Origin of the sequence: Collinsella aerofaciens, from assembly GCF_028209885.1 — a bacterium.
Lineage (GTDB): Bacteria > Actinomycetota > Coriobacteriia > Coriobacteriales > Coriobacteriaceae > Collinsella > Collinsella aerofaciens_BA.
In genome coordinates this window covers 1-48,030 of record NZ_JAQLEM010000018.1, presented here as the reverse complement: position 1 = coordinate 48,030, position 48,030 = coordinate 1, and the positions used below count along the sequence as shown (strand labels likewise).

Genomic DNA, 48,030 nt, shown 5'->3' with positions numbered 1-48,030 from the left:
AGATTCTAGGACGAAGGCCGTTCTTCGTTAAACGGGCGCTAGGGCGCCGCCCTTACACCAACATTTTCGACGCGATCTCCTAAAGCGGGTGCCGACGGTTCGAATCCGCTCGGGGGCACCAGAGATTTATTGAGCCCGGTACCGCCATGGTGCCGGGCTCTTCTGGTTTAAAGCCGCGTTCATCCATGGGCGGCAATCCCACATCAAAAGAAAAGCGCCCGCTTGCTGGGGGAGCAAGCGGGCGCTTCTGAGCGAATGTGTTTGCGGTCTAAGCCGCTCGGAGCAACAAGCGATCGACGTTAGTTGCTAGACTCGGAGTCGTCGCCGGAACCGGAGATGGAAACCGTCAGCGTGATCGTGCTATCGGTGGACTGCTTGCCGGTGGGGGAGACACCCGTAACGGTGGCGTTTTCGTTGCCGCTCACGGGGTTGCCGTTCTGATCGCAGAATGCGATGTTGTAGAAACCGGCGTTGTTGAGCGCGGTGACGGCGGCGGAGATGCTCTTGCCGTACAGGTTGCCCGGGACGCTGGCCTTGCCGGACTTCTTGGCGATGACGACGGTGATCGTGGCACCGGGCTTCTGCTTGCCGCTGGGGTTCCAGCTAATTACGGTGCCCTCGGTAACCGAGTCGTTTTCCTGGTAGCTCACGTCGACGCCAAAGCCAGCCATGTCGAGAGCGTTGCGCGCCTGGGCCTCGGTCATGTCGGTCAGATCGGGCACCGAGGTGGTGTCCGGGCCGCCAGAGACCTTGTACGAGATAGTCGTGCCCTTCTCGACCTCCTTGCCGGCAGCAGTGCTCTGCTCAAAGACCTGGCCCTCTTCGGCCTCATTGGCTTCCTCCGAAGCGCTGCCCTTCAGGCCCACGCTTGCCAGTGCGGCCTCGGCCTGGTCCTTGGTCAGGCCGAGGAGCTGCGGAACCTCAACCTTCTCGGAGGGCTTAGGGCCCTTGGAGATTACCAGGTTCACCCTCGTGCCCTTGGCCTTCTTGGTGTTGCCGTTGGGGGTCTGCTCGGCGACCTTTCCCTCGTCGACATCGTCGTTGTAGCTTTGGTCGACGGTGCCAACCTCAAGGCCGGCTTCCTTGATCAGCTCAATAGCGGTCTCCTGGTCCTTGCCCAGCACGTCGGGCACCGTGACCTGTTCGCCACTGAACATGCCCGTGGCAAAGGCCACCACCACGCCAATCACGGCGACGGCGGCAATCACGGCGGCGATGATCTTGTTCTTGTTGGACTTAGGCTTCTCGACCTCGTAGGAGCCCGTGGAGCCCGAGACAGCGCTACGGGCGGTATTCTGACCGCTCACGCCCGAGACGGGACGAACCATAGCGCGCGTTGAGTCGGAAAGCTCGCGGGTCTTGGTGGCACCCAGGTCGCCGGCGGCACCGATGATGCGCGTGGGCTCCGAGACGTTGACGGCACGGCCGGACAGGTAGCTGTTGAGCACCTGGCGCAGCTCGTCGGCCGTCTGGAAGCGGTTTGCCGGGTCCTTCTCCATGCACTTGAGGATGATGCGCTCCAGGTCGGCATCGACGCCGGAGTTGATCTGGCTCGGCGGGATGGGGAGCTCGTTGACCTGCTTGAGCGCGACCGAGATGGCGTCGTCGCCGTCAAAGGGTACGCGGCCGGTGGCACACTCGTACATGACGACACCCAGCGAGTAGATATCCGAGGTGGGGCCGAGGTCCTGGCCGCGGGTCTGCTCGGGGCTTACATAGTGGGCGGTGCCCAGCACGTTGTTATCCTGCGTGAGGTGGCTGTTCTTGGCGCGTGCGATGCCAAAATCCATTACCTTGATGTTGCCGTCAGGCAGCACCATGATGTTTTGCGGCTTAATGTCGCGGTGGATGATCTCGTGCTTGTGTGCGACCGAAAGCGCGGAGCTGATCTGCGAGCCGATCTGCGCGACCTTCTTGGGATCGAGGGCGCCGTGGCTCTTGATGCCGCTCTTAAGGTCGGTACCGCGCAGGTACTCCATGACGATGTAATAGGTGTCGCCGTCCTTGCCCCAGTCGTAGACGCCCACGATATAGGGGGAGGACAGGCCGGCAGCTGCCTGGGCCTCCTGCTTAAAGCGGGCGGCGAAGGTGGCGTCGCCGGCATACTGCGGCAGCATGATCTTGACGGCAACCGTGCGGTCGAGGACCTGATCCTGTGCACGGAAGACGGTCGCCATACCGCCCGTTCCCACCTTATCCTTAAGGAGGTATCTTCCCCCGAGGACCCTCTGTTCCATTCCTGCTCCTAACATAACTATTCGCTCAACGATGTGTGTAGTACCAAATGTGTGGCCGCTGGGGCCGTGTGGCGCGTTGCCGCTAACTCTTCGGCCGCGGCGCGCCTCGGGTGTCCGATTCAATCATGGGCATCACGCTCCCTGTGCGGCAAGCGCCGCAGTCAGGACGATACCGGCGATTTTGGCGGCCTTGACGTCATGCTTGTCGTAATCCTCCAGGGCCACCGAGATGGCGACCGTGGGTGAATCGTAAGGTGCAAAGCCAACGAACATCGAGTTGACGTTGGTGCCGCCGGTCTCGGCCGAGCCGGTCTTGCCGGCGACCTTGACGCCGGGGATTTGGGCATCGGTGCCGGTGCCGGACTGGACGACGGCAAGCATGGCCTGCTTGACCTGGTCGGCCGTGGCGGAGCTGACGGCCTGACCCAGCGAGCGGGGCTGCGTGGTCTTGACCACGGTTCCGTCCGGGGCGAGTACCTGGGCTACAAAGTACGGGTCCATGACCACGCCGCTGTTAGCGATGGCGGCGGCAATCACGGCGTTTTGCATGACGGTGGTCTGCGGGCCGGGCGTGTGGTCCATGCCGACAGGCTGGCCGGCGCCGGCCCAGGCGGTCTCCCACTCGGTCATGAGCGACGGGTCGGCCATGATGGAGGCCGCGGAGGTCAGGTCTTGGCCGAGCTTTTGGCCGTAGCCAAAGGCGTTGGCAAACTGTACGAGCGTGTTTGCGCCAACTTCGTTTGCCACCTGGCCAAAGACGACGTTGGAGGACACGGCAAAGGCCTGCTGCAGGCTGATGGTGCCGTAGCTCTCGTTGGCATAGTTGGTGACCGGTGCGTTGCCGATGTCCATGGAGTCGGGCGCCTGGTAGGTGCTGGTAAGGCTGGCGGTGCCGGTCTCGAGTGCCGCGGAAAGCGTAACGACCTTAAACGTTGAGCCCGGCGTGTACAGCGCGTCCATGGCGCGATTGTACATGGAGCCGTCCTCGCCGCCGCCCGTCTGCAGCAGGGCATCGATGTTGGTGTTGTCATAGGTGGGCGAGCTGGCACATGCGAGCACCGCGCCGGTACGCGGGTCGATGACCACTACAGCGCCCTTAAAGCCCTTGAGTGCCTGCTCGGCCGCCGTCTGGATGCGCGAGTCGATGGTGAGCTTGGCGGTGTTGCCCGGCTGGGTCTGGCCCGCGAGCGACGCGATGGCGTTGTTCCAGCTGGAGTAGTCCTTAGAACCGGTGAGCGTGTCGTTCATGACGCTCTCGATGGCGGTGGTGCCATACTGCTGACTCACGTAGCCAACCACGTGCGCTGCCAGGTTACCGTTGGGGTAGGAGCGTACGTAGGTGCCGTCCTCCTGCTGCAGCGACTCGGCCAGCGTCACGCCGTCGGACGTGATGATGGAGCCGCGCTGGATGTACTTGGAGCGGGCGATGGTGTGGTTGTTGGTCGGCATGTCCTGATAGTCCTTGGCCTTGATGACCTGGACATAGGTGAGGTTGCCGATAAGGATGGCGAACAGCGCCGTAAAGGCGAGCACCGCGCGGGTTAGACGGTTGGCGAGCGCCACGCGGCCGAGCACACCGGATTCAGGCGTGTCGAGCAGGCGACGACGCATGCGCGAGCCGACGGAATGGCTGCCGCTGCCGTAGGAAGACGAGGTGGCAAAGCGCGTGCCCGTCGGGGCGGCGGCCGATGCGACCTGATCATCGGTGATGGCGGCCATGGTGCCGGTGCCGGTAAGCTCGGCCTCGCGTCCGGTCGCCTCGTCACCGGCGCGCAGCAGGAGCGCGACGATGATAAAGCTTGCCAGCAGCGAGGAGCCGCCCTGGCTCATAAAGGGCAGAGTGACGCCGGTCAGCGGGATCAGGCGGGTGACGCCGCCCACGATCAAGAAGGCCTGGAAGCTGATGGCTGCCGTAAGACCGGTGGCGCTAAAGGCGGCGAGGTCGGATTTAGCGCGGGCAGCTGTGGTGAGGCCACGCACGGCAAAGAGCATAAACAGGATGAGCACGGCGCCGCCGCCCAAAAGGCCCATCTCCTCGCCAATGGCCGAGAAGATAAAGTCGGACTCGACGACAGGGATGTTGTTGGCCATGCCGTTGCCGATGCCAACACCGACCAGGCCGCCATCGGCAAGCGAGAAGAGCGACTGGACGATCTGGTAGCCCTGGCCCTGGGCGTCCTTAAACGGATCGACCCAAACCTGGAAACGCACCTGAACGTGCGACAGGAACTTGTAGGCGCCCACGGCTCCGACAGCTAAGAGCGCAAGGCCGATAACGACATACGAAAAGCGCCCCGTGGCAACGTAGAGCATCAGCAAGAAGATGGTGTAGAACAGCACGGCCGAACCCAGGTCGCGTTCGAAGACGACGACGAGCAGGCACACACCCCACACGGCAAACAGCGGCAGCAGCAGTCGCAGGCGAGGGATCTTAAAGCCCAGAATCTTGCGGTTGGAGATGGAGAGCAGCTCGCGGTTCTCGGCCAGGTAGCCGGCCAGGAACAGGACGATAAAGACCTTGGCGAACTCGCCGGGCTGGATGGTAAAGCCCGCGATGCGAATCCACAGCTTGGAGCCCGAGATCGTGGTGCCGATAAAGATAGGCAGCATCAGCAGAATGATGCCGATGATGCCAAAGGTGTACTTGTAGCGCATGACCACGTCGAGGTTTTTGACTAGTGCAAGCGTTCCCACCATGAGCGCCACCGAGACAAACAGGATGATGAGCTGTGAGATGGCGAGAGCGGGGGCGAGGCGCGTCACGAACGTGATGCCGATGCCCGAAAGTATAAATACGATGGGCAGGATGGCGGGGTCGGCACCGGGCGCCAAGATGCGCACGGCAATGTGGGCCGCGGCAAAGGCGGCAAAGAGGCCGATCGGTACGGCGAGCGTCTCAAAGGAGATGGCAGCGCCCGCGGTGAGGACGTACATCGCATACAGCAGGATGACGGGGAACGCCGAGGCGATGAGCAAGAGCAGCTCGGTGTTGCGGCGACTCATAAGCGGCACTCCCTTTCTAATTCTTATCGGAGGCTTCGGCCTCGGCGGACTGTTCGGCGGTTTTCTCGGAATCTGATTCGGAGGTCGATCCCTGATTGGTGTTGTCGCGAATCGTTTGCGCGTCGATCACCTGGCGGGTCTGCTCCTCGTCGATCTGGTGGCGGTACTTGGATATCGTGTCCTGCGCATCGTCGACACTTGTTTGCGGAATGCCCGCCTTGAGGCGGTTTTGCGTGTCTTCGGGCAGGTCGGACAGCTTGATGCTGGTTTCGCTTTCGAGCCAGTGGAGCTTGAGTCCGAGTGGCTTGCCGGGCAGGCCGCGCCAGACGGCGACATTGCCCTGGTAGGTACCCAGGTAGTACGAGCCGGTGACACCCGTGTAGGCCCAGATGCCAGCTGCTAGCACAAAGACGAGGGCCAGGATGGCGGCGATAGTAACATTGCGGCGACGCACGCGTTGCGCCTCGCGCATAACGCCATCGTCAACCAGGTCAACGACTACTACGGTTACGTTGTCGTGGCCGCCGGCGGCAAGCGCCGCGTCCACTAGGTTGTCGACGCAGATTTGCGCGGTTGAGGACTGCGTGGCGATGTTCTCGATATCGCTATCGGGAATCATGCTCGAGAGGCCGTCGGAGCACAGGATCAGGCGGTCGCCTTCCTCGATATGCAGAGTGAAGTGGTCGGCATACATGGCGGGGTCCGAGCCCAGCGCGCGGGTGATGACCGAACGGTTGGGGTGGACGCGAGCCTCGTCTGCCGTGATCTCGCCGGCGTCCACGAGCTCCTCCACGTAGGAGTGGTCGCGGGTCACGCGGATGAGCGTGCCCTCGTGGAGCAGATAGGCGCGAGAGTCGCCCACGTGGGCGATGGCGAGCGTGTCGTTTTCGATGTAGGCGCAGGTGGCTGTGCAGCCCATGCCGGGCTTGCCCAGGCCGTTCAGGGCCGCCTCGATTACGGCGGCGTTGGCTGCCTCGACGGATGCGGCCAGGCGTGCTGCGTCGGCGGACTGTGGGGCCGTCTTGGCTATAGTCTCGACGGCGATAGAAGAGGCTACCTCGCCGGCGGCGTGACCACCCATGCCGTCGCATACGCAAAAGAGCGGCGACTGCACCAGGTAGGAATCCTCATTGTGCGGGCGCACACAGCCAACGTCGGAGCGGGCGCCCCACATGAGTTGCGTGGTGGTGCCGGCATCATAGGTCGAGTCGGTCTCGATGCGCTCCTCGGTTAGGGGTTCAAAGCTCATGGTCGAGCCGGGGTCTTTGAGTTTGGCCTCAACGGCGGCAACGTCGATTTCGGCTGTGTCACCGGGAGAGACGGTGTCGGTCTCGGCGTTTGATTCGGAATCGCCGGTGTCCGGGGAGTCGGGCTCCTCGGACACGCGGGCGGTCGACTCGTCATCTTGCGGGCTGACGTCTATAGGCTCGGGCGTCGCAAAGTGCGACGGCGCGGGCGTGTTTTGCGACTGGGCGGCGGGCTCGGCCACGGCATCGGACTCGCTTGCGGGCGCAGGCTGCGGGGTCTTGGGTGCAGGGCCGTCCTCGGGGGATGTCCCCGCCTCGGGCGCCGGCGTAGACGCGGGCGCAACCTCGGATGCCGGGGCTATGGGAAACGCCGGCGCGGCGGGCTCGGGTGCCGCAAACACCGCAGCGCTCTCGTTGATTGCCGCGGCGACGGGCTCTGCAAAGTGAGCCGGCGCCGGGGTTGCTTCGGGCGCTGTGGGCTGTTCCGCAGCATGTGCGCCGATGGGCGCCGCTACGGCATCCTCTTCGTCCTCGTTATCGGCGAGATCTGAAATATCATGCGTTACATGCGAAAGAGGCAGGGAGAACACGGTGTCCTCGGGCTCCACGGGTGTGGAGTCTGCCGGAGCGGCGTGGGCCGGTGCAGCTACGGCGGCAGCCGGTGCCTCGGTCATGGTTGCGGACTTGTTCTCCTCGTCGATCATCGACGGTTCACCTTCATGACCACGTCGCCAATCTGGACTTCGTCGCCCTCACGCAGCGTCGCGGGCTCCACGAGCTGGCGGCCGTTGACGAGCGTGCCGTTAAGCGAGTTGAGGTCCTCGATGATGAGCGCCGGGCCCTGCAGCGAAAAGCGCGCATGCGAGGCCGAGACAAACGGCTCGTTGATGCAGATGTCCGAAGATGGCGAGCGGCCGACGATGACGGGGCCGAGCATGTCTACGTGGATGCCGCGGATGCCGCGCGGACCCTTGTCCACATCAATCGTCCAGATAGCCGAGTCACGGCGCTGCCCGCGCACGAGTCCCACGCCGGTCTTCATGACGGCGAACAGGAAGATATAGAGCAGGGCGACCAGGACGATGCGGCCTGCAAAAAGGACGATATCGATGTTCATAAGCGACTATCCCCTAAATTCAAAGGTGCTCAGGCCAAACGTCAGCAAATCGCCGTTGCGCAGCGGGCAGCGCGTAATGCGGCGGTTGTTGACGAGCGTGCCGTTGGTGGAATTGAGGTCCTCGATCGACCAATCCGAGCCCGTAAAGGTGAGCTGGGCGTGGCGGCGCGACACGTTGGGGTCGCGCAGGGCAATGTCGGAAACCGAGCGCTCGCGACCGATGGTCACCTGTGCGGAGGTGATGCTATGGCTCTCGCCGCTCACGACGTCGACGAGCTGGGCGAGCGGGCGCTGCGGGGCGCGAGTGCTCGCCATGTTGGAGGCGATGCCGGCTGCGGCACCTAGGCCCACGGCGGCACCGGTCGCGGCGGCTCCGCCCATGCCGGCAAGCGCGTCGCGCGAGACGGTCTGCGGCACCGGGATGGGTGCGGCGGCGGGGTCGGGGACGCTAGGCGCGAAGGGGTCTGCCACGGCAAGCGGGTCGGGAGCGGCGGCGCGAGGCGTCGGCTGCTGCTGGGGCATGGCGGCGGGGCGCTGCTGCTGCGGGGCGGCAAACTGCTGCTGGCCGGCGCGCGGGGCGCTGGCGGCACGGCTTGCCGCGGAGTTGTTCTGGCCCAGGCCGTTCTGATAGGCGCGCTCTTCTTCGTACAGGCGGCCGAGCGTGGGGGCATCGACGTTCTCGGCAAAGACCGAGAACTTGCCGGCGCGCAGCTGCGGATCGATCATAAAGCGCACGAGGGGCTCGCCGACAAAGACATAGCGGCGCTTTTCGGCCTGCGCCTTCACGAACTCGCGGACCTCGCGCGAAAGCTCGGGGTAGAACGGGGCGAGCATGGGATCGTCGTCGGCGGCGATAAGGATGGTATAGAGTGCCGGCGCCGTGTTGACGCCGTTGATCACCAGAGTCTGATCCTCCATGTCGCGAGCGGCCTGCTTGGCAAGCTTCTTAAAGGAGAACGGGGCACGGGTGGCACCGAAGATGCCGGCCACGTGGTCCTCGAAGATGTTCAGGAAGTTCACGAAAGATCACTCTCCGTATAGGTTCTTTGGTATCCGAGCAAATATAGGCATATCCCAACGATTATAGAGGATAGGATTCCCGCAACCGCCGCCTTGGCGATGACCGCGGCTGCAAGGCTGGCAATTTCCATATGGTGTGCAAGACAGGACGCCGCTGCGCAGCCGATGCCGGTGACAGCGATGGCGGCGATTGCGGCAAGGTTTGAGCCCTGATCGGCACGCTTGGCATGGACATTGAGCAGCGCAGATGACGCCGCGGCAGTTGCCGCGACCAGCACAAAGGCAGCCCAAAGGAGCGGGTCTCCCAGCGCTGCAGCAACGTTACCGAGCCCCAGCACGCCTCCGGCTGAAAGCGCGACCGTGGCCAGACGGGCAAAAAGCGCGCCCATGCCCGTTGCCGCGGCGGCGCTTGCCGGGCCGAGCCAAAATGACGCGACGCCGGCGGCGACCCCAGCTGCTAGGAAGGTATTGCCGGTCAGACAGCCAAGCGCGAGTGCACAGGTGAGTGCGGCGCTCGCGGCAGCCTCGGTGCGACCCCAGGCGATCCACCAACCGGACATGGCGGCGGCAAAGATCACCGCGACGGGCAACATCGACAGGATGCCCTGCGCCTGCATGGTGGCGTTGGCCATGAGCACCAAAAAGCCCACAGCCGAGATGGCCGAGCCAATCTGGGGGGCCAGGCCAGCCGCCGCTCCGATTGCGATAGCCGCAATGACCAGGCCGGGAAGCGCCGCGACCCCGGCCGTTTGCATCAGCAAAAAGCTAAAGGTGCCGCACGTTAGCGCCGAGATAATGCGCATGGTGTAGTCGCGCGCATGGCTCCAGCGCGTGCCCGCCCAGCCGAGTGCGGGGTCGACCTCGATGGCGTCGTCCTCGTAGTGCGACGGCTCGATACCGTCGAGCTCCTGCTCGTCATCCGAAAGCTTGCCAACCATTTGCTCCAGGCTGCGACGGCCCTCGCGCACGCTGCCCAGACCGGCAAGGAGCTGGTCGCAAAATGCCTCGATGCTGTTGGGGCGGTCCTGCGGCATGGGGGAGAGCGCGCTCATGAGCGCGGCCTCGGCTCCCGGGGGAAAGTGTGGTATCAGCTCGCTGGGATAGGTGGCGCCGCCGATGATGCGGTCGAGCGAGTCGGCGGGCGTGGCCGCCATAAAGGGAGCGCTGCCGCACAGGCCCTCATAGATTACACAGGCGAGGGCAAAGACATCGGCGCGCTCATCGACCGTGCCGGTCTCGATATCGAGCTGCTCGGGCGGCATGTAGCCGATGGTGCCGCCGCGCGAGCAGCCAAAGCCACCGGCGGACGACAGTCGCGCCATGCCAAAGTCGGTGAGCTTTACATTGCCCGAGTGGTCGATGAGCACGTTGGCGGGCTTAATGTCCAGGTGGAGTACGCCATTGCTATGGGCGAAGGTGAGCGCCTGGCCCAGGGCATCGGCAATGGCCGCGGCCTCGCCAAAGGTAAGTGAGTGGCCGTCCACGCGGTGCAAAAACTCGGCAAGCGACATGCCATCGACATACTCCATAACCAGGTAGGCATAGGCTGTGTCGTGCGTAAAGTCGATGACCTGCACGATGTTGGGATGTTGAAGCATGGCGGCAGTGTGCGCCTCGCGCAGGACATCCATGATGTCGCTGGCGGGCATGCCGGCACCGTTGATAAGGGGGATGCGCTTAATGGCGACGCGGCGGCGCAGGTGCGTGTCGCGGCAGATCTCGATGGAGCCAAAACCGCCGGTCGCAAGTGTCTCGAGCGGCTGGTACCGCTTGAGCAGCTCGCGAGAGCTGGTGCCCTCCAAAGGAACGTCCGGCGAGAACCGGGCGGTATGTTGCGAGAAAAGCGGCATGGCCAACCCTCGTGCGTTTAAAGTTCGTTTGCGAGTGGCGGGCGCGGAGCCGAGCCGTTCGCGGTGGCATAGATGCTGCTAGTGTAGCACGCTCGGGTGCATGGGGAGGATAGCGGGATGCGAGGCTGCCTGTCTGGCTTGGCCTTAGCGCTTCTTCTTGTTCTTCTTCTGCTTGCGCTGCCTGCCCTTGGCCTCCTGGGGCTTGTCGCTCTGCTTGGCCTCGGCGGCGGCCTTCTCGGCCTTCATTTTCTTCTTCTTGGTCTCGATGCGGAGTTTTTTGTTGATGCGCGCCTTAAGGAAGGGGCCGAACTGTTCGGCATCGCCACGGACGAAGGTGTCCTTGGGGATCGTCACGCCCTGGTCGGCGAACATGGCCACAAAGATGCGCTCGCCGTCGAGCACGTGGTCGAGCTTGTCAAACGGGAAGAACTGCGACTTGCCGCTCTTGCCCCAAACCATCAGGCCGTCTTCGTTGGCGGCGACGCGGCGATAGCGGCCACCCATGGACTCGTCGGCCTCGACGGCGTCGATAAAGTCGCCGGCGAGGGTGTGGTGCAGGTTTTTGCTCCACCAGGCCAAAAAGGCGCCGAATACGATCAGCACGACGCCAAACTTGATCCAGTTGCCGCCGGCCACCAGCATGCCGATGCCGATGAGCGCGGCAATCGCGGCGGCGACATACAGCGAGCCACGGCGCCTGGGCGAGGCGACCAGGCGCGCAAAGTCGGTGACCAGGTCGTTTTCGTACTGGTACTCGTTGAGGTACAGGATGCCGTCGTCGGCTGCGGCCTGCTCCTCGAGCGCGACCTCGACCTGGTCGGCTGCTTCGGAGGGAACGAGGTTGCTCTCTGCGTCTGCCATGCTCTTTGGACTCCTATCGCGGCGGGCTCGCCGTACGGGTTATTATGAATGCAGTATGCCGTGCGACCGCATGGCCGTCGCGGCAACAAGACTCAGTATACCCGGGGGAGCACCCATGGAATCGTTGTACCGAAAGTATCGCCCGCTCACCTTCGACTCCGTGGTGGGCCAGCAGCATATCGTCTCGACGCTCGAGCACGCCATCACCGAGGGGCGCCTGTCCCACGCGTACCTATTCTGCGGACCGCGCGGCACGGGCAAGACCACCATGGCGCGCATTCTGGCCAAGGCACTGCTGTGTCGCAATGCCGAGGCGGCGCGCGCCGAGGGTGCAAGCGGCTGCTTGCCCGACGGTACTTGCGAGGAGTGCGAGCTCATCGCCGAGGGCAACCACCCGGATGTCTACGAGCTCGATGCCGCAAGCCGTACCGGCGTGGACAACGTGCGCGAGGAGATCATCAACTCCGTCAACTTTGCCCCGGTGCGCGGCAAGTACAAGATCTATATCATCGACGAGGTCCACATGCTCACGACGGCGGCGTTCAACGCGCTGCTCAAGACGCTTGAGGAGCCGCCGGCGCACGTGATCTTTGTGCTGTGCACCACCGACCCGCAAAAGATTCTGGAGACCATCCTCTCGCGCTGCCAGCGTTTCGATTTCCATCGCATCGGCAACGAGGATATCGAGTATCGCTTGGCATACGTGTGCGAGCAGGAGGGCTTCGATTACGACGACGAGGCGCTGGCTATCGTGGCGCGCCATGCCAAGGGCGGCATGCGCGACGCGCTGTCCACGCTGGAGCAGCTGAGCGTCTTTGGCAACGGTTCTGTGCATGCGGACGACGCCCGCTCGCTTTTGGGCGAGGTTTCGGACCAGATCCTGGGCGAGTTTTCCCGCGCCATTGCCGATCGCGATGTTGCCGAGCTCTATGGACTGATTCGTGTGCAGGTCGAGGAGGGCAATGACCTGCTTGAGCTGACGCGCGACCTGGTGGCGCATGTGCGTGACGTGTACGTTGCCTGCGTTGCCGGTGCCCGTGCCGAGCTGTTTGAGGGCGGCTCGGAGCAGGCCGAGGCGCTTGCTGCCGAGGCTGCTGCCTTTGGCGAGCATCCTGCCGACCGCCTGGCCCGCGTGCTGACGGTGCTCGACGATGCCGCACTGGAGATGAGGGGCGCGAGCGACGTGCGCCTGGTGCTCGAGATTGCCTGCACGCGTCTGGCGCGTCCCGAGGCTGATTTAACGATTGAGGCATTGGCCGAGCGCGTGGCACGTCTGGAGGCCATGGTTGCCAACGGCGCCGTGCCGGCGAGCGTGGCTGCTGCTCAGGCCGCCGCGCCTGCAGCATCCGTACCCGCTGCTGCCCAACAGCCGACGCTCATTTCGGGCGCCCGTGCTGCCGCTCCGGCGGCATCCGCTGCCCCTGCTGCTACGTCCGCGCGCCAGGGTGGCATGCCTTGGGACCGCGGAGCTGCTGTTCCGACTGCCCAGCCTGCGCCCCGTTCTGCGTCCGTGTCAGCCTCCAAGCCTGCAGCGCCTGCGCCTCAGCCCGTTGCGGCCCCCGCGCCTGCCACCGCTCCGGCACCTAAGCCCCAGTCCAACAATGCCGCCCAGGTTGCCGCCGCCGGTGCTGCCGAGACGCCCGCGGTCGAGGATGCCGGAGAGCTGCAGCGCAAATGGGCCGAGGTTGTCGAGCGCGTCAAGGCGCGTCAGGCTTCCTACGCAGGGCTTTTGCTCAACGCCCGCGCCACGGCCGACGACGGCTCCAAGCTCACGGTCTCGTTCCCCGCGGGTTCGACTTTTGCCATTAAGATGCTCGGTCGCGCCGATACGCAGTCGGTGGTCCTGCCGACGGTCTGCGCGGTTTTCGGTCGTCGCACCGTCGACTATGTCCTGGATGGGGGTGGCACGCCGGCTCCTCAACATGAGGAGCATTCTCCATCTGCACGGGCTGCGGTATCTGCGGACCCGCAACCCGTGTCCTCGGTGCCCCCTGCATCCTCGAGCGCCAGCGCGACGCAGCCAAAAGCGGCGCCGGTAGCGGCACCGACCCCGTCGGCGCCTGAACCCGCTGCGCCCAAACCGGCTGCTCCGATCCCCGCGCCCAAGTCCGCTGCCGCGCCTGCGCCCAAGTCATCCGACCTGGCCAAGGCCCCTTGGCTGCGCTCCGACAACCCTGCCGGTGCTCCTGCCACGGGCAAGCTCCCGACCGAGCCCGCGCCCCGAGCGCCCGAGCGCGCGTCCGTCCCCATGGCTCAGCCGCCTGCGCAGGCTGCGCCATGGGAATCCGAGCAGGTGCCCTACGACGATGCTATGGTCGGTGGTTTTGCTGCCGATGCCGGCGGGGACGATCTGCCCCCGTTCGACGTGCCGGGTGCGGCGTCCGCGACCAAGGCCGCTGCTGTGGCACCCGCAGCCTCTGCAAACGACGACGTCCCCGCCGCTCCCTGGGAATCCAATCCCGGTGCTGGCAGCCCCTTCGGCCATCAGGGCGCAGCCCCGAGCATCCCGCAGACCGAGGACGAGGCCAAGGCCCTCATCCGCAGCGTCTTTGGCCAGGCCACCATCTTCAAGCCGGTGGAGTAGCTGCGCAGGCGGGTATACTGCTCAAGAAGAGGACCCCTTGTCCGGGCGCATCTGTATTTCGGACATGTGTAGTGTGGTGCCGCGTATGTCGCATTTGAGCAGACAGGTGCGTGACGGTCGGCCTAGGATGCTGAGGTCGATACGATACGTCGCATGGCTGTCCGTGTACTCGACTTGCTCGGCGTTAATGGTTGCTCCGATTGCCAAATAAACGCCTAGCTCGGCATCGACAATCTTGAAGTCCTTTATCTTGACCTTGAACTCTTGATAGAGGGACGGGCTGTTGTAGTAGACGGTTCGGGTTCCGTCGGTGCACTCATCGGTCGTCTCCCATTTGACGACGGGCTGGTCCGAGCTGGCTATCAGCAGTTCTGCTCCAAAAGCTATGGCATGGGTGATGACAACCAGCAATGCCCAGCCGACAAAGAGATAGAGAACAAAATATGCAGCGGGGTGTTTTGAGCGGATGTTTTGGAGCGCGTCGGGGGCATTCATGGGGTACCTCCAAATTGCTATCTATGGCAATCAAATTATACCCCACCGTCATGAGCGCCACCTCGAGTGGTGGCTCGGCATTTAGCCATTTAGTGGTACGCATTAAATGTCGGATTCCGGCTCTACTAGATTGAGTGTGCGATATTATGCAACCTTGCATAATTCGACCTTGCATAATCTTTGAGTGCGGTTTGTATTGGAGGACATGTATATCGACTGAGGTAACACGTCCGCCCCGCTCTCTCGCCGCGCGCCGTGGTACGATTTTTGAGTTTGAAAGTCCCGCCGTGCTCCGGCTGCCCTTGCAGCTCGGCGTGCGGCCGCACGTAAAGGAGCCATCATGGCCGGTATGAACATGCAGCAGATGATGAAGCAGGCTCGCAAGATGCAGGAGCAGCTTGCCGCCGCGCAGGAGAACCTCAAGTCCCAGACCGTCGACGCCTCTGCCGGCGGCGGCATGGTCAAGGTGACCGTTAACGGCGAGATGGAGCTCGTCAACCTCACCATCGATCCCGATGCGCTCGATCCCGAGGACGTCGATATGCTGCAGGATATGATCATGGCTGCCGTCAACGAGGCCGTCCGCGGCGTCAACGAGCTCGCCAACAAGCAGATGGGCGCCATCACCGGCGGCCTCAACATCCCGGGCATGCCGTTCTAAGACACATATATAAATGAGTGCAAATCACAGTCTGCAAAAACTGCTCGATGAACTGGGCCGTCTGCCGGGCATTGGTCCCAAGTCGGCCCAGCGTATCGCCTATTACCTGCTCGAGGCCGATGCCGAGGAGGCCCGCCGCCTGGCCGAGGCCATCCTGGAGGTCAAGCAGGAGGTCCACTTTTGCAGTCGTTGCTTTAACTACGCCACGGCCGATGAGTGCTCCATCTGCCAGGACCCGATGCGCGACACCACTCGCATTTGCGTTGTGGGCGAGCCGCGCGACGTCCAGGCGATCGAGCGCACGGGCAGCTACCACGGCCTCTACCACGTATTGGGCGGTGTGATCAGCCCCATGGACAAGATTGGTCCCGAGCAGTTGCACATCCGCGAGCTGCTGGCACGCTTGGGCCACGAGGACATCCACGAGGTCATCATCGCCACCAACCCCAATATTGAGGGCGAGACCACGGCGAGCTACCTGGCCCGCACTATCAAGCCGCTGGGCGTCGAGGTATCGCGTCTGGCAAGCGGCCTTCCCGTGGGCGGCGACCTGGAGTATGCCGACGAGCTTACGCTTGGGCGCGCCATCGAGGCCCGTCGCGCGATTTAGGTGGCGAGCCTGCTCCTGCCGTATGTTTTCCTCGCGACGCACGGGGTAGTCATAATTTCCCCGTGCGACTGTGAGTTTGTTGTGCAACAAAGATGCTTCGTATCCGCTTATCGCATGGATGCTTCCGCTCGCATCCTTAATTTGCCCATTCGTTGCGCAACCTTTTGGGTTCGCTGATACACTCAAATATGGATTCGAATGAATGCGCCGCTCCCGAGCGGCGTGTTTTTGTTGGAGGAGAACGCATGCGGCCCGGTGGCACTCAGACAAAGCGCGGCGCCGCGGTGCGCATACGACGCCGACTGGGCTTGGCGCCGCGGGCGTACGCACTGCTATCGTGCTCGCTGGTGCTGGTCATAGCTGGCGTTTCTGCCTATGGCATGACCGTGCCGTCCATGATGCAGGCGCATGCCGCACGCGAGCCGCGCGTTGGGCATGAGGTCAAAAGCGATCTGGGCACCACGACTGGATATGCTTGGGCAAGTGTGGTCGGGCATATTGTGTTTGGCACCGACGATGCGGACGGCGCCGAGGCCCCGGACAACGAAGTCACGCTTGCCAATGGCAAAACCATCGTGCTCACCAACACCAAGATCATCGATCGGTTGTCCAACAATAGCGCGGCGGCAACGGTGAATAAGGTCGAGCAGCAAAAGGAGCAGGACGCCCAGCAGTCCGGAAAGCCCGGTAGCTCGGATACTTCTGGCTCCGGCTCGGGTTCATCGAGTTCGGGCGGCGGCTCTGGGTCGGGTTCCTCTACCGGAGGGTCTGGAAACGGCGGCCCGATGGGCGGCAACACTGACAACGATGCAAACTCCGGTGGCCTTTCCGCTGCCGAGGAAGAGAGCATTCACAGTTGGCTTGTGACCAAGTACAACATGCTCGACGGCTATGTTTCTCGTGCCAATGACGTGGTCTCGACCTATAACTCTACGGGAGATCCCAGACCGTGCGACAGCCTGGTCGGGGAGATGTTTGTCATTCGAGCCGAGTTCGGTCGTCAGACATTCTCGCCCCGGTCAAAGTGGTATCAGCAGTATGCCAATCTGTGGGGCTGTTACACCAACCTATGTCAATGGGTCGGCCATTACGGCGATGATGACGTCGCGCTCGGTAACTTCAACAATAACGTGGCGGCGCTTGCCCTATGATGACCGATCTTGCATCCACCACACCACAATCGCTCGGTCGCGATCCCATGGTCGGCCTGCGCCTGGCGCGTGTCGACGGGTTTGAGCCGGCCATTGCGCTCGGTCAGGACGAACTGCCTGCCTATCTGCGTCGTTTTACGATGCTGTTTGCCGACGATGCCACCATGCGCCGTGGCGGTATCGGCCGCGTGACGCGTGCCGTCAACGCCCAAGGCGAGGCCGTGGCACTCAAGCAGCTCATCTTGCCGACGCGCGATGAGTTTGACGACGATGCCGCTCACGAGGCGCTGGTCGCCAAGTTCAAGGCGGCGTTTCGCGAGGAATACGAATGCCATCGCGCCCTTTCGGGCCTTAAGGGCTTTCCCCGCCTCTATGGCTGGGGCGAGGTCGACGGTGTGCCTGCAATTGTCATGGAATGGGTCGAGGGCGAGACGCTTGCCCGCTTGCGTTCGCGACTCGCCGTGGACGATGCCGGACGCCTGTCGCCGCTTGTGGCGGCGCGTCTGGGTCGCGACCTGTTCGATCTGCTCTGCCGTATGAGCCTGGTGGGTGAGGGCTTTGTCCATCGCGATATCTCGCCCGCTAATATTATGGTGCGTGCGGCGCGTCTGCCGCTTGACCGGCAGCTTGCCGAGGGCACCTTTGACCTGTGCCTGATCGACTTTGGCTCGTCGCTGGCGCTCGAGCCTGCGTCGGCCGTGGCCGGTACCGGCGGCAAGGCGTCGTTTACGGAGCGCTATGCCACGCTGCGTCGCGCCATACGAAGCCGCGCCGAGCACTTCGGGCACCTCGGGTTCGCGCAAAAAGACGCGCGACATCGCGAGCCCCTACCGTCTCAAAATGGACACACGGCCCGACTATCCCATTGGTGCCCATGCGCCCGGTTGTGATTTGACTCAACTGCTTCGTCGTGAGCCCGATGTGGCGCTCGCCGCGGCCGAGCAGGCCCAGCAGCTAGGGCTTGAGCCGGATTCCGAAGAGCTACGCGATGCGCTGGCGTTTGTCGATGCCCAGCTGTTCGACGTGGTGATGGCCTGTCTGTCCAGCCATCAAAAAGATCGTCCCGAGCCGGCGGCGGTCGAGGCGGCGCTCTCGGCGTTTTGTGACCACTATGCGCAAAATGTCGGTCGTTCGCTCCGCGGCGAGCCGCTCACGCCGTGCCCCATGGATGCGTCTGGCCGCGCGGTTCGTCGCGCGCTGATGGTCGGCGCGACGGTCGTCTGTGGCGTGGTTTGGGCTGTGGTCGTGGTTTCGGCCGCGCTGCTGGCGTCGGGCGCTCGCGTGACGGCGACTTTGGGATCGCTCGTGTGGTCTGGGTCGCTACCGGGTATTATTGCCGCACTGGCGTTGGCGCTGCCAGGCATAGCCGGCGTTGCCGCGGGGGCACTTGCGCGCGATCGGCGCTCGGGGTTCCTACAGGGTGTGCTCGCGCTTTCTGCCTGCGAGGTTCCGGTGCTGGTTGTGGCTGCATGTAGCGTATTTTCCCAACGCGCCGTGACGGGCGGCCTTGTTGCCGCTCTGGTTGCAACCTATACGCTTACGTGGTTTTTGCTTGCGATGGGCTTTGCCTTTGAACTTCCCGTTTCGGCACCGCGACGCACAAAAGCCCAGATGGCGACTCCGCTTGCCGGTGGAGCCGCAGCTGCCCGTACTTTTGGCGGACCTGTCGAAGTATCGTCCGATTCTATTTCTACGACCAAGGAGGCCTAGGTCATGGCATCTCAAGTTGAGCTCACCCCATGCGGGGCCATGTTTGACATCTTTAAGCGCGCGGCGCATCTGAGCCATATCGAGCTGTGCGGCTTGGTGCTTTCGTCCCGTCCGCTCGCCGACGGCCGCAGCCCGCAGAGCCGAGCCGCCGATCGCTCTTGGGTTTCCCGCTTTATCGTTCGCGCGCCGGTCGGCACGCTTCAGCAGCGCTACTTTGCCGAATACGGTACCTCGGCTGCGCGTATTATGTCACAACTGGCTCTGCGCCAGCGCAATCCCATGGACTCCACGGCTGTGATCAATATGGTGTGCGGTCCTGCAGGTGAACCGATGGTACGCGCGCTCGAAGAGTGCCACCAGGACACGAATCTCTATCGCAACGCGCTCGATCGCCTGTCCCAGGCGGCGGAACTCATGCCCGCCGAGCGCGCCGAGGCCGTGCTGGTGCTGTTTGTCGCCGTCGGTTGTTCGGCGGATGTGCGGTCCTCGGTGAACTATGCCATCGACTACGCACACGCGACCTGTGGCGGAGGCACATCCACGCCGCGTTCGCTTGGCATGTCGCTGACTGCGGGCGAACGCGAACCCGCCCCGGCGCACCCCTTGGGCTTGCTGCGCGTGCAAAACAGTTTTGTCGTGAGCGCCCCGCGCTGGATTCAGCCGAGTGAGCAGGGTGTTGAGATTGGCGCGCTGGCCACTGGTGAGGGCGATATTACCGACGTCGGCGACGATGTCTCGGCCCGCCATGCCCATATCTGGTGCGATGCTCAAAATATCTGGCACGTCGAGGACTTGTCGTCCACCAACGGAACCGTGGTGGTAAACGGGGCCACGCGCGTCTGCATTCAGGTCGAGCCCGGCCGTTCCGCCCAACTCAATCCCGGCGACGAGCTCAAGCTCGGCGAATCCACTACCTACGCCATCCTCTTCGGTGCCCTCTAGCCGGCAGTTAGGGACGTTCCTTTTCTGCCGGCTGGGGACACTTCTCTGCGCGCCAGAGCCGGTCGCCTGGGGATGGAGAGGCCATTTTGGCCCTTGGCGGTCAGTCGGGGCGAAACTAGAAGATCTTTCCGATTCGCGGCTGTTCATGCTTGTAGAGCATCTAAAACAATAGGATGTTATTCTGGAATATGCCTGGTGCGTGAACTTGCCTGTCTTAGCCTTAAAAAGGTATAGGGGAGTTTGGCTCAGGGGTTCCGTCTTGTTCTTCAGCGCAGTATTGTGGGACAGATTTGCTAAGATTGGCGCCTTACACCGCAGAGCGCACGGAAGGCTCTCGATTTGTGTTCTGGTCCCAGAATACAGGGCCTGATACTTACCAACTGTGGCATGGATGTAACATCTGTAGAAATCAACCCTTTTGTTGTCGACCTTTGTAAGAAGAACACTGCCATCAACTCTTTGGATGACGAAACTAGGGTGCTTGAGGGGAGCCTTTACTCCCCTCTGTGAGATGACTCATGTTTTTCGCTTGTCGTTGTGAATCCTCCGTTACTGCCGATTCCGGATGAGATTCCTTATCCCTTCGTTGGGGATGGGGGACAATCGGGTCTGGATATAACACTTCATATTCTTAAGGGTGGCGATACGCATTTAGAGGAAAACACTAAATACTGCTAATAGGGGTGACGACGATGGCGTAGGGGCGACCCACGATGCTCGCATCAATACGTCGGCTACTTGGGGAATCAGGTCTAGATGCATGTATGATGATACTGTGCAGCTATTCAATTAGTCCGCGTTCCGAATGGGTGCGGGGTATGGCGGCGACGTCGTATGCTTTTGCCCTGGCGCGATACTCAGGTATTTCTGAGGCGGTTGACGAAGTTTATACGCGCTATGCCGCGCAAGGCGTCCGGAAGTTTGCACATCTACATTACGGGCTTAGGTTTCTTCAAGCGAGCAGGCTGGTTGCGTTATTATGAGCGATTTTTCTAGTCTAGGCGACAAAAGGCAAAGGATTTGGTGGGTGTAAAACGAGGTCGTTTGCGGGCGGACGCTCCAATCTATTGTGGCAATCGGGCGGTTGAAAAAGATATTTCAATCGCCCGATTGCCAGATTCGTCGGAGGAGATGTCCGATTCCGACTCTCTTGTAGGAAGAGCTTGAGACCGTATTGGCCCAAGGCAATCTTAAAGCAGTCTCATTGGCAAATCTTCGCTCCTGTTGTGTTGAGGTGTAAGGTATCAGTGATTGATGTTTTGTGGCGGGTAGATTGGGGCCTTCCTTGATTCGATGCGTTCTCTCGAGGTTCATCAGAGCAAAAGGGGCTTTCGTCTTCATTGCTATCACGGTGATTGGAACCGCTCTCTCCTATGCTATGCCATACGTGAACGGAAAATTTTTAGATTTTCTTCTCGGTAACCGCAGCGAAAGAGACGCCGCACTCTTCGCACTCCTGGTTGCGTCAATAGGAGTTTTCTCCACCCTCTTTACTTATTTTGCAGGAACACTTTCCATTCGCATAAGCACGAGACTTTCCTTTGATCTTCTCAGGGAGGCCGTCTTGCGTTTTGAAAGAGACGATTACTTGGTGAGTCGGACCATCGATCCAGCCTATACAACGCAACGGATTATTTCCGACTCCAGCGTGGTCTCATCCTTCGTTTTGGCGAATTTCATCAGTGCGCCGCTGTCCATTGTAGCTATTCCCATCGTATTGCTTATCATATGGTCAATTGATTCAACTCTCGCGGTGTTTTCCATCATTCTCCTCATCGTGTATTTCTGTGTAATTACTGGGTTGAGGAAACTTTTGTATAGGGTCACGTATGAGAAGAAAGAGGCGGACAGCGCCTTTTACGCCGCAATTGCATCGCAGCTTAATCAGATTCTCAACATTCAACTGGCATCTTCGTACGGCAAGAGCGAACAAGCGCTCGACGCTGGGTTTAAGAGCTATTTTCCCAAAGTTTTGCGCTCCGGAAAGCTATCATATTCTCTGACATCGCTCGATGGTCTTTTCGCAGCGTTGTTTCAAGCGGTGATACTTGTTGTTTCCGGAGTACGAATCATTAACGGAACTATGTCAATAGGCGAGTACACTATCATCGGTACATACTTCGCGGTTCTCTTTAAGACTTTGAAAAGTATGATGTCATTGTTCAAATCCTATCAGGACGCCAAAGCATCATGGGATAGGACGGCTATCGCGACGAGGGAAAAGGCGAGATCGGGGTGGAATCGGACCGATTTGGCGAAACTTGATGGAATAAATGACATTTCGGTATCTGATTTGGAATTCTCGGTTGCCCTTCCAGACGGATCTGTCCGAGGGGTCCTCGGCGGGTTTTCTTTCAAGTTTTCCGGTCCTGGTACATATTGCATAGTTGGGGAGAACGGAAGGGGCAAGACATCGCTTCTTTACTTGATGCTCGGGCTATATTCATCGAAAGGCAAAGTAAAATACAACGGTGTGCCAATCGAAGAATGCGACTTGGATTACATACGTGCGAGAGAGATATCGTGCTGCCCACAGTCGTGCTTCGCGCCGGACGAAACGGTGAAAGAGCTGTTAGAGTATTTCGACACGCCCTTTTCTCCCTATCACCGGGGTGTAGATGACCTACCTTCGCTGGAAAACAGCGTGAAGGAGTTGCTCGGGAAACGTTGCTCCGCGCTTTCGGGCGGTGAGTTGCGCCGCGTGTACTTATGGTCGGCGATTTCACGCAAGTCGTCAGTTTTGGTGCTCGACGAGCCCACGACTGGGTTAGACGCTGTAAGCCGCGCCGAGCTTGCGGCCTATGTTAAGCGCAACAAGCAAAGCCAGCTGATCATCATTGTCTCTCACGATGACGAGATGGTCGGCGCGGTAGAAGGGGTAGTGGATTTAGGCAGCATGTACCGGGGTAAATGCTGACAAGTGTAGTGCTACCCAACTGACAGAGATAACAAAAAAGCGATGCAGATGCACGTAGCATTCAGTCGGTTCGGACTCGGTGCCTTCACGCCATCGCAACGCTTTCAGATATAGTTCTCATTCTCTTACTAAAGGAAACTTTAGTCTACGTTGTCTTGTCGAGACAGAGGTGAAGCGAAGTGTTGTCGCGACGTATCTTATTCCAGGTGGCTCAGTATCATCGTGAGAATCACACCAAAGTGTACTTACAATTCTCGTGTCCCACGGACAACATGAGCTGAGCATTGAGGTTCCACCCTTTGCTGCAACTACACGGGGTTGGACGGCAATGAATATGCCGGGCCGCATGCCACGCGCAGCGGGGGTCCATGCCCCAGTATGTTGCCTACAGCAGCCTCGATGTCCACGCACACATCATCTCTGCCTTCGTGTTCAATCCGTTTGCCGGAGAGTGCGAGGGTTACAAGGCCGTAGAATACGAGCCGAACAAATGAAATGCGGTATCGACGCATAGGATTAAACTGACGATTGCTTTGCACCGAAAATACGCCCGGAAAGCCGCTATGGGTGGCGGCCCGGGCTAAATTGAGAGGCCCGTCCGATCACTTTCATGTGACGAACGGTCGGGCTTCTTATTCCACTTGCCAATGCTCGGCTCATATTGGAAGAAAGCTACGCTAATGTTTGCGTGACACTCCTATTTTCTCCGAAGAAAGAGTCGGATAATGAAGAATAGAATTAAAAAAGGTGCCAGATATAACGCAAGTATAAAGGCTAATCCAACGAGACCTTGCAATAATGGCATAACTCCTCCCAGACACGAGATTTTGGTATTTGTTCCCATCTTATTCTGAATTGGACCAAATAGTTCCTAGCCACAAAACTACTCGTCAACTGGATCGCACCAATCTGCTGGCAAAACACAGCTTGATTCTTTATCGACATAGCACCAATCCGCAACAGGGCACTCGGCGATGTCGTAAAAATTGCATATATCAACTCCAAGACAACAAGGCTCAACGGGAGGATGTTCATTTGAACCAACAGGATGGATATGCTTCATAACAGCTCCTCACCTTAATCCAATTAGAGACTACGTTTGATCAATGCCACAGTGATCTACAACGCAGATGCTGCCGCCATCCATGTCATAGTCGCAGTAATCGTATGCACCACAGCCATCTGCTTTATCATAAACAGTACAGATGTCAGTAATGCCCAAGAGGCAGTCAAAAGACATCGGCTTCACGCCTGCCTCGTCGCCACTTCCTGGATTAATCGGATGAATATGCTTCACGACTACCTCCCTTTGAGTGCAGAAAAACCTCAATATTGTGTATAACAAACCAAGATGTCTAGTTCACCATATTTCTAGAATGGTTTCGGCGAACGTAGCAATAAGCTTCGCAGACGGTAATCAGAAGAACGAACACCTCCACAATGGTGACAGCAATGCGCTGAACCGCTTATTCCGATACAGTAGCTTCTCGTTGATTTTTCTCCTGCGAAGATGAGTGGCGGGAAATAAGGTCAAAAGCCATCTCGTAGCACATCTTTCTATATTCACATGATGCAGGGTGTAGACTCTTGGGCAAGTAGCCGTGCTCGTCTGCAGCCTCCCAGCTACAGCCCCCACCACAGAAAGACCGAGCCCAACAGTCCGTACAGTCAATTCTTTTTTCGACACCCTGACTCCAGTTTTCAATATACCTAGTTTCGTCAATTCCGGTGACGATGTTGCCCATTTTGAATCGCATCATCCCGACAAACCTGTGACAGGGGTATACGTCCCCTTCGGGAGTCACGGAAATAAAACGCCTGCCAGCCCCGCATCCGACAAAGGCGATCCTGTTGCTCATAATCAAATCAACTGCAGTTTTCAATGTTCTAAACAAGGGCTTTTCCCCTTGATCAATCTGTTTGAGATATTGATCCGCCAAATCTATTAGGCCCGCCCTGATTTTGTTTAATGAGTGTTCGTCGAGTTTGATATTCTCATCGAATGAGCTCACGGGCGAGAAGTAAATCCTTCTGAAGCCCATCTCTTTAAACTGAAGATAGTCTTCAACAAGGTTACAGTTATTATTTGTTAAGGTCGCTCTTGCGCCGAAGGGGAACGACTCGGAAAAACGACGAACGTTTTTGTCGATATCGGAGAAAGAGCCGCCTCCCGTCTTGTACGGGCGCGATGCATCGTGCTTGCATCCTGTACCATCGAGACTAATCAGAACAGAAAACCCGTGCTCCTTGAAAGAATTCACAGCAGTGTCATTCAAAAGCGTTCCGTTGGTCGTAATAGAATAGGTAAAGTTTCTATTGGGGTATATTCTTTTTGAATAGTCGACCGTTTTCCATATCAGCGGCTCGTTAATCATGGGTTCCCCACCAAAAAAGACGATCGCAAGCGTTTCGTTTTCCGATGAACTTGCGACGAGGTAGTCGACCGCCTTGAAGGCTATCTCGTCTGTCATCAGCAGAGGAGACGTTCCATAATCTCCTTTACCGGCAAAACAGTAACTACAACCAAGGTTGCATGCATGTGAAACGTGGAGTTCGATGGATCTAAGTTTTCGAGGCGTGTCTTTTGTTAAGAAAGTCCGCTCAGACAATCGTTGATACTCATCAATGTCGTCTTCAAGTTCTGCTATGGTCGTTTGGTCGTAGCCTTTCGCAGCAAGTGACTTTGTTAGCAACTTCGAGTTGACCGTTCTTCCCGATGCTTCAAATATGCGAAGCGCATCTTCTGATGCTTGGTCAACCTGAAAGCAATTGCGAGTGACCTCATCGAAGCAGTAACGACGATCACTTACTGAGAAAAAATGCATACGTTCCTCAATTTCATGCTGGACTGGCACTAACCTTGTTTATTGTTGCGCAGCTATAAAAAACCACCAGCGGGGATTCGGTGTGCGGCCCAATCGGACTCCCAAAAGGTTCTATTTGAGACTGGCAAGCTTTGTGTTGTTGGCACTTCGACAGCGCTCTTTATTCCAACATGGAGCCTTGCAGTTTGAGTCGACTTGCCTCTGGAAGGTCCGATCTTAACTTGATTTAGGATGAAAACAGATTACAGGCGCGCTCCTCTAGAAAGAAAGGAAACCAATCGCCGCCTTTCACCAGGAAAGTTTTTATAGCCCACCTCGGGCAAAATGAAAGATGCGAGAGCGATTGGGGAACAACGCGAATCTCCCCTTTTGGGTGGGAGCGAGCCTTCAGCCACCGGCGAACGACTCGCCCTGGTCAGAATCTGGAAGTGGTGCCGGGCCGCTTGGGCCTCCCCGGTGACTTCGTGGGGCTTACCTGCCTGACGTCGAGGAGTACATCCGCAAGATTCGTTCCCTATGCCGTTTGCTCTCACGCCCGCCTTAGTTCCAAGTCGGGCGAGCCGCCGCGCTCATGCGACCCGTGGCGGCGACACGTCGACGCCGCGCTCGCTGAGCACATCTTCGGTCGCGGGCGAGCACGAGGTCGCGCCGGCGCATCCGCTGGGACTGCTGTGCGTGCAAAACGGCTACGTGGTGAGCGTCCCGCGCTGGATTCAGCCGAGTGAGGAAGGCGTTGAGATCGGCGCGCTGGCAACGGGGGAGGGCGGCATCACCGACGACGTCTCGGCCCGCCATGCCCATATCTGGTGCGACGAGTCTGGCGCATGGTTTGTCGAGGACCTGTCGTCCACTAACGGCACCGTGGTGGTAAACGGGGCCACGAGTGTGTGTATTCAAGTAGAGCCCGGCCGCTCCGCCCAGCTCAACCCCGGCGACGAGCTCAAACTCGGCGAATCCACCACCTACGCCATCCTGCTCGGCGCCCTCTAGCCGGCAGTTAGGGACGTTCCTTTCCTGCCGGTACTTGGGGACACTCCTTGGCGCGTCAGAGCCAGTCGTCCGGGGATGGAGGGACCATTCTGGCCTTTGGCGGTCACCCGAGGTAAACCTTTACCGCCCGCCTATATTTGTCGAAATTACACTTAACGGCGGGGTACAATAAACCCGCATGCGGATTTCCGTTGCGGGCGCTTCCCATCGCCGGGGCGTGCCCGGGAGCATCCGGCATGCGGCCTTTGCGGCGCTCGGTCATGTGCAAGACGGGCGGTCGGGTCTGTGGGGCGCATCAGCTGCCCCTCGCCTCGGCATGTCTTCTCTCCACGCCACGTACCTGCTGCTGAGCCTGCCTGCCAGATGATTGGAAGCAACAGCGTAAATCCCATCACGCCAACATCCCGGCGATCGCCGGGGCCTGTATACCTATATGAGAGGAGAGGGGTATATGGCGCGTAAGTTTAAGTCTATGGACGGCAACGAGGCGGCCGCATATGTTTCGTATGCGTACACCGAGGTAGCGGGAATTTATCCCATTACGCCGTCCAGCCCGATGGCCGACCATGTCGACCAGTGGGCGGCCCAGGGTCGCAAGAACATCTTCGGCACCCCGGTCAAGGTCGTCGAGATGGAGTCCGAGGCAGGTGCAGCCGGTACCGTTCACGGTTCGCTGGGCGCCGGTGCTCTGACCACCACCTACACGGCTTCTCAGGGTCTGCTCCTGATGATCCCGAACATGTACAAGATCGCAGGCGAGCAGCTCCCGGGCGTTTTCCACGTCTCCGCGCGTTGCGTCGCTTCCCACGCCCTGAACATTTTTGGCGATCACTCCGACGTCATGGCCTGTCGTCAGACCGGCTTCGCCATGCTCGCCGAGGGCAACGTCCAGGAGGTCATGGACCTCTCGCCGGTGGCTCACCTTGCCGCCATCGAGGGCAAGACTCCGTTCCTTAACTTCTTCGACGGCTTCCGCACCAGCCACGAGATCCAGAAGGTCGCCATGTGGGACTACAAGGATCTGGCCGAGATGTGCGACATGGACGCTGTCCAGGCTTTCCGCGACCACGCGCTCAACCCTGAGCACCCGCACACCCGCGGTAGCCACGAGAACGGCGACATCTTCTTCCAGAACCGCGAGGCCTGCAACAAGGTCTACGACGAGCTTCCCGCCGTCGTCGAGGGCTACATGAAGAAGATCAACGAGAAGCTCGGCACCGATTACGGCCTGTTCAACTACTACGGCGCTCCCGATGCCGATCGCGTCGTCGTGTGCATGGGCTCCTTCTGCGACGTGCTCGAGGAAGTCATCGACTACCTCAACGCTCACGGCGAGAAGGTCGGCCTGGTCAAGGTTCGTCTGTTCCGTCCGTTCTCCATCAAGCACTTCGTCGACGTTCTCCCCGAGACCGTCCAGAAGATTGCCGTCATGGACCGTACCAAGGAGCCGGGTTCTATCGGCGAGCCGCTCTACCAGGACGTCGTCTCCGCTCTCTACGAGGCTGGCAAGACGGGCATCAAGGTCGTCGGCGGCCGTTATGGCTTGGGCAGCAAGGACACGCCTCCCGCGTCCGCGTTCGCTGTCTTCGAGGAGCTCAAGAAGGACGAGCCCAAGCGCGAGTTCACCATCGGCATTGTCGATGACGTGACCAACCTGAGCCTGCCCGAGGTCGAGGATGCGCCCAACACCGCAGCCCCCGGCACCATCGAGTGCAAGTTCTGGGGTCTGGGTGGCGACGGTACCGTCGGCGCCAACAAGAACTCGATTAAGATCATCGGCGACCACACCGACAAGTACGTCCAAGCCTACTTCCAGTACGACTCCAAGAAGACCGGCGGCGTCACCGTCTCGCACCTGCGCTTTGGTGATTCCCCGATCCGCTCGCCGTACTATGTGACCAAGGCCGACTTTGTCGCCTGCCACAACCCCAGCTACATCGTCAAGGGCTTCAAGATGGTCCGCGACGTCAAGCCGGGCGGCACCTTCCTGGTCAACTGCCAGTGGAGCGATGAGGAGTTCGCCGAGCACATGCCCGCCGTGGCCAAGCGCTACATCGCCAACAACAACGTCAACGTCTACCTGATCGACGCTATCGACCTGGCCGCCAAGGTCGGCATGGGCAAGCGCACCAACACGGTACTCCAGTCCGCCTTCTTCGCGCTGGCCAAGGTCCTGCCCGCCGAGGACGCCCTGCAGTACATGAAGGACGCGGCTACTAAGTCCTACATGAAGAAGGGCCAGGCTATCGTCGACGCCAACCACAAGGCCATCGATGCCGGCGCTACCGCCTTCCGTAAGTTCGAGGTTCCGGCCGACTGGGCTACCGCCGAGGATGCCGCTCCCGTCGAGCTCTCCGAGGAGACCAAGTCCGCTATCGCCCAGCAGGTCAAGAACCTGCTCGAGCCCATCGATCGCATGGATGGCGACAGCCTGCCCGTTTCCGCCTTCGTCGGTTGTGCCGACGGCCAGTTTGAGCTGGGCGCCTCCGCATACGAGAAGCGCGGCGTCGCCGTGGTCGTTCCTCACTGGGACGAGACCAAGTGCATCCAGTGCAACCAGTGCGCCTATGTGTGCCCGCATGCCACCATCCGTCCGTTCGCGATGACCGAGGACGAGGCTGCCGCCGCGCCCGAGGCTACCCGTACGCTCGACGCCATGGGCCCCAAGGCCAAGGGCATGAAGTTCACCATGGCTGTGTCCCCGCTCGACTGCATGGGCTGCACCAACTGCGTCAAGGTCTGCCCCAAGGGCGCCCTCGAGATGGTTCCCACCGAGCAGGAGATGGACCAGCAGCCCGTTTGGGACTACATGGTCGAGAACGTCTCCGAGAAGAAGGAGCTCATCGCGGCCAACGTCAAGGGCAGCCAGTTTAAGCAGCCCTACCTGGAGTTCTCCGGCTCCTGCGCCGGCTGCGCCGAGACCGCCTATGCACGTCTGGTGACCCAGGTCGCCGGCGACCGCATGTTCATCTCCAACGCCACCGGCTGCTCCTCCATTTGGGGCAACCCCGCTGCCACCGCTCCTTACTGCAAGGACAAGGACGGTCACGGCCCGGCGTGGAACAACTCCCTGTTCGAGGACAATGCCGAGCACGGTCTGGGCATGGCCGTCGGTTACGAGGCCGTCCAGAAGAAGCTGATCGCCGCTACCCAGGACATCATCGCTGCCGATGGTCCGTCCGATGAGCTCAAGGCTGCCGGCCAGGCTTGGATCGACTCCGTCAACGACGCCGAGGCCTCTAAGACCGCTGCCGCCGCCTACGTTGCCGAGCTCGAGAAGTGCGGCTGCGACGCCTCCAAGGCGATCCTCGCCGACAAGGCTTACCTCACCAAGAAGTCCTTCTGGATCTTCGGCGGCGACGGTTGGGCCTACGACATCGGCTTCGGTGGCCTGGACCACGTCCTGGCTTCCGGCCACAACGTCAACGTCTTCGTCTTCGACACCGAGGTCTACTCCAACACTGGTGGTCAGGCCTCCAAGGCCTCGAACCTGGGCCAGGTCGCTCAGTTCGCCGCTGCCGGTAAGGTGACCAAGAAGAAGTCCCTGGCCGAGATCGCCATGAGCTACGGCTACGTTTACGTGGCGCAGGTCGCCATGGGCGCCAACCCGGCTCAGACCCTCAAGGCCATTCACGAGGCCGAGGCCTACGACGGCCCGTCCCTCATCATCGGCTACAGCCCCTGCGAGATGCACTCCATCAAGAAGGGCGGCATGCAGAACTGCCAGGCCGAGATGAAGAAGGCTGTCGAGTGCGGTTACTGGAACCTCTTCCGCTTCAACCCCGAGGCTGCTGCCGGCAAGAAGTTCTCGCTCGATTCCAAGGAGCCCGCAGGCGGTTATCAGGAGTTCCTGATGAACGAGGCCCGTTACGCTTCGCTGACGCGTTCCTTCCCCGAGCGCGCCGAGGAGCTCTTCAAGGAGAACGAGCAGGCCGCCATGGACCGCTACGCTCACCTGCTGAAGCTCAAGACGGTGTACAACGAGGCCTAGGTCTCTCACCGCAGGATCTGAGGGCTGACCTTCGCGGACGTCCTCGGACATGAAAGAACCCCCGTCGCCGGTGCGGCGGGGGTTCTTTCGTCCTGCGGAGTGTCCGCGAAGGTCAGCCCTCAGATCCTGCTACGACTACGTCCTCGGATTGTGTGGCTGAATGAAGGACGTGGTTGTGGGGGCCTTTTGTTCCGGTCGCTGTTTCGCGGCTTTGCCGCGAAAGGCGCGCCACTTTGGGGATGGATAGGGGACGGGGCTGGATTGAGGATTCAAATGGCTAGAGAGATATGGGCGCGAACGAGAAATCGTTATTGGGGTCATCCTTTTCCATAAACTCATCGAGACAAAACGTCATGTAGATTGGAACGTACAGAACCTTGCCCTCTTTGCTGAGATTCTCGTGGCTCAGTACAACGGCCTCGGGAATTTTGTACTCGCCCGCACTCATCAGACGATCGAGGGCTGCGTGCGCTCGAACCTTCTTGCCAGATTTGACCTCGATTGGGACAACATGACCGTGGACGCCTTCGATCACAAAGTCAACTTCACCGACCTCACGCGTTTGGTAGTACCATGCATCTGCCCCGAGGGCAACGAGTTCCTGCGCGACCACGTTCTCATAGAGACCACCAAGGTTGGGAGTTTTCATATCAAGATAGACAGCGCGTGCAGTGCTGCCGGGGTACCGCGATGCTAGCATGCCTGTATCAGACTCGTATAGTTTGAAGGCTGTCGTTTTCTCCGTCCTCTTGAGAGGACTCCGTGGCTCCGTCACCCTGGCGACCATCAATCCAACACCTGCGTTAACAAGCCACAGGAAATCCTGTTCATATTTTTTAAGGCGAGCTTCCTCACCCAGAGACGAAACAACAAAGCGATGAGACTCCGCCTCAAGCTGAACGGGAATTTGTTCAAAAATCGACCGAACGTTAAACGCTCGAGTCGATGCATATTTTGAGATATCGCTTTTGTACTGATCGACCAGCTGAGTTTGAAGCTCACGTGTGCTCACGAGCGAATAACCCGAATCAATATAGTTCTGAACGACTTCCGGCATGCCGCCACAAACGATATAAGCTCTATAGTTCTTGAGCATCGCCTCATGAATATAGTTTTCGACAGGATGCTTTTCGACAAGGCAGCTGCGAATGCCGGCAAGCACATTCTCGCTGACGCTGTTTGCCCAACAAAACTCTTCAAAATCCATTGGGCGCATAACAATGTGCTCGACATACCCCACCGGAAAAGAAGAGATTCCCTTAAACTCAGTCCCGAGCATAGACCCCGAGAAGACATAGCTAAAGCGCCCATCCTCGACCAACGCCTTCATGAGTGTAACGATCTGCGGATACTCCTGAATCTCATCGACAAAGACAAGCGTATCGCCCTCAACAAGCGGCGCATCCGCAAGAAGGGCTACACGGTTGATAAAGTCAATGGAGTTCTTTGCGCCAATAAGCACATTCTTTGCCTCGACATCGAGTAGTAAATTGACCTCAAAATACGAAGCGTAGTTGCTTTTTCCGAACGCGCGAATCGCATAGCTCTTGCCGATCTGACGCGCACCAGTAACAAGTAATGCCTTATTGGAGTTATTCTTCCAGCTCAAAAGCCTATCAGTGACCTTACGGCGTAACATAAACCCCCAAATGACAAAAATTGGCAGATAGAATTGCCTAAAATCATACAAAAATTTGCGGATAATATCGTGCGTAAATATACAAAAATTGGAAGATAGCAAAGGTCCGATAAGGTCTCAAAGCCACTGAAACGGCGCTCTACTTTGCGAAGGGGCTGGAGACGCTGCTACGTGCGTCTCCAGCCCTCTGATTCTTACTTTTGGTTCCGCGATGGGACTTTGTTGGTCTGCCTGGTCGGTTTACCTTGTCTCGCCGCTCTCTGTGCGTAGGCGGTAGCCGTGGACGAGGTCGCTAATAGCCGGCCAGGGAATCTGGCGGTCGACCCAAAATTGGAGCTGGACCAGATAGCGCTCGGTGGCGCGGGTGAGGGCCGCGAACTGTTCGTGAGTCTCAACCTGGGCGTAGAGGTCGCGGCTGTGGGCGAGGATTGCCGTGGTGTCATCCATTTTACCGGTGACGTCGAAGGCGCCCGAGAACCAGTCGCACAGGCGCGCGGCGCTGTTGTTGATCGTTGCGAGGTCGGCGGTGCCGTCGTTGGCGTTTTCGTTGGCCTGGGCTCGCAGGAGGGAGAGGGCGTCGGCCGCGTTCATGCAGTAGCCGACGGTGAAGTTCCAGACGGCGAATTCGCGGCCTGTGTCGAGCTTGCGGCGGCGCATGTAGTCGATATCGCGCGGTTCCTCGAGCATCATTTGATCGGCGAGGGCCTCAAGTGCAGTGGTGTACTCGGCAAGGTCGAGTGCGAGCAGGGTGTTGATATCCATCATCTTTAGGCCTCCGTTTCGATCTCGACGATTTCGTTTTTAATGTACATGCCCTGATTGTCCCAGACATTGCGGCAGGCGGCGGCAAAACGCTCGCGGTCGGCTTCACAGATGCGGGCGAACATGTTGCAGGTGCCAAAGGGCTCGCACACGTCAAAGAAGATGCAGATTGACGACCATCCGCCATACCAGCTCACTGCGCCCGTCGGCTCGTGAAAGACGGGGTTCTCGATGTGCTCGTAGTTGGCGATGGGGCCCGATACGGGATAGGTTACCTCGGCATCGCAGATCTTGGCCGAAAAGATACGTGACTCGACCGGACAGGACGATTCGAAGAGCCTGCATGCCTCGGGAGCCTTGTCCCAGAGCATGTCGGCGAGAAACGTCTCGCCATTTAGCGTGATCTTGAGCATTTTTGTCATAGTAAGGACCTCCTCAATCCGTCGCTCAAGGGGCTCGCTGGCGGATAAGGAGAAGACAGCGGCGGGGTCGCCGAACCCAAACTTCACGACAGATCTCTGTCGCCCCAGCCCGCGCTGTTCTTCGCTAAAGTACCATGCCGCAATTTCGCGCGCAATATCAGTTTTTGATTTTCTGGAAGCGGCGATCGACGAGACGGCTCGCCGGCTGCCGGCCGATGCGCGGCAAAGGCACTCGTCTATTCCTTAAGTTGGATGAAAAACGCCATGTTATTGCAGGGCTGCATACTCGTCCAATTAGTGCATAGAATCTCGTATAGTGCGAGTAAGATTTTGCGCTGTCTGTTTTGTGTTTAGCAAAGATACAGTTTGCATAAAGCAGCCTAATCCTCGCTCCATTAAAATAAAGTCGCACGTAAATGGCGTAAACATATCTGAGCTGGGGTTCTGTACGCTGAGCGGATAAAAACGACCGTTCACCGTTCAACTATTTTCAAAATGAATAAAATGAGCGATAAAGAGAATATAAACCTTAATAAACTCGCGTATCGCACGGGCGCGGTTTATTAATGGGTTGTAGGCCTTTTACAGAAAGGATTCCAGCAATGTCTAAGCCTCTTGGCAAGCCCGATCGTATCGTCGTCGCCCTTGGCGGCAACGCCCTCGGCAACAACCCCGTTGAGCAGATCGAGGCCGTGAGCAACACCGCTCACGCTCTCCTCGGCCTGATCGAGCAGGGCAACGAGATCATCATCACCCACGGCAACGGCCCGCAGGTTGGCATGATTCAGAACGCCTTCGCCGCTGCCCACGACGCCATCGGCACCCCCGAGATGCCGCTGCCCGAGTGCGGCGCCATGTCCCAGGGCTACATCGGCTATCACCTGCAGCAGGGCATTGGCCGCGAGATGCACAAGCGCTATAAGCGTTGGCACGCCGCCACCGTCGTCACCCAGATCGAGTGCGACCCGGACGATCCCGCGTTCAAGAACCCGACCAAGCCGATCGGCCCCTTCTACACCGAGGAGCAGGCCAAGGAGTTCATGGCCGAGGATCCTTCCAAGGTTTTCGTCGAGGATTCCGGTCGCGGCTGGCGTCGCGTCGTCGCTTCCCCCGATCCCAAGAAGATCGTCGAGGCTGACTCCATCCTCAATCTGCTCGACAACGAGTTCATCGTCATCGCCTGCGGTGGCGGTGGTATCCCCGTCGTCCGCGACTACGAGAACAAGGGCTGCTACAAGGGCGTTCCCGCCGTCATCGACAAGGACCTGGGCGGCGAGCTGCTGGCTGAGGACTGCGACGCCGACGTTCTGTTCCTGCTGACCGCCGTTGAGCATGTCGCTATTAACTTTGGCAAGCCCAACCAGGAGGAGCTCGAGGACATCACCGCCGACGAGGCCGAGCGCCTGGCCGACGAGGGTCAGTTCGGCAAGGGTTCCATGGAGCCCAAGGTCCGCGCCGCCATCAAGTTCGCCCGTTCCCGCAAGGGCCGCACCTGCATCATCGGCGCCCTGGACAAGGCCGCCGAGACCATGGCCGGCCTCTCCGGTACCCGCATCCACGAGTAGCCTCTACTCCATTGCCTCTCTCGTGGGCGCCGGGCAAGGCGCCCACAAACTAGCCTCTCTTCATGAGCCCCGCAGTCCGCTCCGACTGCGGGGCTTTTGTTTCAACCCGGCACTTGGGGACGTTCCTTTCCTGCCGGCAGCTTGGGACAGTCCCTAAAGGCTGTCCCCAACGACCACTCATTTAAGTCTGTCCCCAATGACTAGTAGTAGGCCCACATGGCTTCGACTTCGTTAAGGACTTCTACGACGCCCCAGCGGCGGGCGCTGCGGCTGGCCGAGTTGGGGTCGTAGACGCCAATCTGGTCGGCGTCGTCAATACCGTAAAGCACAATGTAGTGGCCCACGCTGGTAAAGGTGCCCGGCCGAACGGCGGCAATGACGGGCGCTCCCGAACGCAGTGCCTGAGTCATCGATTCGCGATCGATATGGAGTTCCGTTCCGTTGAGTCCCAACTGCCACGCGCCGCTCGTCATAAACGACCATTCGGTTGCACCGGTGGGGGCGTAATTGCCCGCCTCGGAAAGCGCGCACATATCGACGGGGGTCATATCGGTGCGTCCCGTCTTAAAGATATAGACCATGGTGAGGCACGTAGGCCCGCAGGCATTTTGGCGGATGGTGCCGCCGGCGTAAGGCAGCTCCGACCACGCGGGGTCGATCTGATAGATATGGGGCATCGTGCCGGCTTGCCATTGCGAGCGTGGGGTCGAAAAGGCGAAAGAATAGCCGGGTGCGACGGGGGCCTTGAGCAGCTTGTCCTCGGCGGTGGGCTCGAGACCGGCCGACCCGTGGGACATACAGGAGCTTATAAGCACAAAGACCAGACAGGTAAGGATAGAGCACAGTGCGAGGCGAAGTCGACGAGCCGGCAGGGCGGGGGCATTCGCGTGCGATGTCGAGCGGTAGGGCTTGCCGTCGCGTCCGCCTTGGGGATGCGAAAAGAAGCGGTTGATATGGATGCCGGGCTGACGTGCGCCGTTGCGGCGCAGTTGCGGAACCTCGGCCTGACGCTGTCGAGTGCGTGCGCCCAAGCGGCTATCTTGCTGCGCGCTTGTGCCCGTGCTCAGACGGCCACTCTGCCGCGTTCTGCTTGCCTGCTGCCGAGACGAAGGCCTGGGTTGCTCTTGAGGACGTTGCGGATTGCTGCTCGTGGCACTTCTGGGCGTCGGCGTGGTACGGCCAGCAAGGCGAACGCTTTGTCGCCGTTGATCACCGTCGTTGTATCCGTATGCCATTCGTACCGCCTTGTCTCATGTATAACCTGTCCATCCTACAGAAAAGATGTGCAACAAATGGGCCTGCGCGTCAAAAGCTCGGTAAACGGTACGAAAGGCGCAAAACACACGGCCTCAAAAACATCTCTATATGCGTCCGATGAGCGTACGCCCGTCGGACGGGCGGCAACAATGAACGGCAAACCGTGCCGTTCGTCCCAAAAACGGTGCCGCTCATATGCGAGTTCGGCCTTCGGTCGAGCCATGGGCGGCCGTGCTGCGCCAAGGCCGTATCTTAAAGCTACGAAATAAAAGAGCGCGGCAAAACAGACCGCGCAAGGGGTGACGTCAAGGGGCGTCAAAAAGGAAAGGAGGGGAACAATGGCGGACAAGAACGCAGAAGTTGCAGTCGAGGATAACGGCGGCATGAAGAAAACGCTTTCGCTCTGGAACTTCTTCACCATCGGTTTCGGTGCCATTATCGGTACCGGTTGGGTTCTGCAGGTCGGCGACTGGATGGTCGTGGGCGGCGGTCCCGTTCCCGCTATGATCGCATTCCTCTTGGGTGCAATCTTCCTCGTGCCCGTCGGAGCTGTTTTCGGTGAGCTCACGGCTGCTATCCCCATCTCGGGCGGCATCGTCGAGTATGTCGATCGTAGCTTTGGCCGTACGCTGAGCTACATCACCGGATGGCTTTTGGCTCTGGGCAACGGTATCCTGTGCCCGTGGGAGGCCATCGCCATTTCGACCCTCGTGTCCGAGATGTTCGGCAGCCTGCCCGGTCTTGAGTGGCTGCGCGCCGTCAAGCTCTACACCATCCTGGGCGCCGACGTTTACCTGTTCCCGACGCTGATCGCGCTCGGCTTTGCAGCCTACGTCATCTTCCTCAACTTCCGCGGTGCCAGCTCGGCCGCCAAGCTCCAGGCCTTCCTGACCAAGGCCCTGTTCTGCGGCATGCTGCTCGCCATGGGCGTCTCGCTGTTCACCGGCTCGCCGGACAACGCCATGCCCGTGTTCTCCATGGTCACCGGCGCTGGCGGCGGCAAGGCCGCTACCGAGGGCGCCAGCCTGTTCGCCGGCATCGTGTCGGTCCTGGTTCTGACCCCGTTCTTCTACGCCGGTTTCGACACCATTCCTCAGCAGGCTGAGGAAGCAGCCGAGGGCCTCAACTGGAACAAGTTCGGCAAGATCATCTCCCTGGCCCTGCTGGCCGCCGGCGGCTTCTACATGGTCTGCATCTACTCGTTCGGCACCATCCTCGACTGGCATGAGTTTGTTAAGAGCCCGGTTCCCGCGCTTGCCTGCCTCAAGGGCATCAACATGCTTCTGTACCTGGCCATGCTCGTCATCGCCACGCTTGGACCCATGGGCCCGATGAACTCCTTCTACGGCGCCACGAGCCGCATCATGCTCGCCATGGGCCGCAAGGGCCAACTGCCCGAGAAGTTCGCCGAGGTCGACCCCAAGTCCGGCGCTCCCAAGCTCGCCTGCGTCGTTCTGGGCGTTATCACCGTCATCGGTCCGTTCCTGGGCAAGAACATGCTCATCCCTCTGACCAACGTGTCGGCTCTCGCCTTCATCTTCTCCTGCGGTATGGTCGCCCTCGCCTGCCTGCGCATGCGCTTCACCGAGCCCGACCTGCCTCGTCCCTACGAGGTGCCCGGCGGCAAGTTTGGCATCGGTCTCGCTATCGCTGCCTGCGCCATCATCATCGGCCTGCTCGTGATTCCGTTCTCTCCCGCCTCCCTCAACATGGTGGAGTGGAGCATCGTGATCGGCTGGTTGGCTATTGGCCTGGCCCTCATGGCTTTCACCAATTCCCGCAAAAAGTAACGCCTAGCCGGGGCGGATCGGGTGCGCGGGGCCCTCTCTCCCGCGCACCGAACCCGGCACCACTTGGGTAGCTTTGTGAGGCCGCGACCCAACACGGCCTCGCCCACTATATGGATCCATAAGGAGGAACCATGTCCACTAAGTATGCAATCGTTGGCGGCAAGCTCATCGACGGTACCGGTGCCGAGCCGGTCGAGAACTCCCTCGTTCTCGTCGACGACAACGGCAAGATCGAGTACGCCGGCACTATGCAGGACCTTCCCGAGGGCGTTGAGGTTATCGATGCCGCCGGCAAGACCGTCCTTCCCGGCCTGATCGACACCCACCTGCACTTCTCGGGCAACCTGACCGACGATGACACCGATTGGGTCATGCAGCCGCTCCTCGAGAAGCAGGCCGTCGCCGTCAAGCAGGCCTACGACTGCCTCACCCACGGCCTCACCACCGTCTGCGAGATCGGCCGCTTTGGCATCCAGATCCGTGACTGCATCGACAAGGGCGTCTTTAAGGGCCCGCGCGTTCTGGCCACCGGCCTCGGCTTCTGCCGCGTTGCCGGCCACGGTGACTCCCACCACTGCACCCAGGAGCTCAACAAGGAATCCCATCCCTGGGGCGACCAGGTCGACGGTCCTTGGGATTTGCGCAAGGCCGTCCGTCGTCGCCTGCGCGAGAACCCCGATGCCATCAAGATCTGGGCTACCGGTGGCGGCATCTGGCGCTGGGACTCCGGTCGCGACCAGCACTACTGCTCCGAGGAGATCCAGGCCGTGGTCGAAGAGGCCAAGATGGTCGGCATCCCCGTGTGGAGCCACTGCTATAACAACCACGCCGCTGCCTACGATTCCGTTCGCTTTGGCTGCGAGCAGCTGATTCACGGTTTCGATATCGATGAGCGCACCATGGACCTCATGGCCGAGCAGGGCACCTTCTTCACCCCGACGATCGCCTTCCTGCCCACCTGGTACGCCACCTATCCGCCCGTCTACGTCCCCGAGCTGCACGACAAGTACGAGGGCACCCTGGTCGAGAAGGAGCTGCAGCGCAACTACGACTGCCTGCGCGAGGCCAAGAAGCGCGGCGTCGTCATGACGATCGGCTCCGACTCCTTCTCCTTCGTCACCCCGTACGGCACCTGCTCCATCGAGGAGATGTACGAGTTCGTCGACAAGATCGGCTTCACCCCGGTCGAGACCATCACCTGCGCCACCCTCAACGGTGCCAAGATGTGCCACATCGAGGACGAGACCGGTTCCATCGAGGCCGGCAAGTGCGCCGACCTGCTGGTCGTCAACGGTGACGTCGCCGCCGACATCCACGTGCTCAACACCGACAACATGGACGTCATCATGAAGGACGGCTGGATCGTCGAGGCTGGCACCTTTGGCGAGGCCAACAAATACAGCGCCTAAACTACCGTTCATCGACGACTGGATATAAAACACAGTATTTGATTGCATAATGCAATGGAGAGGGTCGCTTGCGGCCCTCTTTATTGCTATGGGTGCGATAGATAAAAGGGGATGACGGTGGATTTAAACAGGCTGATTCTGGGCAAGAGCTACAATTCTACCAAGGTCTTTCGCACGGCCCAGCATGTGGTCCAGGCCATCCTGCTCGGTGTTGTCGTTCCGGCGCTTATCCTGCTGCTTATCTGGGATTTAACCGATAACCCCAATCCCGTTCCGGGCGTTGTCGTTATTGCCGGCATGGTCATGCTGTGCTTCTTTTTCTCGTATGTCTTTGTGGTCCCCGACGACCTCACATCGAGCGCAACCGACCGTACGCTCGCCATCGCATCAAAAATATTCGCCTACACGTCGCGCGGCCTTACGCCCGAAGCGGCCCTGGGTGCCTCTAAGATCATCCTGTCCGAGACCATCGCCTCTGCCATCTGCTTTACCGACGGCAAGCAGGTGTTGGCAAGTTGGGGCGAGGATTCGACAAGGTGTCCCGCCGGAACCCCGGTCGTGCTCAAGACCACGCTCAGTGTGATTGAGACGGGCGAGCAGAGCGTGTTTTCGCGTGACACCTCCAATGAGACAGGCGGCTATTTTCCCCGCCTGCGCGCCGGCATTGTCGCGCCGCTTACCGTGCGCGGGCATTGCGTGGGTACGCTCGAGCTGTACTATCCCCGCCTGAGCAGCATCGATATGCGCCAGACGGCGTTGGCCTCGGGCTTTGCCGATCTCATCTCCACGCAGCTCGCGAGCTTTGAGCTCGAGCGCCAGGACGAGCTTACGGCCCGCGTGGAGCTGCGCGCCTTGCAATCGCAGGTCGATCCTCATTTTCTGTTTAATACCATTAGCACGATCGTGTCGCTCGTTCGAACCGAGCCAGACAAGGCGCGATCGCTGCTGATCGACTTTTCCAACTATTATCGTCAGACGCTTTCTGATTCCGATACGCTCACCACGCTCGAGCACGAGGTGGAACAGGGCACTCGTTATATCAATCTTATGCAGGCCCGGTATGGCGACGGCCGTCTGCGCGTCTCGGTCGACATCGACTTTGAGGTGCGTGACAGCCTGGTGCCGCCGTTTATCTTGCAGCCGCTGCTCGAAAACTGCATCAAGCATGCGCAGCGCGAGATCGAGCCGCTTTCTATTCGTGTTAGGGCTTTTGAGACCGATGACGGCTTGGAGATCATCGTCGAAGACGACGGCATCGGAATGAGCGAAGAAGTCTGCGCGCATCTGTTTGAGCAGCATCGCCGAGAGGAACCCGAGAGCATTACCGCCGACGGCTCCGTCAAGCGAGGTTGCGGCCTGGCGCTCTTCAACGTGCTTCAGCGCATCCATTTCTTTTACGGAGAAGATTCCGGCATGCGCGTGAAGTCCCAGGAGGGCGTGGGAACGCAGGTCATCGTTGAGTTGAACGGCGAGCCGCATGAGCCGGCGCCGCTAACGGTGTAGCACGCGGTTGGATTGAGAGAAAAAGAGGGGAAGCGCATATGTCCGAAGGCTGGAACATCCTGGTGGTTGATGACGAGCCTCCAATTAGGGCTGAGCTACGCTATCTGTTGGAAAAGGATACGCGTGTGGGTCAGATTGCCGAGGCGGGCAATGTCACCGAAGCCGTGGAGTCGATTCTGTCGAACAAGCCCGACGTGCTGTTTTTAGACATTACCATGCCCGGTCGCTCGGGAATTGAGCTTGCCGAGACGCTGCAGAACCTAAAGACGCCGCCGGTCGTGGTGTTTGTGACGGCATTTGCCGAGTATGCGGCCGATGCCTATAACCTCGATGCTGTCGATTACATCGTCAAGCCGGTCGAGGATGCCCGCTTGTCAAAGGCACTCGACAAGATCGAGACTGCCCTGGGCGCTCGCCGTGTCGTCCATGCTCCGCGCCAGCCTTTGCGCCTGACGGTGGATCGCGGGGGCAAAAAGGTGTTCATTCCCGTGGCGGATGTCTGCTACTTTGAGGCGCGCGCCGATTTTTGCAACGCCGTCTGCGCCGAGGGGACGTACCTGATCAATGAGTCGATTTCCTCGCTCGAGCGGCGCCTGGCCTCCGAGGGCTTTATCCGTGTCCACCGCAGCTATCTGGTTAATTTGGAAGACGTGCACAATGTCGAGATCGGCTCCACGGGCCTGATGGAGCTCAGGCTCGATCGCGTAACCTCGACGGTGCCCGTGTCCCGCCGTCGCGCTGCCGAGGTCAAATCGCACTTGGGGCTTGCGTAGGGATCGGTGTGCCATCGTTTGCCGTTACAGGTTTGGCATGACTGTGCGGTGGGCATAATGGATTGCATCGAATGAAATCGAAAGGATTATTATGCCCGCGCTCATTACGCATCATCTGTTTGGCGAGGAAAGCATCGACCGTCTTCCGCAGGGCGTTATCACGTCCGACGAGGAACGCATCGCCTTTATCCTGGGCAACCAGGGCCCCGACCCGTTCTTCTTCCACATGCTCACGCCGCGCATTTCCGACTGCATGTCGCTTGCTCAGGTCATGCACCGCTCGCGCATGTCGCGCCAGTTCTCGTGCCTGCGCGACGGCGTGTCGCACCTGCAGCCGCGCGATGCCAATCTGGGTCGCGCCTTTGCGCTGGGCCTGCTGTCGCACTATGTGCTCGATCGCAATGCCCACCCCTTTGTCTACGAGCAGCAGTTTGGCATTGTCGAGTCCGATCCCGAGCTCGAGGCTTCGGGCAGTCAAGTTCATGCCGTGCTCGAAAGCGACTTGGACGTGCTGATGCTGCAGCTCAAGCGCGATGGGGCTACGGTCGAGGATTATCCGCCGGCGGGCGAGATCGTCACCACCGACCGCATCAATCGCGTTGCCGGCGTGCTGATGAGCTACGTCGCCGGGCGCGTGTACGGTATCGACATCCCGGCGGGGGAGTACGCCGGCGCCGTAGCCGACATGCAGCTGCTCTACCGCACTATCGAGCCGGCCGGTTCGGCCAAGACGCGCGCGATTGCCCTGCTCGAGGGCTTGGTGCACGATTATTCGCTACTCGACGGCCTTGCGCACCGCGTGACGACCGAGTTGCCCGAGCGTACCGGCAACCTGGGCCACTTGGCATGGAAGAGCCCCTTTACCGATGAAGTCTCGACCGAGAGCTTCCCCGAGGTCTTTGACCGCGCACTGCTCGATTACGAGCTCACCGTCGCCCGCTTTATCGAGACCGGCGATATGGAAGCCGTGACCAACCACGTCAATTACAGCGGTCGCGTGCTCGGCGCCGACGAAGAGTTCGACCGCGAGGAGTAGGGCTCGTGCGTGCCCCTTTGCCGAATCCTTACCGGCGCCTCTGGACAATTGGGGTACGATGAACTAACTGCATATCGGGCGAATACGAAGGGGCCCTGTCCATGAAATACACCAAGCTCGAGCGTAACTGGGTTATGTACGATGTGGGCAACTCGGCCCTCGTGCTGCTCAATACCTCGGTGGTGCCCATCTACTTTAACGCCATCAATACCGGTGCTTCCTCGGCAGACCTGGTGGTCGCCTGGGGCAACGCGCAGACGATTGCCTCGCTGGTCATTGCCATGCTCATGCCCATTCTGGGCGCGCTTGCCGATTACGCCGGCAACAAGATTAAGTTCTTCTTGGGCTTCTTCCTCACGGGCCTGGTTCTTTGCCTGGCGCAGGCTATCCCCATGTCCGCCATGGCATTTTTGACCGTGTACGTGCTGTGCACCATCGGCCTTAACTCTTCTATGACGTTCTACGACGCCATGCTGCCCGACATTACCACCGACGAGCGCATGGACGCCGTGTCCAGCTCGGGCTATGCCTGGGGCTACATCGGTTCTACCGTGCCGTTCATCATCTGCCTGGCGCTTATCATGGGTGGCCCCGCTCTTGGCGTCCCCACCATGCTGGCAACGCGTCTGTCGTTTGTCATCACTGGCGCCTGGTGGCTTATCTTTACCCTGCCGCTCATTCGCACCTATAAGCAAAAATACGGTCGCGCGCGCGGTCCCCAGGACACCATCGGCCACATCGTGGGCGGCGTGTTCTCCGAGGTCGGACACACCATGCGCGAGATCGCCCACAACAAGACCGTGCTGGTCTACATGATCGCGTTCTTCTTCTACATCGACGGTGTGCACACGGTCATTTCCATGGCAACCAGCTACGGATCGGCCTTGGGCATCGATTCGACCCAGCTGGTGCTGGCTCTGCTCGTTACGCAGTTTGTGGCCTTCCCGTCCGCCATCATCTACGGCAAGCTCGCCGGTCGCGTGGGCACACTCAACATGATCTTGGTGGCCGTCGCCGCCTATATGGGCATCGTGCTCTTTGCCGCGTTTTTCTTGAAGACCGCCTTTGAGTTCTGGGTGCTCGCCATTTTGGTCGGCTTGTTCCAGGGTGGCGTGCAGGCGCTCAGCCGCAGCTATTTTGGCCGCATCATCCCCAAGGAAAAGTCCAACGAGTACTACGGATTCTTCGATATCTTTGGCCGTTACGCAAGCGTTATGGGCACCTTCCTGGTGTCGGTTGTCACCTCCCTGACCGGCAACCCGTCGCTGGGCGTCCTTTCTATTGGCGTTCTGCTGGTTGTTGGCTTTGTGCTGCTGGTCCGTCTGTCCCGCATGGCTCAGGCGGCGGCGTGAGGCAACCGGGCTCAGTACAGCAATTGTGCCTATCTGCAGTACTCTTTTGGAAGTAGCCGCATAAATCATTCTGACTTCCGAACAATGTTTAGCCCAAGTGGGTATGATGGAACCAGCTAGGTCGCGGGGCGTCGCCTGTGTTTGGCGGCGCCCCGTTTTTGTGTTGCAAGGAGGGTAAAGGTATGAACGCCACGGTTGTGATCCCAACATATTGGGCGGGCGATGATACCCAAGCAAACGCTCCTGGCACCTACGATCACTCGACGTCGCTCAATGCCGCCAACCCGGAACTCGATCGCTGCCTGACTTCGCTCGAACAGGTGCGCGACATTCCGCGCATCATTCTCTTGGTGGTCTGTCCGGTTTCTGCCACGGCCGACGTATCCCATCGCGTGCACGAAATCGTTAATGCGCATCCCACGCTTAAGGTCACCATCGTTACCAATACTCAGGCTTCGCGTGTTGCCGACCGCGTGGCGCAGATCGCGCCCAAAGGCTCGGGCGAGTGCGTGAGCCTGCGCGGCTACGGCGCCATCCGCAACATGGGTCTTGCCTGTGCGGCGGTGCTGGGGCACGACGCGGTTGTGTTTTTGGATGACGACGAGACCGTCATCGATGCCGACTTTATGAAGCGTGCGACCTATGCACTGGGCCAACAGACGCGTCAGGGCCTGCCGATTTTAGTCAAGAGCGGATACTTTTACGATCGCGACGGGTCGCCGCTGGCTCCCACGGACAAAGTGGGCATTTGCCATCGCTGGTGGACCAAGCGTATCGAGTTCAATCGCTGGATGAAAAAGGCGCTCTCGGGCACCCGCATCTCGCGTTCCAATTACGTGTGCGGCGGCCTGATGGCCCTGCACGCCCGCGCCTTTACGCGCGTGGCCTTCGACCCGTTTATCACCCGCGGCGAGGATCTGGACTACCTGTTTAACATGCGCATGTTTGGCTACGACGTGTGGTTCGACAACGAGTGGACCGTACGCCACCTGCCGCCCGAGTCCGAGAAGCGCTCGCCGCGCTTTATGCAGGACGTGTACCGTTGGTACTACGAGCGGGCCAAGCTGACGTTCGCTGCGCACCAAAAGGAGCTCATTCCGGTTACGGCCGCATCACTCATGCCCTATCCGGGTCCGTGGATCTCGCGCGAGCTCGACGACCGCGTGCGCAAGACCGCCATGGTTCGCAGCATGTTTACCCGCGAGCACGAGGGGTATCTGCGCATCTGGCGTCATGGTATTGACGAGGCCAAGACCTATGCCCGCCAAAACGCCGCAAGCTACCTGCGTTTTCAGAGTTTCTGGCCCAAGATCATGGACGAACTTTGGCGCGACGCACAACTGATTAGCATCCTGGAGGGGGCTGAATGATCGACCGCCGCGCTCAGCGCGATAATTCAATTTCAATCTTTCGCATCATCGCCGTTGTCTGCGCCGTTTGCGTGTTGGTGTACTTTATCTTTGCCCTGGCGACTGGCATTGAGCCGATTGCCACGGTGATCGCCTGTGCGCTGCTGTGCATCTTCCTGTGCATCTTTATCTATTTGACGCTCAATCCCGATTCGGTACGCTCCCAGTACACCGAGGAGACGCTCTCGGTTGCCTCGGCCATGCTCGAGGACATTAAGGGCGGCCTGACGCAGGAATCGGCGCTTTTGGTGTGCCGGCGTATCCTGCCCGAGACACGTGCCATGACCGTTGCCATAACCGATGAGAGCAACGTGCTGGCCTGCGCGGGCGAGTTCGAGGAAAAGCTGCTGCCCGATTCGCCCATCCATACGCTTGCCACGCGCTACGTCATTGAGCACGGCATCGTGCAGTCGTTCAACCGCGTGGTGGACGTGGTGGGTTCGGATGGCTCGCACAACCATGTTCCCGCCGGTATCATCGCGCCCATCAAGGTGGGCGACCGCACCGTCGGCACGCTCAAGTTCTACTACAAGACCCCGCGCGCCGTCGACCGTACCCAGTATGCGCTCGCCTCGGGCTTTGCCGAGATCCTGTCCACGCAGCTCGCCATCCACGAGCTCGAGGTACAAAAGGAGCTCACGGCACGTGCCGAGGTTCGTGCTCTGCAGGCGCAGATCAATCCGCACTTTCTGTTTAACACGCTCAACACCATCGCGTCGTTTACGCGTACCGACCCGCTGCGCGCCCGCGAGCTGCTGCGCGAGTTCTCCTCGTTCTATCGCGCCACGCTCGACAACTCGGGGTCGCTTATCCCGGTCTCGCGCGAGGTTGCCCAGACCAAGCGCTACCTGACGTTTGAGAAGGCGCGCTTTGGCGAGGACCGCGTACTGGCGACCTTCGATGTCTCCGAGGATGTCGAGGACACGTTGGTCCCGGCCTTTGTAATCCAGCCCATTGTCGAGAACGCCGTGCGGCATGGCATGGGCGATGGCGATGCCCTGCAGATCGATGTGACCGTCCATCAAGACGGCGACGACGCAATCCTGATTGCCGTGGCCGACAACGGCGTGGGCATGGACGAGGGCACCGCCGCCAGGCTGTTTGATGAGCGCTCCGCCCGCCCCGATGCCAGTTCCCCGCAAGGCGGCGGCGCCGGCGTGGCCATGCACAATATTTCTGAGCGCATCCATCGCTTTTATGGACCGCACTCTTATACGCGCGTCGAATCGGCGCCGGGCAAGGGCACCAAAGTGCTCCTGCATCTTGATTTGTCAGAGAGCATCTTTGACATTCAAGAGTAAAATAAAATGCTATGGGCTCAACGCCAAGCGGCGGATGCCCAGCCTAGTTTGTTGACGAAAGGTTTAATCCCTATGCTGCGTGCGATGATTGTGGATGATGAGGCCCCGGCCCGTTCGGAACTTCGCTTCTTGCTCGAGCAGACGGGCAAGATCGGCACGATCACTGAGGCGTCGAGCGTCCGCTCCGCCATTGAGATGTTGATGGAAAGCCGCGTCGATGTCGTATTTCTCGATATCTCGATGCCCGGTGCTTCTGGTCTGCAGCTTGCCGAGGCACTGCATAAGCTTAAGAATCCGCCGGCGATTGTGTTTGTGACCGCGTATAGCGATCATGCCGTCGAGGCGTTCGACGTTGATGCCGTCGATTACCTAATGAAGCCGGTTGAGGAGGCACGCCTGGATCGCGCGATCGAGAAGGTCATGCAGCACGCCAAGCCCGTCACGGACAGCAAAGCCACCATCGAGCGCATTCCGGTGGAAAAGGGCGGCCGTAAGGTCCTCATCCCCGTGGATGACATTCGCTTCATCATGGCCAAGGACGATTACTCCTGTATCTATACCGTCGATGATCGTTTTCTATCGACGACTTCGCTGGCGCAGTTCGAGGCCAAGCTTTGCGACTTTGGCTTCTTTCGCGTTCATCGACGCTATATCGTCAACTTGGCGTGCGTCACGGATGTCGAGACGGTGCCCTCGGGCGCTATCCAACTGGGCATTACGGGCGTCGACGAACGCGTGCCGGTCTCGCGCCGCCGCGTCGTGCCGCTCAAGAAGGCCCTGAGCCTCTAGCACACTGGCCCCGCAGCCCTGTAGACCAATTGTCTGCGGAGCCGTGGGGCTTTTTGTATATACGTCGAATCGGTTCTGAAGAAGGGATCCCATGAACAGTGCAAGCGCCAAGCGCATCGACATCATCTCGGATACCCACGGCTATCTTTCGCCCGCGCTTCTGGACGAGCTCAAGGGCGCAGATCTGATCATCCATGCCGGAGACCTCACCTCAGAGATGGATTACGAGCATCTATGCACCATCGCCCCCGTGCGAGCGGTCCTAGGAAACAACGACTACTACCGCGACTACGGCCCGGATGTAGACCGTCTGGCCCTCTTCACCTACGAAGGACTCAAATTCGCCGTAGCCCACTACCGCGAAGACCTTCCGGTGGGATCCGTAGACGTAGCCATCAACGGTCATACCCACGTAACCAAAGAGGCCCAAGTAGGCCGCTGCCTGGTCCTCAACCCCGGCAGCGCCAGCTACCCCAGAGGCACCCGAGGCCCCACCATGGCCAGAATGCTCGTCAAAGACGGCAAGATCCTGGGCACCAAATTTATTGACTTAGAGTAACCGCAACAAAAACGGGGGATGCACAACGCATCCTCCGTTTCCATTTGGGCCAAAGGCGGTAGTTCAACAAGGTCCATCAGACCAACCCCGCCGAGGAGCACGTGGGCTAGCCGCACAGCGGCGCACGCCCGCAAAACTGGTTGAATAATGTGACGGCAGGGAGGGTCTCCGGGGCTGAGGGCGGGGGTTAAGTTTGTCGCGAGTTCCGCACGCAAAGGAAAGCACTTAATGTGCTTTCCGTCTTGCGCAGGGC

At 59.8% G+C, this 48,030-nt stretch carries 37 protein-coding genes; 22 read left to right on the top strand and 15 right to left on the bottom strand.

Translation table 11 applies throughout. The features are described from left to right. Nucleotides 1–299 precede the first annotated feature (299 nt). From pknB to PMX21_RS06085, 7 genes are all read right to left on the bottom strand, one after another. Nucleotides 300–2,237, bottom strand: coding sequence for a Stk1 family PASTA domain-containing Ser/Thr kinase (pknB, locus tag PMX21_RS06115; protein ID WP_271758684.1), 1,938 nt, complete (start codon nt 2,235–2,237; stop codon nt 300–302). A 132-nt stretch (nt 2,238–2,369) separates the two neighbouring features. Next, nucleotides 2,370–5,240, bottom strand: a complete 2,871-nt coding sequence (locus tag PMX21_RS06110; protein ID WP_271758682.1) for an FtsW/RodA/SpoVE family cell cycle protein — start codon at nt 5,238–5,240, stop codon at nt 2,370–2,372. A 16-nt stretch (nt 5,241–5,256) separates the two neighbouring features. Further along, a complete protein-coding gene (locus PMX21_RS06105) occupies nt 5,257–7,191 on the bottom strand; it encodes a Stp1/IreP family PP2C-type Ser/Thr phosphatase (protein ID WP_271758680.1) in 1,935 nt (644 codons plus the stop codon). Then, nucleotides 7,188–7,604 carry an FHA domain-containing protein gene (locus PMX21_RS06100; RefSeq protein ID WP_006235180.1) on the bottom strand — a complete coding sequence of 139 codons (417 nt, stop codon included), beginning with the start codon at nt 7,602–7,604 and terminating at the stop codon, nt 7,188–7,190. Before PMX21_RS06100 ends, PMX21_RS06105 begins: the two co-directional genes overlap by 4 nt. Nucleotides 7,605–7,610: 6 nt before the next feature. Continuing rightward, entirely contained in the window at nt 7,611–8,624 is a 1,014-nt protein-coding gene (locus tag PMX21_RS06095; protein ID WP_035136732.1) for an FhaA domain-containing protein, read from the bottom strand. Then, nucleotides 8,621–10,474, bottom strand: coding sequence for a serine/threonine-protein kinase (locus PMX21_RS06090; protein WP_271758678.1), 1,854 nt, complete (start codon nt 10,472–10,474; stop codon nt 8,621–8,623). Before PMX21_RS06090 ends, PMX21_RS06095 begins: the two co-directional genes overlap by 4 nt. A 144-nt stretch (nt 10,475–10,618) precedes the next feature. Further along, a complete protein-coding gene (locus PMX21_RS06085) occupies nt 10,619–11,335 on the bottom strand; it encodes a hypothetical protein (protein WP_271758676.1) in 717 nt (238 codons plus the stop codon). A gap of 115 nt (nt 11,336–11,450) precedes the next feature. Between PMX21_RS06085 and dnaX the strand changes: the two genes are divergently transcribed. Further along, the gene (gene dnaX / locus PMX21_RS06080) at nt 11,451–13,919 is read left to right on the top strand and encodes a DNA polymerase III subunit gamma/tau (RefSeq protein ID WP_271758674.1); all 2,469 of its coding nucleotides are present in this window, start codon (nt 11,451–11,453) and stop codon (nt 13,917–13,919) included. 21 nt (nt 13,920–13,940) lie between these two features. Here dnaX and PMX21_RS06075 read toward each other — a convergent pair whose 3' ends face one another. Then, complete coding sequence (locus PMX21_RS06075; RefSeq protein ID WP_271758672.1) at nt 13,941–14,414, bottom strand: hypothetical protein; 474 nt, start codon at nt 14,412–14,414, stop codon at nt 13,941–13,943. Nucleotides 14,415–14,754: 340 nt separating this feature from the next. On the opposite strand from PMX21_RS06075, the gene PMX21_RS06070 reads away from it, so the two are divergent. From PMX21_RS06070 to PMX21_RS06035, 8 genes are all read left to right on the top strand, one after another. Further along, complete coding sequence (locus PMX21_RS06070; protein WP_006235174.1) at nt 14,755–15,075, top strand: YbaB/EbfC family nucleoid-associated protein; 321 nt, start codon at nt 14,755–14,757, stop codon at nt 15,073–15,075. Between the two features lie 13 nt (nt 15,076–15,088). Further along, nucleotides 15,089–15,685 carry a recombination mediator RecR gene (gene recR, locus PMX21_RS06065; protein WP_006235173.1) on the top strand — a complete coding sequence of 199 codons (597 nt, stop codon included), beginning with the start codon at nt 15,089–15,091 and terminating at the stop codon, nt 15,683–15,685. A 245-nt stretch (nt 15,686–15,930) separates the two neighbouring features. Further along, on the top strand, nt 15,931–16,836 hold the full coding sequence (locus PMX21_RS06060; RefSeq protein WP_271758670.1) for a hypothetical protein: 906 nt from the start codon (nt 15,931–15,933) through the stop codon (nt 16,834–16,836). Beyond that, complete coding sequence (locus PMX21_RS06055) at nt 16,833–17,726, top strand: protein kinase domain-containing protein (protein WP_271758668.1); 894 nt, start codon at nt 16,833–16,835, stop codon at nt 17,724–17,726. Before PMX21_RS06060 ends, PMX21_RS06055 begins: the two co-directional genes overlap by 4 nt. A gap of 1 nt (nt 17,727) precedes the next feature. Next, entirely contained in the window at nt 17,728–18,546 is an 819-nt protein-coding gene (locus tag PMX21_RS06050) for a hypothetical protein (protein WP_271758666.1), read from the top strand. A 3-nt stretch (nt 18,547–18,549) separates the two neighbouring features. Next, nucleotides 18,550–19,488: an FHA domain-containing protein gene (locus PMX21_RS06045; RefSeq protein WP_118270928.1), complete on the top strand. Its 939-nt coding sequence runs from the start codon at nt 18,550–18,552 to the stop codon at nt 19,486–19,488. Nucleotides 19,489–20,773: 1,285 nt separating this feature from the next. Further along, a complete protein-coding gene (locus PMX21_RS06040) occupies nt 20,774–22,405 on the top strand; it encodes an ATP-binding cassette domain-containing protein (RefSeq protein ID WP_271758665.1) in 1,632 nt (543 codons plus the stop codon). Nucleotides 22,406–22,773: 368 nt separating this feature from the next. Next, entirely contained in the window at nt 22,774–22,899 is a 126-nt protein-coding gene (locus PMX21_RS06035; RefSeq protein WP_255413194.1) for a hypothetical protein, read from the top strand. A gap of 389 nt (nt 22,900–23,288) precedes the next feature. Here the strand turns inward: PMX21_RS06035 and PMX21_RS06030 are convergent, their stop codons facing one another. The 3 genes from PMX21_RS06030 to PMX21_RS06020 form a co-directional block, all read right to left on the bottom strand. Then, entirely contained in the window at nt 23,289–23,468 is a 180-nt protein-coding gene (locus PMX21_RS06030; RefSeq protein WP_147324165.1) for a hypothetical protein, read from the bottom strand. 30 nt (nt 23,469–23,498) lie between these two features. Beyond that, nucleotides 23,499–23,702, bottom strand: coding sequence for a hypothetical protein (locus tag PMX21_RS06025; RefSeq protein ID WP_124785779.1), 204 nt, complete (start codon nt 23,700–23,702; stop codon nt 23,499–23,501). 169 nt (nt 23,703–23,871) lie between these two features. Further along, nucleotides 23,872–25,230 carry a radical SAM/SPASM domain-containing protein gene (locus tag PMX21_RS06020; RefSeq protein WP_082421808.1) on the bottom strand — a complete coding sequence of 453 codons (1,359 nt, stop codon included), beginning with the start codon at nt 25,228–25,230 and terminating at the stop codon, nt 23,872–23,874. Between the two features lie 516 nt (nt 25,231–25,746). Here PMX21_RS06020 and PMX21_RS06015 point away from each other — a divergent pair. Both PMX21_RS06015 and nifJ read left to right on the top strand, forming a co-directional pair. Then, nucleotides 25,747–26,220 carry an FHA domain-containing protein gene (locus tag PMX21_RS06015; RefSeq protein WP_055285289.1) on the top strand — a complete coding sequence of 158 codons (474 nt, stop codon included), beginning with the start codon at nt 25,747–25,749 and terminating at the stop codon, nt 26,218–26,220. A gap of 451 nt (nt 26,221–26,671) precedes the next feature. Then, complete coding sequence (gene nifJ, locus PMX21_RS06010; protein ID WP_271758662.1) at nt 26,672–30,211, top strand: pyruvate:ferredoxin (flavodoxin) oxidoreductase; 3,540 nt, start codon at nt 26,672–26,674, stop codon at nt 30,209–30,211. Nucleotides 30,212–30,488: 277 nt separating this feature from the next. Here nifJ and PMX21_RS06005 read toward each other — a convergent pair whose 3' ends face one another. From PMX21_RS06005 to PMX21_RS05995, 3 genes are all read right to left on the bottom strand, one after another. Next, nucleotides 30,489–31,820, bottom strand: a complete 1,332-nt coding sequence (locus PMX21_RS06005; RefSeq protein ID WP_271758660.1) for an ATP-binding protein — start codon at nt 31,818–31,820, stop codon at nt 30,489–30,491. A gap of 270 nt (nt 31,821–32,090) precedes the next feature. Next, nucleotides 32,091–32,612, bottom strand: a complete 522-nt coding sequence (locus tag PMX21_RS06000) for a hypothetical protein (protein ID WP_271758658.1) — start codon at nt 32,610–32,612, stop codon at nt 32,091–32,093. A gap of 5 nt (nt 32,613–32,617) precedes the next feature. Beyond that, entirely contained in the window at nt 32,618–33,034 is a 417-nt protein-coding gene (locus PMX21_RS05995; protein WP_271758656.1) for a DUF3830 family protein, read from the bottom strand. A gap of 602 nt (nt 33,035–33,636) precedes the next feature. Between PMX21_RS05995 and arcC the strand changes: the two genes are divergently transcribed. Next, a complete protein-coding gene (gene arcC, locus PMX21_RS05990; protein WP_055310076.1) occupies nt 33,637–34,599 on the top strand; it encodes a carbamate kinase in 963 nt (320 codons plus the stop codon). Nucleotides 34,600–34,799: 200 nt separating this feature from the next. Here arcC and PMX21_RS05985 read toward each other — a convergent pair whose 3' ends face one another. Further along, entirely contained in the window at nt 34,800–35,630 is an 831-nt protein-coding gene (locus PMX21_RS05985; RefSeq protein WP_271758654.1) for a C39 family peptidase, read from the bottom strand. A 564-nt stretch (nt 35,631–36,194) separates the two neighbouring features. On the opposite strand from PMX21_RS05985, the gene PMX21_RS05980 reads away from it, so the two are divergent. The 10 genes from PMX21_RS05980 (at nt 36,195) to PMX21_RS05935 (ending at nt 47,777) form a co-directional block, all read left to right on the top strand. Then, complete coding sequence (locus PMX21_RS05980; RefSeq protein ID WP_271758652.1) at nt 36,195–37,646, top strand: APC family permease; 1,452 nt, start codon at nt 36,195–36,197, stop codon at nt 37,644–37,646. A 131-nt stretch (nt 37,647–37,777) separates the two neighbouring features. Beyond that, nucleotides 37,778–39,055 carry a metal-dependent hydrolase family protein gene (locus PMX21_RS05975; protein WP_055310078.1) on the top strand — a complete coding sequence of 426 codons (1,278 nt, stop codon included), beginning with the start codon at nt 37,778–37,780 and terminating at the stop codon, nt 39,053–39,055. A gap of 117 nt (nt 39,056–39,172) precedes the next feature. After that, nucleotides 39,173–40,558 carry a histidine kinase gene (locus PMX21_RS05970; RefSeq protein ID WP_271748542.1) on the top strand — a complete coding sequence of 462 codons (1,386 nt, stop codon included), beginning with the start codon at nt 39,173–39,175 and terminating at the stop codon, nt 40,556–40,558. Nucleotides 40,559–40,596: 38 nt separating this feature from the next. Next, nucleotides 40,597–41,331, top strand: coding sequence for a LytR/AlgR family response regulator transcription factor (locus PMX21_RS05965; RefSeq protein WP_138374374.1), 735 nt, complete (start codon nt 40,597–40,599; stop codon nt 41,329–41,331). A gap of 91 nt (nt 41,332–41,422) precedes the next feature. Continuing rightward, complete coding sequence (locus tag PMX21_RS05960) at nt 41,423–42,367, top strand: zinc dependent phospholipase C family protein (protein WP_271748541.1); 945 nt, start codon at nt 41,423–41,425, stop codon at nt 42,365–42,367. Nucleotides 42,368–42,468: 101 nt separating this feature from the next. After that, the gene (locus PMX21_RS05955) at nt 42,469–43,719 is read left to right on the top strand and encodes an MFS transporter (protein ID WP_271748540.1); all 1,251 of its coding nucleotides are present in this window, start codon (nt 42,469–42,471) and stop codon (nt 43,717–43,719) included. A gap of 182 nt (nt 43,720–43,901) precedes the next feature. Further along, the gene (locus PMX21_RS05950) at nt 43,902–45,089 is read left to right on the top strand and encodes a glycosyltransferase (protein ID WP_271748539.1); all 1,188 of its coding nucleotides are present in this window, start codon (nt 43,902–43,904) and stop codon (nt 45,087–45,089) included. Further along, entirely contained in the window at nt 45,086–46,429 is a 1,344-nt protein-coding gene (locus PMX21_RS05945) for a histidine kinase (RefSeq protein WP_118238179.1), read from the top strand. Before PMX21_RS05950 ends, PMX21_RS05945 begins: the two co-directional genes overlap by 4 nt. 72 nt (nt 46,430–46,501) lie before the next feature. Then, nucleotides 46,502–47,218 carry a LytR/AlgR family response regulator transcription factor gene (locus PMX21_RS05940; protein WP_118238181.1) on the top strand — a complete coding sequence of 239 codons (717 nt, stop codon included), beginning with the start codon at nt 46,502–46,504 and terminating at the stop codon, nt 47,216–47,218. 91 nt (nt 47,219–47,309) lie between these two features. Further along, nucleotides 47,310–47,777 carry a YfcE family phosphodiesterase gene (locus tag PMX21_RS05935; protein ID WP_271748538.1) on the top strand — a complete coding sequence of 156 codons (468 nt, stop codon included), beginning with the start codon at nt 47,310–47,312 and terminating at the stop codon, nt 47,775–47,777. Nucleotides 47,778–48,030: the final 253 nt, after the last annotated feature.

What these genes read in the sequence shown, in the direction of transcription:
- pknB (WP_271758684.1), bottom strand. Translation starts at nt 2,237, where the DNA reads ATGGAACAGAGGGTCCTCGGGGGAAGATACCTCCTTAAGGATAAGGTG.
- PMX21_RS06110 (WP_271758682.1), bottom strand. Translation starts at nt 5,240, where the DNA reads ATGAGTCGCCGCAACACCGAGCTGCTCTTGCTCATCGCCTCGGCGTTC.
- PMX21_RS06105 (WP_271758680.1), bottom strand. Translation starts at nt 7,191, where the DNA reads ATGATCGACGAGGAGAACAAGTCCGCAACCATGACCGAGGCACCGGCT.
- PMX21_RS06100 (WP_006235180.1), bottom strand. Translation starts at nt 7,604, where the DNA reads ATGAACATCGATATCGTCCTTTTTGCAGGCCGCATCGTCCTGGTCGCC.
- PMX21_RS06090 (WP_271758678.1), bottom strand. Translation starts at nt 10,474, where the DNA reads ATGCCGCTTTTCTCGCAACATACCGCCCGGTTCTCGCCGGACGTTCCT.
- PMX21_RS06085 (WP_271758676.1), bottom strand. Translation starts at nt 11,335, where the DNA reads ATGGCAGACGCAGAGAGCAACCTCGTTCCCTCCGAAGCAGCCGACCAG.
- dnaX (WP_271758674.1), top strand. Translation starts at nt 11,451, where the DNA reads ATGGAATCGTTGTACCGAAAGTATCGCCCGCTCACCTTCGACTCCGTG.
- PMX21_RS06075 (WP_271758672.1), bottom strand. Translation starts at nt 14,414, where the DNA reads ATGAATGCCCCCGACGCGCTCCAAAACATCCGCTCAAAACACCCCGCT.
- PMX21_RS06070 (WP_006235174.1), top strand. Translation starts at nt 14,755, where the DNA reads ATGGCCGGTATGAACATGCAGCAGATGATGAAGCAGGCTCGCAAGATG.
- recR (WP_006235173.1), top strand. Translation starts at nt 15,089, where the DNA reads ATGAGTGCAAATCACAGTCTGCAAAAACTGCTCGATGAACTGGGCCGT.
- PMX21_RS06060 (WP_271758670.1), top strand. Translation starts at nt 15,931, where the DNA reads ATGCGGCCCGGTGGCACTCAGACAAAGCGCGGCGCCGCGGTGCGCATA.
- PMX21_RS06055 (WP_271758668.1), top strand. Translation starts at nt 16,833, where the DNA reads ATGATGACCGATCTTGCATCCACCACACCACAATCGCTCGGTCGCGAT.
- PMX21_RS06045 (WP_118270928.1), top strand. Translation starts at nt 18,550, where the DNA reads ATGGCATCTCAAGTTGAGCTCACCCCATGCGGGGCCATGTTTGACATC.
- PMX21_RS06035 (WP_255413194.1), top strand. Translation starts at nt 22,774, where the DNA reads ATGCCCCAGTATGTTGCCTACAGCAGCCTCGATGTCCACGCACACATC.
- PMX21_RS06030 (WP_147324165.1), bottom strand. Translation starts at nt 23,468, where the DNA reads ATGAAGCATATCCATCCTGTTGGTTCAAATGAACATCCTCCCGTTGAG.
- PMX21_RS06020 (WP_082421808.1), bottom strand. Translation starts at nt 25,230, where the DNA reads ATGCATTTTTTCTCAGTAAGTGATCGTCGTTACTGCTTCGATGAGGTC.
- PMX21_RS06015 (WP_055285289.1), top strand. Translation starts at nt 25,747, where the DNA reads ATGCCGTTTGCTCTCACGCCCGCCTTAGTTCCAAGTCGGGCGAGCCGC.
- nifJ (WP_271758662.1), top strand. Translation starts at nt 26,672, where the DNA reads ATGGCGCGTAAGTTTAAGTCTATGGACGGCAACGAGGCGGCCGCATAT.
- PMX21_RS06000 (WP_271758658.1), bottom strand. Translation starts at nt 32,612, where the DNA reads ATGGATATCAACACCCTGCTCGCACTCGACCTTGCCGAGTACACCACT.
- PMX21_RS05995 (WP_271758656.1), bottom strand. Translation starts at nt 33,034, where the DNA reads ATGACAAAAATGCTCAAGATCACGCTAAATGGCGAGACGTTTCTCGCC.
- arcC (WP_055310076.1), top strand. Translation starts at nt 33,637, where the DNA reads ATGTCTAAGCCTCTTGGCAAGCCCGATCGTATCGTCGTCGCCCTTGGC.
- PMX21_RS05980 (WP_271758652.1), top strand. Translation starts at nt 36,195, where the DNA reads ATGGCGGACAAGAACGCAGAAGTTGCAGTCGAGGATAACGGCGGCATG.
- PMX21_RS05975 (WP_055310078.1), top strand. Translation starts at nt 37,778, where the DNA reads ATGTCCACTAAGTATGCAATCGTTGGCGGCAAGCTCATCGACGGTACC.
- PMX21_RS05965 (WP_138374374.1), top strand. Translation starts at nt 40,597, where the DNA reads ATGTCCGAAGGCTGGAACATCCTGGTGGTTGATGACGAGCCTCCAATT.
- PMX21_RS05960 (WP_271748541.1), top strand. Translation starts at nt 41,423, where the DNA reads ATGCCCGCGCTCATTACGCATCATCTGTTTGGCGAGGAAAGCATCGAC.
- PMX21_RS05955 (WP_271748540.1), top strand. Translation starts at nt 42,469, where the DNA reads ATGAAATACACCAAGCTCGAGCGTAACTGGGTTATGTACGATGTGGGC.
- PMX21_RS05950 (WP_271748539.1), top strand. Translation starts at nt 43,902, where the DNA reads ATGAACGCCACGGTTGTGATCCCAACATATTGGGCGGGCGATGATACC.
- PMX21_RS05945 (WP_118238179.1), top strand. Translation starts at nt 45,086, where the DNA reads ATGATCGACCGCCGCGCTCAGCGCGATAATTCAATTTCAATCTTTCGC.
- PMX21_RS05940 (WP_118238181.1), top strand. Translation starts at nt 46,502, where the DNA reads ATGCTGCGTGCGATGATTGTGGATGATGAGGCCCCGGCCCGTTCGGAA.
- PMX21_RS05935 (WP_271748538.1), top strand. Translation starts at nt 47,310, where the DNA reads ATGAACAGTGCAAGCGCCAAGCGCATCGACATCATCTCGGATACCCAC.